The organism is Pseudomonas sp. PAGU 2196 (assembly GCF_022179005.1).
Classification (GTDB): Bacteria; Pseudomonadota; Gammaproteobacteria; order Pseudomonadales; family Pseudomonadaceae; genus Aquipseudomonas; species Aquipseudomonas kermanshahensis.
The window spans coordinates 1-53604 of record NZ_BNTL01000025.1; the positions used below are offsets into that span (position 1 = coordinate 1).

Annotated in this window: 56 protein-coding genes, 1 tRNA gene and 1 pseudogene (1 of these 58 only partly in view); 28 read left to right on the forward strand and 30 right to left on the reverse strand. The window is 63.3% G+C overall.

The window, feature by feature from the left end; genetic code table 11:
* Positions 1 to 23: 23 nt before the first annotated feature.
* Entirely contained in the window at positions 24 to 1193 is a 1170-nt protein-coding gene (locus MFF34_RS20270) for an MFS transporter (protein ID WP_238216100.1), read from the reverse strand.
* A gap of 289 nt (positions 1194 to 1482) precedes the next feature.
* On the opposite strand from MFF34_RS20270, the gene MFF34_RS20275 reads away from it, so the two are divergent.
* The 3 genes and pseudogenes from MFF34_RS20275 to MFF34_RS28380 all read left to right on the forward strand — a co-directional run bounded on the left by MFF34_RS20275 (position 1483) and on the right by MFF34_RS28380 (position 4938).
* The gene (locus tag MFF34_RS20275; RefSeq protein ID WP_238216102.1) at positions 1483 to 2880 is read left to right on the forward strand and encodes a PLP-dependent aminotransferase family protein; all 1398 of its coding nucleotides are present in this window, start codon (positions 1483 to 1485) and stop codon (positions 2878 to 2880) included.
* A gap of 669 nt (positions 2881 to 3549) precedes the next feature.
* Positions 3550 to 4077: pseudogene (locus MFF34_RS28375) on the forward strand (HAMP domain-containing protein); the annotation flags it as partial.
* Entirely contained in the window at positions 4075 to 4938 is an 864-nt protein-coding gene (locus MFF34_RS28380; protein WP_371098508.1) for a methyl-accepting chemotaxis protein, read from the forward strand. The pseudogene MFF34_RS28375 and the gene MFF34_RS28380, both read left to right, overlap by 3 nt.
* Positions 4939 to 5012: 74 nt before the next feature.
* Here MFF34_RS28380 and MFF34_RS20285 read toward each other — a convergent pair whose 3' ends face one another.
* Entirely contained in the window at positions 5013 to 6203 is a 1191-nt protein-coding gene (locus MFF34_RS20285; protein ID WP_186679486.1) for a benzoate/H(+) symporter BenE family transporter, read from the reverse strand.
* 145 nt (positions 6204 to 6348) lie between these two features.
* On the opposite strand from MFF34_RS20285, the gene MFF34_RS20290 reads away from it, so the two are divergent.
* Positions 6349 to 6951 carry a glutathione S-transferase family protein gene (locus MFF34_RS20290; protein ID WP_238216106.1) on the forward strand — a complete coding sequence of 201 codons (603 nt, stop codon included), beginning with the start codon at positions 6349 to 6351 and terminating at the stop codon, positions 6949 to 6951.
* A 286-nt stretch (positions 6952 to 7237) separates the two neighbouring features.
* Here MFF34_RS20290 and MFF34_RS20295 read toward each other — a convergent pair whose 3' ends face one another.
* The 5 genes from MFF34_RS20295 to MFF34_RS20315 form a co-directional block, all read right to left on the reverse strand.
* Positions 7238 to 7603 carry a glutaredoxin gene (locus MFF34_RS20295; RefSeq protein ID WP_238216108.1) on the reverse strand — a complete coding sequence of 122 codons (366 nt, stop codon included), beginning with the start codon at positions 7601 to 7603 and terminating at the stop codon, positions 7238 to 7240.
* Positions 7604 to 7662: 59 nt separating this feature from the next.
* Complete coding sequence (folE, locus tag MFF34_RS20300; RefSeq protein WP_027596006.1) at positions 7663 to 8208, reverse strand: GTP cyclohydrolase I FolE; 546 nt, start codon at positions 8206 to 8208, stop codon at positions 7663 to 7665.
* A gap of 69 nt (positions 8209 to 8277) precedes the next feature.
* Positions 8278 to 8838: a Smr/MutS family protein gene (locus MFF34_RS20305; RefSeq protein ID WP_027596007.1), complete on the reverse strand. Its 561-nt coding sequence runs from the start codon at positions 8836 to 8838 to the stop codon at positions 8278 to 8280.
* A gap of 175 nt (positions 8839 to 9013) precedes the next feature.
* Entirely contained in the window at positions 9014 to 9334 is a 321-nt protein-coding gene (locus MFF34_RS20310) for a hypothetical protein (protein WP_027596008.1), read from the reverse strand.
* 89 nt (positions 9335 to 9423) lie between these two features.
* The gene (locus MFF34_RS20315) at positions 9424 to 10014 is read right to left on the reverse strand and encodes a cysteine hydrolase family protein (RefSeq protein ID WP_027596009.1); all 591 of its coding nucleotides are present in this window, start codon (positions 10012 to 10014) and stop codon (positions 9424 to 9426) included.
* Positions 10015 to 10194: 180 nt separating this feature from the next.
* Here MFF34_RS20315 and prmB point away from each other — a divergent pair, with 180 nt between their 5' ends.
* A complete protein-coding gene (prmB, locus tag MFF34_RS20320) occupies positions 10195 to 11103 on the forward strand; it encodes a 50S ribosomal protein L3 N(5)-glutamine methyltransferase (protein ID WP_027596010.1) in 909 nt (302 codons plus the stop codon).
* A gap of 57 nt (positions 11104 to 11160) precedes the next feature.
* On the opposite strand, the gene MFF34_RS20325 is transcribed toward prmB, so the two are convergent.
* Together MFF34_RS20325 and MFF34_RS20330 are read right to left on the reverse strand one after the other, a co-directional pair.
* The gene (locus MFF34_RS20325; RefSeq protein ID WP_238216110.1) at positions 11161 to 11949 is read right to left on the reverse strand and encodes a hypothetical protein; all 789 of its coding nucleotides are present in this window, start codon (positions 11947 to 11949) and stop codon (positions 11161 to 11163) included.
* Positions 11950 to 12153: 204 nt separating this feature from the next.
* A complete protein-coding gene (locus MFF34_RS20330; RefSeq protein WP_027596012.1) occupies positions 12154 to 13116 on the reverse strand; it encodes an alpha/beta hydrolase in 963 nt (320 codons plus the stop codon).
* A 244-nt stretch (positions 13117 to 13360) separates the two neighbouring features.
* Between MFF34_RS20330 and aroC the strand changes: the two genes are divergently transcribed.
* From aroC to MFF34_RS20345, 3 genes are all read left to right on the forward strand, one after another.
* A complete protein-coding gene (gene aroC, locus MFF34_RS20335; RefSeq protein WP_238216112.1) occupies positions 13361 to 14452 on the forward strand; it encodes a chorismate synthase in 1092 nt (363 codons plus the stop codon).
* Between the two features lie 183 nt (positions 14453 to 14635).
* The gene (locus tag MFF34_RS20340) at positions 14636 to 15790 is read left to right on the forward strand and encodes an MFS transporter (protein WP_238216114.1); all 1155 of its coding nucleotides are present in this window, start codon (positions 14636 to 14638) and stop codon (positions 15788 to 15790) included.
* Positions 15790 to 16326 carry an oxidase gene (locus MFF34_RS20345; protein WP_238216116.1) on the forward strand — a complete coding sequence of 179 codons (537 nt, stop codon included), beginning with the start codon at positions 15790 to 15792 and terminating at the stop codon, positions 16324 to 16326. The genes MFF34_RS20340 and MFF34_RS20345 overlap by 1 nt, the downstream gene beginning before the upstream one ends.
* A gap of 50 nt (positions 16327 to 16376) precedes the next feature.
* On the opposite strand, the gene MFF34_RS20350 is transcribed toward MFF34_RS20345, so the two are convergent.
* Entirely contained in the window at positions 16377 to 16649 is a 273-nt protein-coding gene (locus tag MFF34_RS20350) for a DUF3509 domain-containing protein (protein ID WP_027596016.1), read from the reverse strand.
* Between the two features lie 266 nt (positions 16650 to 16915).
* On the opposite strand from MFF34_RS20350, the gene MFF34_RS20355 reads away from it, so the two are divergent.
* Together MFF34_RS20355 and MFF34_RS20360 are read left to right on the forward strand one after the other, a co-directional pair.
* Positions 16916 to 17443, forward strand: a complete 528-nt coding sequence (locus MFF34_RS20355; protein ID WP_238216118.1) for an ankyrin repeat domain-containing protein — start codon at positions 16916 to 16918, stop codon at positions 17441 to 17443.
* Between the two features lie 60 nt (positions 17444 to 17503).
* A complete protein-coding gene (locus MFF34_RS20360; protein WP_027596018.1) occupies positions 17504 to 18034 on the forward strand; it encodes a hypothetical protein in 531 nt (176 codons plus the stop codon).
* A gap of 76 nt (positions 18035 to 18110) precedes the next feature.
* On the opposite strand, the gene MFF34_RS20365 is transcribed toward MFF34_RS20360, so the two are convergent.
* Positions 18111 to 19049, reverse strand: coding sequence for a ZIP family metal transporter (locus MFF34_RS20365; RefSeq protein ID WP_027596019.1), 939 nt, complete (start codon positions 19047 to 19049; stop codon positions 18111 to 18113).
* A gap of 126 nt (positions 19050 to 19175) precedes the next feature.
* Between MFF34_RS20365 and MFF34_RS20370 the strand changes: the two genes are divergently transcribed.
* The 4 genes from MFF34_RS20370 to MFF34_RS20385 all read left to right on the forward strand — a co-directional run bounded on the left by MFF34_RS20370 (position 19176) and on the right by MFF34_RS20385 (position 22459).
* The gene (locus tag MFF34_RS20370; RefSeq protein ID WP_027596020.1) at positions 19176 to 19367 is read left to right on the forward strand and encodes a PLDc N-terminal domain-containing protein; all 192 of its coding nucleotides are present in this window, start codon (positions 19176 to 19178) and stop codon (positions 19365 to 19367) included.
* A gap of 135 nt (positions 19368 to 19502) precedes the next feature.
* Entirely contained in the window at positions 19503 to 21575 is a 2073-nt protein-coding gene (locus MFF34_RS20375; protein WP_238216120.1) for an LTA synthase family protein, read from the forward strand.
* 131 nt (positions 21576 to 21706) lie between these two features.
* Positions 21707 to 21943 (forward strand): hypothetical protein, encoded by a 237-nt coding sequence (locus MFF34_RS20380; protein ID WP_238216121.1) that lies wholly within the window; start codon positions 21707 to 21709, stop codon positions 21941 to 21943.
* Positions 21944 to 22126: 183 nt separating this feature from the next.
* A complete protein-coding gene (locus MFF34_RS20385) occupies positions 22127 to 22459 on the forward strand; it encodes a ribonuclease E inhibitor RraB (RefSeq protein WP_027596023.1) in 333 nt (110 codons plus the stop codon).
* Between the two features lie 92 nt (positions 22460 to 22551).
* Here MFF34_RS20385 and MFF34_RS20390 read toward each other — a convergent pair whose 3' ends face one another.
* Positions 22552 to 23352 (reverse strand): cytochrome c, encoded by an 801-nt coding sequence (locus MFF34_RS20390; RefSeq protein WP_238216123.1) that lies wholly within the window; start codon positions 23350 to 23352, stop codon positions 22552 to 22554.
* A gap of 528 nt (positions 23353 to 23880) precedes the next feature.
* Between MFF34_RS20390 and MFF34_RS20395 the strand changes: the two genes are divergently transcribed.
* Positions 23881 to 24612 carry an amidotransferase gene (locus MFF34_RS20395; RefSeq protein WP_027596025.1) on the forward strand — a complete coding sequence of 244 codons (732 nt, stop codon included), beginning with the start codon at positions 23881 to 23883 and terminating at the stop codon, positions 24610 to 24612.
* Between the two features lie 32 nt (positions 24613 to 24644).
* Here the strand turns inward: MFF34_RS20395 and MFF34_RS20400 are convergent, their stop codons facing one another.
* The 3 genes from MFF34_RS20400 to MFF34_RS20410 all read right to left on the reverse strand — a co-directional run bounded on the left by MFF34_RS20400 (position 24645) and on the right by MFF34_RS20410 (position 27176).
* Positions 24645 to 25616, reverse strand: a complete 972-nt coding sequence (locus MFF34_RS20400; protein ID WP_027596026.1) for a magnesium and cobalt transport protein CorA — start codon at positions 25614 to 25616, stop codon at positions 24645 to 24647.
* A 62-nt stretch (positions 25617 to 25678) separates the two neighbouring features.
* Positions 25679 to 26398, reverse strand: a complete 720-nt coding sequence (locus MFF34_RS20405; RefSeq protein ID WP_027596027.1) for a 1-acyl-sn-glycerol-3-phosphate acyltransferase — start codon at positions 26396 to 26398, stop codon at positions 25679 to 25681.
* Positions 26399 to 26486: 88 nt separating this feature from the next.
* Positions 26487 to 27176 carry a crotonase/enoyl-CoA hydratase family protein gene (locus MFF34_RS20410; RefSeq protein WP_027596028.1) on the reverse strand — a complete coding sequence of 230 codons (690 nt, stop codon included), beginning with the start codon at positions 27174 to 27176 and terminating at the stop codon, positions 26487 to 26489.
* A gap of 199 nt (positions 27177 to 27375) precedes the next feature.
* Here MFF34_RS20410 and MFF34_RS20415 point away from each other — a divergent pair.
* Positions 27376 to 27465, forward strand: a tRNA-Ser gene (locus MFF34_RS20415).
* Positions 27466 to 27650: 185 nt separating this feature from the next.
* Here MFF34_RS20415 and MFF34_RS20420 read toward each other — a convergent pair.
* The 4 genes from MFF34_RS20420 to MFF34_RS20435 all read right to left on the reverse strand — a co-directional run bounded on the left by MFF34_RS20420 (position 27651) and on the right by MFF34_RS20435 (position 32506).
* Positions 27651 to 29783, reverse strand: coding sequence for a TonB-dependent siderophore receptor (locus MFF34_RS20420; protein ID WP_238216125.1), 2133 nt, complete (start codon positions 29781 to 29783; stop codon positions 27651 to 27653).
* A 181-nt stretch (positions 29784 to 29964) separates the two neighbouring features.
* Positions 29965 to 30345 (reverse strand): hypothetical protein, encoded by a 381-nt coding sequence (locus tag MFF34_RS20425; RefSeq protein ID WP_027596030.1) that lies wholly within the window; start codon positions 30343 to 30345, stop codon positions 29965 to 29967.
* A 63-nt stretch (positions 30346 to 30408) separates the two neighbouring features.
* The gene (locus MFF34_RS20430; RefSeq protein WP_099453274.1) at positions 30409 to 31620 is read right to left on the reverse strand and encodes an MFS transporter; all 1212 of its coding nucleotides are present in this window, start codon (positions 31618 to 31620) and stop codon (positions 30409 to 30411) included.
* Positions 31621 to 31756: 136 nt separating this feature from the next.
* A complete protein-coding gene (locus tag MFF34_RS20435) occupies positions 31757 to 32506 on the reverse strand; it encodes a 3-oxoacyl-ACP reductase family protein (protein WP_085273713.1) in 750 nt (249 codons plus the stop codon).
* Positions 32507 to 32624: 118 nt separating this feature from the next.
* On the opposite strand from MFF34_RS20435, the gene MFF34_RS20440 reads away from it, so the two are divergent.
* Entirely contained in the window at positions 32625 to 33563 is a 939-nt protein-coding gene (locus MFF34_RS20440) for a LysR family transcriptional regulator (protein WP_238216127.1), read from the forward strand.
* 32 nt (positions 33564 to 33595) lie between these two features.
* Here the strand turns inward: MFF34_RS20440 and MFF34_RS20445 are convergent, their stop codons facing one another.
* Positions 33596 to 34066: a GreA/GreB family elongation factor gene (locus tag MFF34_RS20445; protein ID WP_238216129.1), complete on the reverse strand. Its 471-nt coding sequence runs from the start codon at positions 34064 to 34066 to the stop codon at positions 33596 to 33598.
* 2 nt (positions 34067 to 34068) lie between these two features.
* Complete coding sequence (locus MFF34_RS20450; RefSeq protein ID WP_238216130.1) at positions 34069 to 34455, reverse strand: hypothetical protein; 387 nt, start codon at positions 34453 to 34455, stop codon at positions 34069 to 34071.
* Between the two features lie 131 nt (positions 34456 to 34586).
* On the opposite strand from MFF34_RS20450, the gene earP reads away from it, so the two are divergent.
* Entirely contained in the window at positions 34587 to 35720 is a 1134-nt protein-coding gene (gene earP, locus MFF34_RS20455; RefSeq protein ID WP_238216133.1) for an elongation factor P maturation arginine rhamnosyltransferase EarP, read from the forward strand.
* A gap of 48 nt (positions 35721 to 35768) precedes the next feature.
* Complete coding sequence (gene efp / locus MFF34_RS20460) at positions 35769 to 36338, forward strand: elongation factor P (protein ID WP_027596037.1); 570 nt, start codon at positions 35769 to 35771, stop codon at positions 36336 to 36338.
* 59 nt (positions 36339 to 36397) lie between these two features.
* On the opposite strand, the gene MFF34_RS20465 is transcribed toward efp, so the two are convergent.
* The 3 genes from MFF34_RS20465 to MFF34_RS20475 form a co-directional block, all read right to left on the reverse strand.
* Positions 36398 to 36826, reverse strand: coding sequence for an organic hydroperoxide resistance protein (locus MFF34_RS20465; protein ID WP_238216135.1), 429 nt, complete (start codon positions 36824 to 36826; stop codon positions 36398 to 36400).
* Positions 36827 to 36966: 140 nt separating this feature from the next.
* The gene (locus MFF34_RS20470; protein ID WP_027596039.1) at positions 36967 to 37422 is read right to left on the reverse strand and encodes a MarR family winged helix-turn-helix transcriptional regulator; all 456 of its coding nucleotides are present in this window, start codon (positions 37420 to 37422) and stop codon (positions 36967 to 36969) included.
* A 54-nt stretch (positions 37423 to 37476) separates the two neighbouring features.
* Positions 37477 to 38433, reverse strand: a complete 957-nt coding sequence (locus tag MFF34_RS20475) for a LysR family transcriptional regulator (RefSeq protein ID WP_027596040.1) — start codon at positions 38431 to 38433, stop codon at positions 37477 to 37479.
* 113 nt (positions 38434 to 38546) lie between these two features.
* Between MFF34_RS20475 and MFF34_RS20480 the strand changes: the two genes are divergently transcribed.
* The gene (locus MFF34_RS20480) at positions 38547 to 39296 is read left to right on the forward strand and encodes a sulfite exporter TauE/SafE family protein (RefSeq protein ID WP_238216137.1); all 750 of its coding nucleotides are present in this window, start codon (positions 38547 to 38549) and stop codon (positions 39294 to 39296) included.
* Positions 39297 to 39434: 138 nt separating this feature from the next.
* On the opposite strand, the gene MFF34_RS20485 is transcribed toward MFF34_RS20480, so the two are convergent.
* Positions 39435 to 40286 (reverse strand): LysR substrate-binding domain-containing protein, encoded by an 852-nt coding sequence (locus MFF34_RS20485; protein ID WP_027596042.1) that lies wholly within the window; start codon positions 40284 to 40286, stop codon positions 39435 to 39437.
* Positions 40287 to 40382: 96 nt separating this feature from the next.
* Here MFF34_RS20485 and MFF34_RS20490 point away from each other — a divergent pair, with 96 nt between their 5' ends.
* Positions 40383 to 40601, forward strand: coding sequence for a DUF1127 domain-containing protein (locus tag MFF34_RS20490; RefSeq protein ID WP_027596043.1), 219 nt, complete (start codon positions 40383 to 40385; stop codon positions 40599 to 40601).
* 24 nt (positions 40602 to 40625) lie between these two features.
* Here MFF34_RS20490 and MFF34_RS20495 read toward each other — a convergent pair whose 3' ends face one another.
* A complete protein-coding gene (locus MFF34_RS20495; RefSeq protein ID WP_027596044.1) occupies positions 40626 to 41972 on the reverse strand; it encodes a class II 3-deoxy-7-phosphoheptulonate synthase in 1347 nt (448 codons plus the stop codon).
* Positions 41973 to 42088: 116 nt separating this feature from the next.
* On the opposite strand from MFF34_RS20495, the gene MFF34_RS20500 reads away from it, so the two are divergent.
* The gene (locus MFF34_RS20500; RefSeq protein ID WP_099453281.1) at positions 42089 to 42844 is read left to right on the forward strand and encodes a spermidine synthase; all 756 of its coding nucleotides are present in this window, start codon (positions 42089 to 42091) and stop codon (positions 42842 to 42844) included.
* 432 nt (positions 42845 to 43276) lie between these two features.
* Complete coding sequence (locus MFF34_RS20505) at positions 43277 to 44959, forward strand: DEAD/DEAH box helicase (RefSeq protein ID WP_027596046.1); 1683 nt, start codon at positions 43277 to 43279, stop codon at positions 44957 to 44959.
* 182 nt (positions 44960 to 45141) lie between these two features.
* Here MFF34_RS20505 and MFF34_RS20510 read toward each other — a convergent pair whose 3' ends face one another.
* Positions 45142 to 45909: a class III extradiol ring-cleavage dioxygenase gene (locus MFF34_RS20510; protein WP_238216139.1), complete on the reverse strand. Its 768-nt coding sequence runs from the start codon at positions 45907 to 45909 to the stop codon at positions 45142 to 45144.
* A 111-nt stretch (positions 45910 to 46020) separates the two neighbouring features.
* Between MFF34_RS20510 and MFF34_RS20515 the strand changes: the two genes are divergently transcribed.
* Complete coding sequence (locus MFF34_RS20515) at positions 46021 to 46671, forward strand: thiopurine S-methyltransferase (RefSeq protein WP_238216141.1); 651 nt, start codon at positions 46021 to 46023, stop codon at positions 46669 to 46671.
* A gap of 59 nt (positions 46672 to 46730) precedes the next feature.
* Here the strand turns inward: MFF34_RS20515 and htpX are convergent, their stop codons facing one another.
* Both htpX and MFF34_RS20525 read right to left on the reverse strand, forming a co-directional pair.
* Entirely contained in the window at positions 46731 to 47618 is an 888-nt protein-coding gene (gene htpX / locus MFF34_RS20520) for a protease HtpX (protein ID WP_003259721.1), read from the reverse strand.
* Positions 47619 to 47882: 264 nt separating this feature from the next.
* On the reverse strand, positions 47883 to 49094 hold the full coding sequence (locus MFF34_RS20525; protein WP_085273706.1) for a pyridoxal phosphate-dependent aminotransferase: 1212 nt from the start codon (positions 49092 to 49094) through the stop codon (positions 47883 to 47885).
* Positions 49095 to 49261: 167 nt separating this feature from the next.
* Between MFF34_RS20525 and msrB the strand changes: the two genes are divergently transcribed.
* Positions 49262 to 49657, forward strand: a complete 396-nt coding sequence (gene msrB, locus MFF34_RS20530; protein WP_027596050.1) for a peptide-methionine (R)-S-oxide reductase MsrB — start codon at positions 49262 to 49264, stop codon at positions 49655 to 49657.
* Between the two features lie 13 nt (positions 49658 to 49670).
* The gene (locus tag MFF34_RS20535) at positions 49671 to 50159 is read left to right on the forward strand and encodes a glutathione peroxidase (protein ID WP_027596051.1); all 489 of its coding nucleotides are present in this window, start codon (positions 49671 to 49673) and stop codon (positions 50157 to 50159) included.
* Here the strand turns inward: MFF34_RS20535 and MFF34_RS20540 are convergent.
* Positions 50149 to 52506 carry a response regulator gene (locus MFF34_RS20540; RefSeq protein ID WP_238216143.1) on the reverse strand — a complete coding sequence of 786 codons (2358 nt, stop codon included), beginning with the start codon at positions 52504 to 52506 and terminating at the stop codon, positions 50149 to 50151. The genes MFF34_RS20535 and MFF34_RS20540 overlap by 11 nt on opposite strands.
* Positions 52507 to 52643: 137 nt before the next feature.
* On the opposite strand from MFF34_RS20540, the gene MFF34_RS20545 reads away from it, so the two are divergent.
* Together MFF34_RS20545 and MFF34_RS20550 are read left to right on the forward strand one after the other, a co-directional pair.
* A complete protein-coding gene (locus MFF34_RS20545; RefSeq protein ID WP_027596053.1) occupies positions 52644 to 53531 on the forward strand; it encodes an ATP-binding protein in 888 nt (295 codons plus the stop codon).
* Positions 53532 to 53604: the 5' end (the start) of a GAF domain-containing protein gene (locus tag MFF34_RS20550; RefSeq protein WP_027596054.1), read on the forward strand. It continues 410 nt past the right edge of the window; the window shows 73 of its 483 coding nt (coding positions 1-73); the start codon lies at positions 53532 to 53534; its stop codon lies beyond the right edge, outside the window. It abuts the gene before it with no gap.

A 53604-nucleotide genomic window follows, 5' to 3' on the forward strand; every position in this document is an offset into this window, starting at 1 on the left:
ACGCAAGGCCGCTCCTACAAGGGTCAGTTGCGTACTTGTAGCTGCGGGCTTTGCGCTGCAGCAGTCCGCGCAGACAAGCACAACGCCAACCCAACCAGCACGCACCCCAGCAGCAATACCCCACCAAACACCAGCAAGGCCATCCGTGACCCCAAGCGGTCGCTCAGCAAGCCGGTAAAGATCACCGGCAAGCTGAAACCCAGGTACGCCAGCAGGAAGAACCCGGCACTGGCCCGGGTTTTTTCTGTGCCGGCCAGTTGGTTCACCGCCGCCAGCCCGCCCAGGTAGATAAACCCGTAACACGCACTGCTGGCCGCCACCGCGCCCAGCAACACGGCCGCCAATTGCCCAGCATCGGCCCCCCAGGCCAGCACCGCGTAACTGCACGGCAGAATCAGCAGCCCCAGCAGCGTGGCCTTGAGGCTCGACAGGCGACGTGCCATCGGCTGGAACAACAAGCCGCAGCTGATCACGCAGAAGGTCGAGAACCCCGACCAGGCACTCAAGCCATGCTGGCGCAAAATCCCCGGCAGCAGGGCGATGACCAAGCCAACGCAGGCCCAGGCCAGCAAGATGGCCAGGCCATAGGCAACGCTGCCGCGGGGGTAGCACGGCAGCCGTAGCATGGCGCTGCGCTGTGTCGGGCGCGGGTCGGGCAGGCGCCAGACCAGCACCAGGGCAACGGCGGCGAGCAGCAGCTGCAGGTGGAAGCTGCCTGGGGTCAGGCTCGGGCCGCGCAGCAGGAACAGGCTGGTAAGCGCGGCGCCCAGGCCAAAGCCCAGTGAGGTGCTGGCGGTGACCCAGTTGGCGGCACGGGGGCTGCCGTCACTGCCCATCAGCTCGCCCATGTAGGCGGTTGCCGTGGCCGAGGCAAGGCCGGTGCCCAGGCCCAGGAACAGCCGCGCCAGGCCAAGGGTTTGCAGGCTGGGGGCGAGTAGCATGAGCACGGTGGCGATCATCGACAGGATCAGCGCGGCGATGATCATAGGGCGGCGGCCAACCCGGTCGGCCAGCCCGCCGAGGGCCAGGAGTACCGGGAGTACGCCCAGCACGTAGCCGGAGAAGGCCACGGCGGTGGCGGCGGCCCCTTGGCCGGAGAGGTCGGCGTAGGTGATGTAGAGCGGGGCTTGGAGGTTGACGGCGAGGGTGATCAGGCACAGGGCGAAGGCCAGTCTGGCGGGGGCGCGGGGCATGGGTAAGATCCTGGGTTTTAAGAGGGCAGTGCCGGCCTCTTCGCAGTTCAATGGGCTGTGAAAACCCCTGTAGGAGCAGCCTTGTGCTGCGAAGAGGCCGGTGACAACACCGGAAATCTTGGCTGTTTTTACCGGCCTCTTCGCAGCACAAGGCTGCTCCTACACGAAGCGCGTGCGACGTTAGGGCTGTGCCGGCGTGGCAACAATGATTCCAATCAGCCCCGGCAACCAGACACACCGCCACCCCATTTATGCTTAACTGTTCGCTCAAAACCTGCGAACACTTGCCATGCACTTCCCTCTAGACCGCACCAGCACCACGCCCTTGGTGCAGCAACTCACCGACCACCTGCAAACCTGGATCGACCACCAACGCCTGCGCCCCGGTGCCCGTCTGCCGTCGATCCGTGCGTTGGCGCGCAGCCAGGCGGTCAGCGCGTCTTGTGTGATCGAGGCCTATGATCGCCTGGTCGCCAGCGGCTGGCTGGAGGCGCGGCATGGCACCGGCTTTTTCGTCGCCGAGCGTAAACCGGTGGGCGAGGCGGACGATGGCTTGCCCTGGGGCGAGGCTGGAGATGGCCGCTGGCGGCAGTTTCGCGAGGGCCATGACGAGCTGCTCAAGCTCGGCTGTGGCTGGTTGCCCAACAGCTGGCGTGCGGCCACCGAGCTGGCCCAGGCGGTGCGCCAGGTCAGCCGCGGCAACCCGCAAGACCTGTTCGACTACTGCCCACCGCTGGGCCTGGCCAGCCTGCGTCAGCAACTGCACAAGCGCCTGGCGCGCCAGGGCATCGCCGCCGGCCCCGAACGCATCCTCACCACCCAAGGCGCCAGCCATGGCCTCGACCTGCTGGTGCGCACCGTGCTGCGCCCTGGCGATACGGTGCTGGTGGAAAACCCCGGTTACTACAACCTGTACAACCTGCTGCGCCAGCACCAGGTGCGCATGTTGCCCGTGCCCCGCCTGGCCGAAGGCCCAGACCTGGCGGCGCTGGAGCGCTTGCTGGCCGAACACCGCCCGCGTTGCCTGTTCATCAACAGCCTGTACCACAACCCGACCGGCACCAGCTTGACCCCCAAGGTTGCCTACCGCCTGCTGGAACTGGCCCGCGAGCACGACCTGCGCATCATCGAAGACGATATCTACGCCGACTTCCAGGAAGGCCCGGCCACGCGCCTGGCCACGCTGGACAGCGAACAGCGGGTCATCTACATGGCCAGCTTCTCCAAAACCCTCAGCAGCTCGCTGCGGGTCGGCTACCTGGTCGCCGACCCGGCCCTGCTGGCGCGGCTGGCCGAGCTGAAGATGGTCAGTGGCATCGGCACGTCGCGCTTCGCCGAGCAGGTAGTGGGGCAGATGCTCGCCAACGGCAGCTACCGCAAAAGCGTGCAACGCCTGCGGGTGCGCCTGGGCCAGCACATGGCCAAGTTGCTCGGGCAGCTGGAGCAGGCGGGGTGGGAGGTGTTCTGTGAGCCTTACGGCGGTATGTTCGTTTGGGCGCGGGTACCCGGGCGTGACGTTGCCAGCCTGGAGCGGCTGGCCCTGGAGCATGCGGTGCTGCTCACCCCTGGCAGCGCCTTCGATTACCAGGGCGCGACCAGCGATTGGCTGCGCATCAATGTCGCTTACGGGCAGGATTCCCGCGCCCAGGCCTTCTTCAAACACGCAGGGCGACCTCCAGCACACTGAAAGCGACACGCTCATAGCTATTTGACACTATTCTGGCGTCAGGCCCTTGTGAGTGCACGGGTATCGTTGCCACGCTTGGCCTTCGGCAAAACCTGACAAGGTGAAGGGGAATCGGCGATGGGCGCGACCAAGCACGGTGTTCTGGCCAACCTGGGCATGGCCCGCAAGCTCGGCCTGGGCTTTACCTTGGTGCTGTTGTTGACGCTGGCGGTGGCGGCCATCGGCATCGCCGCGTTGCACAGCGTGGGCCAACGCTTCGACGGCTTGCGCCAGCTGGCCCAATTCAATACCGACCTGCTCAGGTTGCGCCAGCACGAACAAACCTTTGCCATGAGTTCCGACATCAAGCAGGCCGAGGCCTTGCGCGCGGGCCTGCAGGCCTTGGCCGAACGTGCCCGTGGCTTGCCGGCGCTAGCAGCGGCCGAGGCTGACCTAAGCGCCTATGGCCAGGCGTTCGAGGCCTTTGTCGAAGCGGTGCAGGCCAAGGAGCTGGCGCTGGACATGGCCAGTTGGTCGGTGTCCAGCGTGGCCAACAACCTGGATGTGCTGCAGGCCGGGCTGGCCGACGACGGCACCTACACCCTCAAACAATCCCAGGGCCAGCAGGGCGGCGAGTTTCTGGAGCAGGCCGCGCAGGTGGCGCAGGTGTCGCGGCTGATGCTGCAAGCAATGGACGAAGCCCGCGTGCGCCTGGACAAGAGCCGCAAGGGTGAAGAAGGCGCGGGCCAGACGCGCATCGCCCAGACCCTCGAAGCCGCAAGCCTGGTTGAGCAGCTCAAGGCCGCCGTCAGTGATGCCGGGTACCAGAGTGTGCTGGGCGAAGTGGCTGGGCACATCGGCAGTTTCTCCGACAAACTCAACGAATACACCGACCTGCTGGCCAAGGAGCAGGGCCTGAAGGCGCAGCTGCAGGCGCGGGCCGAGCAGGTCACCGGCCGGGTCGACCAGGCCTACCTGGCGCAGGAGCAGGCCCTGCAAGGTGAGTTGTCGCGCAATGCCCTGGCCATCGCCCTGGCCACGGGGCTGGCGCTGTTGGTGGGTGTGCTGGCTGCCTGGCTGATTACCCGTGCGCTGGTCGGCCCGCTCAAGCGCGTCATCGCCCGTGCCCAGCGCATTGCCGCGGGCGAGTTGAGCCTGGAAGCAGAAGCGCCGCGCCGCGACGAGGTGGGGCAGTTGATGCAGGCCATGCAGCAGATGGCGGCTGGGCTGTCGGGCATTGTCAGCGGGCTGCAGCAGGGTATCGAGCAACTGGCCGGCAGTGCGCAGGCGCTGTCGGCGGTGACCGAGCAGACCAACCGCGAGGTGGGCAGCCAGAAGGAGGAAACCGAACAGGTGGCTACCGCCATGCAGCAGATGACGGCCACCGTGCATGACGTAGCGCGCAATGCCGAGGAAGCGGCGCAGGCGGCCCAGTCTGCCGATGACAAGGTCGAGTCTGGGCAAGTGGTGGTGCGTCAGAGCATGCAGCGTATCGAGCAGTTGGCGTCGGCTGCCGAGACGGCCAGTGCCGGCATCGACAGCCTCAGTGCCGAGATTCACACCATTGGCGATGTACTGGAAGTGATCAAGAGCGTCGCCGAGCAGACCAACCTGCTGGCGCTCAATGCCGCGATCGAAGCGGCGCGTGCGGGCGAGCAGGGGCGTGGCTTTGCGGTGGTGGCCGATGAGGTGCGGGCCTTGGCCCGGCGTACCCGGCAATCGACCGAGCAGATCGAGACCCTGGTGGGGAGCTTGCGCGGCAACGCCCAGCAGTCGGTGGCGCAGATCCGCGGCAGTACCGAGCTGGTGCGTTTGGCGGTGGCGGATGTGTTGCAGACTGAAAGTGCGCTGGGCAGCATTGCCTCGGCGGTTTCAATGATCCAGCAGATGAACCAGCAGATTGCCGCCGCGGCCGAGCAGCAGAGCTCGGTGGCCGAAGAGATCAGCCGCAGCGTCACGCAGATCCGCGGCAGTGCCGATCAGGCGGCGTTGGCGATGCAGGACAATGCCAGGTCGAGTGTCGAGCTGGCGCAGTTGGGCACGGACTTGAAGGGGATGGTGGGGCATTTCAGGCTTTGAGCTTTGTGTTACCTGCACCGGCCTCTTCGCGGGGCAAGTCGGACCGCGAAGAGGCCGGTACAGGCTACAACACCTCAGATCTTGCGCGGATTCAAAATCATCAACGTCAAAACCCCCGCCACAATCCCCCAGAACGCCGACCCGATCGAGAACAGCGTCAACCCCGACGCCGTCACCATAAAGGTAATCAACGCCGCCTCACGCTCGCGCGCCTCCCCCATGGCCACGGTCAGCCCGTTCATGATCGAGCCAAACAACGCCAAGGCCGCAATCGACAGCACCAGCTCTTTCGGCAACGCCGCAAACAGCGCCGCCAACGTTGCCCCGAACACCCCGGCAATGCCATAGAAAATCCCGCACCACACCGCCGCGGTGTAGCGCTTACTCGGGTCTTCATGGGCATGTGGCCCGGTGCAGATCGCTGCGCTGATCGCCGCCAGGTTCACCCCGTGCGAGCCAAACGGTGCCAGCAGCAACGAGGCAAACCCGGTCGCCGAAATCAACGGTGAAGCCGGCACCTGGTAGCCATCGGCCCGCAGCACGGCCACGCCGGGCATGTTCTGCGAGGTCATCGCCACCACGAAAAGCGGAATCCCAATGCTGATGGTCGCCCCCAGCGAGAAGCTCGGCGTGGTCCACACCGGCGTGGCCACTTCCAGGCGGAAGCCGCTGAAGTCCAGCAGGCCAAGGGCGCCAGACAGCGCCGTACCGACCAGCAACGCGGCCAGCACGCAGTAACGCGGCGACAGGCGCTTGACCAGCAGGTAGCTGAAGAACATGCCCAGCACCAGCACGGTGCGGTGCTGCGCGGCGACAAAGATCTCGCTACCGATCTTGAACAAGATACCCGCCAGCAGCGCCGAAGCCAGCGAGGCCGGAATACGTTTGACCAGGCGCTCGAAGCTGCCGGTCAGGCCGCAGATCAGCACCAGCACGGCGCAGGTGATGTACGCCCCGATGGCCTCGCCATAGCTGACGCCGCCCAGGCTGGTGATCAGCAGCGCCGCGCCTGGGGTCGACCAGGCCACGGTGATCGGCGTGCGGTAGCGCAGCGACAGGCCAATGCTGCACACCGCCATGCCGATCGACAGCGCCCAGATCCAGGACGAAATCTGCGCAGTGGTCAGCCCGGCCGCCTGGCCGGCCTGAAACATCAGCACCAGTGAGCTGGTATAGCCGGTGAGCATGGCAATGAAGCCGGCGACCACCGCCGACGGGGAGCTGTCTGCCAGGGGCCGCAGGCGTGCGGAAGTGGCATCGGTCATGAACAAAATCCTTGTAAAGGTGTAAGCAGTTTTTTCAGACTAACGCGAGCAAGGTTGATCCTTGCCATACAGCGGCCATTGCTTTTAGCCGTACAGTCGCCAACTATTGGGCACGAATGCGCAACTGCATGGGAGGGGAGGGGTGATGTACAAGGTCTATGGCGATTACCAGTCGGGCAACTGCTACAAGGTCAAGCTGATGCTGAGCCTGCTGGGCCGGCCGTATGAGTGGCACCCGGTGGATATTCTAAAAGGCGAAACCGAGACGCCTGAATTTCTGGCGATGAACCCCAATGGCAAGGTGCCGGTGCTGGAGCTGGAAGACGGCACGTACCTGTGGGAATCCAATGCCATCCTCAACTTCCTGGCCGACGGCAGCGAGTTCTTGCCCACTGAGCCGCGGTTGCGCACGCAGGTCTTGCAGTGGCAGTTCTTCGAGCAGTACAGCCATGAGCCGTACATTGCCGTGGCGCGGTTCATCCAGTTTTACCTGGGGCTGCCGGATGATCGGCTGGAGGAGTACCGCAAGCTGCACAAAGGCGGGTACAAGGCGCTGAAGGTAATGGAGCGGCAGTTGCAGATGACGCCGTACCTGGTGGGGGAGCAGTATTCGATTGCCGATGTGGCGTTGTATGCCTACACCCATGTGGCGCAGCAGGGTGGGTTCGACCTGACGGATTACCCGGCGGTCAGGGCCTGGCTGGAGCGCGTGGCCAGCCATCCGCGGCATGTGCCGATGGTGGGCTGAGCCTATTCGACTCGCCCGGGCGCGATTCCCGCCTGGGCGCGATTCCTTGCCCGGGCGCAATTCCCCGCCCGGGCGCAATTTCTTGCCTTGGCACAATTCATTGTAGGAGCAGCCTTGTGCTGCGAAGAGGCCGGTGCAAGCCACAGAGATATCCTCAGCCTGCACCGGCCTCTTCGCAGCACAAGGCTGCTCCTACAAGTACAAGGTCAGCCGAAGAAGTACAACGTCAGCCAGAGAAGTACAAGGTCAGCCGAAGAGGTACAAGGTCAGCCGAAACAGCGCCAGGTCAGGCGAAGCGCTTGTCCAGGTAGGCAATGATGGCCTTGGACTCATACATCCAGCTCACCTTGCCTTCTTCCTCGATGCGCAGGCATGGCACTTTCACGCGGCCACCGCCTTCCAGCAGCGCCTGGCGATGCTCCGGGTCGTTCTTGGCGTCACGCAGCGCCACTGGCACGTTCAAGCGGTGCAGGGTGCGGCGGGTCTTGACGCAGAACGGGCAGGCATGGAACTGGTACAGCGCAAGGCCACTGGCCGCTTGCTCGACACGCGCCTGGGCGGCGGCATCGCGCTTGCGCTTGGCCGGGCGGCTGATCCAGTCGCCGAACACGATGAGCTGGCCGAGGCCAACCCGCAGGGCTTTGACGATCATGGGCAACTCCTGAAAAGAAAAAGCCGACCCAGCAGGGTCGGCTCAGGGTAACCAGCCAATCACTTGATCAGGCTGAGGAACTCACTGCGGGTGGCGGCGTTGGCGCGGAATTCGCCCAGCATCACCGAGGTGATCATGCTCGAATTCTGCTTCTCGACACCGCGCATCATCATGCACATGTGCTTGGCTTCGATGACCACGGCCACGCCAGCAGCGCCCGTTACCTTCTCGACCGCTTCGGCGATCTGGCGGCTGAGGTTTTCCTGAATCTGCAGGCGGCGTGCGTACATGTCGACGATGCGTGCCACCTTCGACAGGCCCAGCACCTTGCCCTTGGGCAGGTAGGCCACGTGCGCCTTGCCGATGAAGGGCAGCATGTGGTGCTCGCACATCGAGTACAGCTCGATGTCCCGGACCAGTACCATCTCGCTGTTGTCGGAGGTGAACAGCGCGCCGTTGGTGACTTCTTCCAGCGTCTGCTCATAACCGCGGCAAAGGTACTTCATGGCCTTTGCAGCCCGCTTGGGCGTGTCGAGCAGGCCCTCACGGGAGACGTCCTCGCCGATCTGGCTGAGAATCTCGGTGTAGTTCTGTTCCAGGGACATGTATCTACCTGTGGGAAAAATCGCAAAAACGAAGGGTACGGCGGCAAGGGCGGCGCTGCAAGCGCGGCGTTACTCGTCGCGTCCTTCGAGCATGGTTCGTTTAAGCATCACATACACCGCGCCGGTACCGCCATGGCGCGGGTTGCACGAGGCAAAACCGAGCACTTGCGGGTGCTGGCGCAGCCAGGTGTTGACGTGACTCTTGATCATCGGGCGCTTGCCGTCGAGGCGCGCGGCCTTGCCGTGGGTGACGCGGACACAGCGTACTTCCAGCTTGGTGGCCTCGGCGATGAAGTCCCAGAGTGTTTCACGGGCTTTCTCGACGGTCATGCCGTGCAGGTCGAGGCTGCCCTCGAAGGCAATCTGGCCGAGCTTGAGTTTGCGCAGCTGGGTTTCCTGCACGCCGTCACGGCGCCACATCAGCTCGTCTTCGGCGCCAACGTCGATGACGAACTGGTCGGACATGCCGTCGATCACCAGTGCCTTGTCGCTGCGCACGGTAGCCGCCTGCCGCAGGCCGGCCAGCTGCTTGCGGTCGGCCTTGGGTTTGCCGACCTCGGCACGGTCGTGCTTGATCGGCTTGACGCCGCGCACTTCGGCATGGAACAGGGAAAAGTCGTCGTCTTGCATGATGCCTCCACGTGGGCGGCGTAGTTTACGCGACTGTGGGGCTGTGTGCAGCCTGTGCGGGCCTCTTCGCGGGTAAACCCGCTCCCACAGGATTACCTCTGGCCCTAGGCGCTGAAGTTATCCTGTGGGAGCGGGCTTGCCCCGCGAAGAGGCCCGCACAGGCAATACAAAAGAGTCAGTCGTGTTTTTTCATCAAGTGCGGCGACAGGTTCAATTCCCGCCCGCGACGCAGGCGAATACGGCTGCGCCGCCAGAAACGCACGCCCAGCCACAGCAACAGCAAGCCAGCCCCGGTGAGGATGCTGGCCAGCGGTTTGTTGGCATTGAGTTCTTGCAGGGCCGGGTAGTTGCCCAGCAGGCCGGCGATGCCGGCCATGGCCAGCAGCACACCCAGCGTTGCCAGCAAGGCGGACAGGCCGGCAGCCAGGCGTGCGCCCCAATTGCGCGGTTCGCGCGTGCGCAGGCGTTTGGCGTCGAAACTGCCTTTGAGCTTCATTCCGATTTCCTCTGTGGATATCCGGAATTCGACCTGCGCTCGCCCTTTGGGTTCCGCCCGGCTGCCGGGCGGTCGTTACCCGCCCTGGATCAGATCAGGCTGGCGGTAGGGGCGACACAGGCGAAGTTGTCGGCCATCACGGCCATTTCACACTGGTGAATCTGTGCGGCCGGGATGACCCCGTCCTTGAACGCCAGGTCGCGGGTCGCCGAGGCGTCTTCCACCAGGGTGCACCGATAACCATAGTCCTTGGCGCGGCGCACGGTGGTGCTGACGCTGGAGTGGCTCATGAAACCGCAGACGATCAGGTCCAGGTGGCCCAGCGCCTGCAGGGTGTCGTGCAGCTTGGTGTTCTTGAACGCGTTAGGCATGCGCTTTTCGATGACGATTTCGCCTTCGTGTGGCTCCAGCCCAGGGATGAACTGGCCACCGCTGCCTTGTGGGTCGAAACGGCCACCGACAGTGCCCAGGTGACGGACGTGGATGATCGGACGGCCGCTCTTGCGCGCGGCATCGAGCAACCGGGCGATGTTGGCCACGGCCTCGTCCATGCCCGACAGTGCCAGGGGACCACTGAGGTACTCCTTTTGCGCATCGATGATGATCAGGCTGGCGTGGCTCAGCTTGGCCGGCGGGTAGTCGCGGCCAGTGAGGCGGAACATCGTGGTTGGAACGGACATCAAGGGCTCCTTGGAAGGGCTTTTGTATACCTATTGTCCCTTGCCTTGGCGTCAATGGGAATGGTTGACATCGCAAACAGCGTGGTTACTGGCCTGTGGCTACCCTTTGGGGAACGCCAAGGAACAATTGTGCGGGTTGGGCTGTTAGACTTTTGTACGGTCTGAATTAGGAGTACCCCCGTGATCACATCCCGTCTGCGCACGCTGCGCGACTACATTCGCTGGGCGGTCAGCCGCTTCCACGAGCGCGAGCTGTTCTTCGGCCACGGTGCCGACAACGCCTGGGACGAAGCCCGCCTGCTGGTGCTGGGCGCCGTGCACTTGCCATGGGAGGTGGCCGACAGCTACCTGGACTGCATGCTCGAGGACGACGAACGCGTGCGCCTGCAGCACCTGCTCAAGCGGCGTATCGAAGAACGCGTGCCCACCGCCTACCTGCTGGGCGAGGCGTGGTTCTGCGGCATGTCGTTCATTGTCGACGAGCGCGTGCTGGTGCCCCGTTCGCCGATTGGCGAGCTGATCGAAAAACGTTTCGAGCCGTGGCTGGCGTCAGAGCCTGCGCGCATTCTGGACCTGTGCACCGGGTCTGGTTGCATCGGCATCGTCGCGGCCGAAGTGTTCCCCGAGGCCGAAGTGGTGCTGGGCGACCTGTCGTTCGATGCCCTTGAGGTGGCGAACCAGAACATCGAGCGTCACGGCCTGGACATGCGCGTCTACACGGTGCAGGGCGATGGCTTCGATGGCCTGCCAGGGCAGCGCTTCGACCTGATCCTGTCCAACCCGCCGTATGTCGATGCCGAAGATTTTGGCGACATGCCGGCCGAGTATCACCACGAGCCTGAGCTGGGCCTGGCCTGCGGTAACGATGGCCTGGACCTGGTGCGGCGGATGCTGGCCGAGGCGGCTGACCACCTGACCGACAAAGGGTTGCTGATTGTCGAGGTGGGCAACAGCCAGGTGCATGTCGAGTCGCTGTACCCCGAGGTGGATTTCGCCTGGCTGGAATTCGAGCGGGGCGGGCATGGGGTGTTCATGCTGACAGCCGAGCAGTGCCGGCAGCATCAAGAGCTGTTCAAAGCTCGGGTTTGAGTGGGGGGCTGCTTTGCAGCCCATCGCGGGTAAACCCGCGAAGCAGGCGCCACGGTCTCAGCGGGTAGCAATCCAGATCAGCAGCCCCGCTTGAAACATCGCAAACGCCACCAGGCAGGTGATGGTAAAGCGCAACCCGCCATCTTCACGCCGGTACTTGGCCACCCGCTCATCCCGTTCGCGCAGTTGGCCTTCCATTTCCTGCAGCTGTTGATCGGCCTGCTGCAGCAAGTTGGCTGCATCGAGAATCTCCACCCGCTGCAGCCGCTCGCTGCTCCAGGCGCCTTTCAGCTGGCCCACCGTGGCTTCAACGGTGCGCCCTTTGAGGTGCTGAGGGTCTTCGTACTCCACTTCGATACCCACCCCGCGCAAGAACTGGTCCCGGCGCAGGCGTGAATCCTCGCTCAGGGCATCCTTGCTCGGCAGTGCCATGCCTTCGACCCGGTAATGCGACCACCTGCGCTGCAGCCATTGCACGGCCTGGGCCAGCATGAAGCGGCCGATACCGCGGTTCAGGGGTTCCAGCTGCAGGCCCTGGTCGCTGCCAATGCGCACCAGGCGTTCGGCGTGGTCGACGCGGATATCCAGGTGGTTCTGCTCTTTGCGCACCTTTTGCCCTGGCAGCTGGATTTCCATGCGCAGCAGGCTGTGGGCTTTGTCGTGACGCTCGGCGTAGCCGAACTGCACAAAGCGCAGGGGGCGGGCGCCGGTGGCGCGGTCGGTGGGCAAGGGGGCCAGGCGCAACAGCTGGAAGTGTTCGGCGGCAAGGTCGGCCCAAGGCAGCGCGGCGCCGTCCTGGGGTTGTGGCTCGTCGGCCGGCTCTAGGGCGGCGGGGGCAATTGTCATGGGGGCTGTCCTTAGGTTCGGGCATGCGGCAAATGGGGCTGCTGCGCAGCCCATCGCTGGCAAGCCAGCTCCCACCAAGGGCGCGCTGCTCTCAAGGGCACTGCTGCACCTGTGGGAGCCGGCTTGCCGGCGATGGGCCGCCAACGCGGCCCCGGATTCACCGCCAATACCGCCTTATCGGCAGCCCCGGCCAAGACCTGAGGGTCAGGCCGATGGCAAATGCTGGATGAACGTGACGATCCGCTCCCCCAGCTCACGGGCCAGTGGCAGCTCGGGGTTGAGGTAGCTGTCACGCTGTTCGCTCATGGCCTTGGGGCTGATGCGCAGCATGTGGTTCATGCCATCGATCAGCACCAGTTGCGCATCCGGTTTCGCAGCCTTGAGGCGCTCGGCATCCGTTACGTCGACCTGCACGTCGTTGCGGCCCTGGACGATCAGCGCCGGCATCGGCAATTGCGCGAACGCCGCCGCCGGGTTCTGCCGGAACAGCGAAATCAGATACGGCTGTACGCTGGGGCGGAACACTTGGCGCAGCGGCGCGGGCACATCCAGGCTGGTCTGCCCAGCCTGCAGGCGGTCGAGCAAGTCACTGCCACGGGCCAATTGGGCGGGCGGCAGGCGCTGGGCCAGCTGCTCGCGCAATACGTCGGCCAACGGGCGGCCGACGCCGGCCAAGGTGATCACCGCGCTGGCACCTGCCTGTTCGGCGGCGAGGCTGGCGATCAGCGCGCCTTCGCTGTGGCCCACCAGAATCAGCGGGCCGAACCGCGGGTCGGCCTTGAGCTTGTGGCTCCAGGCAACCACATCGGCGACATAGCGCTCGACGCTGAGGTCGCGCTCATCGGGCGTGGCCGGCTGGCTCGCGGCCACGCCGCGCTTGTCATAACGCACGCTGGCTATGTGGTCGTTGGCCAGCACCAGGGCCAGCCGCTTGAGGTTGTCGATACGCCCCGTGGCTGGGTTGTTGCCGTCTCGGTCGGTGGGGCCGGAGCCCGCGATGATCAACACCACCGGGGGCGGCGTGGCCTGTTGTGGCAGCAGCAAGCTGCCGTGCAGCACGCCCTGGCCGGTGTCGAGGTCGATGGGGCGCTGCAAGACGGTGGGGGAGGCGGCCTGGGCGAGGCCTGCACAGAGCATGAACAACAAGGCGACGAGGCGCGGCATCATGGGGTACTACGGTGGGGAGATGTCGGTTTGACCCAATGTTTGTGGGAAGGTTCGGTGGGTAGTTGCCTGGGCTGGCCTCTTCGCGGGTAAACCCGCTCCCACAGGAACATCACTGCTTTCAGGCTAGGGGTAACCCTGTTGGAGCGGTTTAACCCGCGAAGAGGCCAGCACAGACAACCAATCCCTCGGTATTTTTCCGTATACTGCCGCTTTCGTTCACCTCAGGCAGACTCGCGGAGCGTCCATGTCCGGCAATACCTACGGCAAGCTGTTCACTGTCACCACCGCAGGCGAAAGCCATGGCCCGGCGTTGGTCGCCATTGTCGATGGATGCCCGCCGGGCCTGGAGATCTCCCTGGCCGACCTGCAGCATGACCTCGACCGGCGCAAGCCTGGCACCAGCCGGCACACCACCCAGCGCCAGGAGCCGGACGAGGTCGAGATCCTCTCCGGTGTGTTCGAAGGCCGCACCACCGGCTGCTCGATCGGCCTGCTGATCCGCAACACCGACCAGAAGTCCAAGGACTACTCGGCGATCAAGGACCTGTTCCGCCCGGCGCACGCCGACTACACCTACCACCACAAGTACGGTGAGCGTGACTACCGCGGCGGCGGCCGCAGCTCGGCCCGCGAAACGGCCATGCGTGTAGCGGCAGGGGCCATCGCCAAGAAGTACCTGGCCACCCAGGGCATCACCGTGCGTGGCTACATGAGCCAGCTGGGCCCAATCGAGATTCCGTTCAAGACCTGGGAATCGGTCGAGCACAACGCCTTCTTCAGCCCCGACCCGGACAAGGTGCCCGAACTCGAGGCCTACATGGACCAACTGCGCCGCGACCAGGATTCGGTCGGGGCGAAGATCACCGTCGTGGCCGAAGGCGTGATGCCAGGCCTGGGCGAGCCGATCTTCGACCGCCTCGACGCGGAACTGGCCCATGCGCTGATGAGCATCAACGCGGTCAAGGGCGTCGAGATTGGCGCTGGCTTTGCCAGTGTCGCCCAGCGCGGTACCGAGCACCGTGACGAGCTGACCCCGGAAGGGTTCCTCAGCAACAACGCCGGCGGCATCCTGGGGGGGATTTCCTCGGGCCAGCCGATCGTTGCGCACCTGGCGCTGAAGCCGACCTCCAGCATCACCACGCCGGGCCGTTCCATCGATGTGGAGGGCAACCCGGTGGACGTGATCACCAAAGGCCGTCATGACCCCTGTGTCGGCATCCGTGCCACGCCGATCGCCGAAGCGATGATGGCCATCGCCCTGATGGACCACCTGCTGCGCCACCGCGCACAGAATGCCGACGTGAAGGTCGGTACGCCGGTGCTGGGCCAGCTTTGATCCATTTGTGATTGATGTGCCGAATGCACCGGCACACCTCTGTGTAGGGGCAGCCTTGTGCTGCGAAGAGGCCGGTGCAGTTGGCAGATTCGTGCAGTGGTTTCGCCGGCCCTTTCGCAGCACAAGGCTGCTCCTACACAGTGGGATCGAGCCGGTACGCTAAACACACCATCGGCCCATTCCATGCCCCCAATCCCCTACTGGCGCCTGTCCAGCTTCTACCTCTTCTACTTCGCCCTGCTGGGCTCCACAGCCCCCTTCCTGGCGCTGTACTTCGACCACCTGGGTTTTTCCCCGGCGCGCATCGGCGAGCTGGTGGCCATCCCCATGCTGATGCGCTGTGTCGCCCCCAACCTGTGGGGTTGGTTGGGCGACCGCACCGGCCAACGCCTGCTGATCGTGCGCCTGGGCGCGTTGTGCACGCTGGCCAGCTTCGCCCTGATCTTCTTCGGCAAGAGCTACGCCTGGCTGGCGCTGGTCATGGCCCTGCACGCGTTCTTCTGGCACGCGGTGCTGCCGCAATTCGAAGTCATCACCCTGGCGCACCTGCACGGGCAAACCGCCCGCTACAGCCAGGTCCGCCTGTGGGGTTCGATCGGTTTCATCCTCACGGTGGTGGGCTTGGGGCGCTTGTTCGAATGGCTCAGCCTGGACATCTACCCGGTCGCCCTGGTGACGATCATGGCGGGCATCGTCCTCGCCAGCCTGTGGGTGCCCAATGCCCAGCCGCTGGAGCAGGGCGAGCGCAGCGGAGCGGGCGGCTTTTTACAGCAACTGCGGGCCCCTGGCGTCATCGCGTTCTATGTGTGCGTGGCGCTGATGCAGCTCAGCCACGGGCCGTACTACACCTTCCTCACCCTGCACCTGGAACACCTGGGCTACAGCCGCAGCGCCATCGGCCTTTTATGGGCGCTGGGGGTGGTGGCCGAGGTGCTGGTGTTCATGGCCATGAGCCGCATTTTTGCGCGGTTTTCCGTGCAGCGGGTGTTGCTGGCCAGTTTTCTGCTGGCGTCTTTGCGCTGGCTGCTGCTCGGCAACCTGGCCGATGACCCGGCGGTGCTGGTGCTGGCCCAGGTGATGCACGCGGCCACCTTTGGCTGCTTCCATGCCGCCTGCATCGCGTTCGTCCAGGCCAGCTTCGGCGCTCGCCAGCAAGGCCAGGGCCAGGCGTTGTACGCGGCGTTGTCTGGCACCGGCGGTGCGCTGGGTGCCTTGTACTCGGGCTACAGCTGGAAACTGCTGGGGCCGACCTTCACCTTTGGTATGGCCAGCGCCGCAGCCTTGGCCGCAGCCGTTATCATTGCCCTTTGTTCGCAATCGACCAGGACCCGCCACTGATGAGTACCCTCAGCGTTTTCCACCCGTCCAGCCCAGGCCTGCCGAACAAGCTGCTGACCCACCACGACGACATTGCCGCGACACTGGCCGAGCAGGGCGTGCGTTTTGCCCATCACCCGCTTGCGCTGCGGGTTCGCCCTGGCAGTTCAGAGGACGAGGTGATGGCAGCTTGCCGGGAACACCTCGACCAGTTGATGACCGGCCACGGCAGTGCGGCCTTCACACTGCTCAACCGTGACGGGGTGGACCCGGCACAGTCGGATGTACGTGACGAGCATGTGCATGACGCCGAAGAGGTGTTTGCGGTGGTCAGCGGCCGGGCGCAAGTGGGTTTGCGGTTGGGCGAGTTCGTGTATTCGGTGCTGTGCGAGAAGGGCGATCAGCTGGTGGTGCCGGCAGGCACGCGGCGCTGGGTTGAGCTGGGCGAGACTCCGTTCTGCCTGGCGTTGCGGTTATTTGGCAGTGAGCAGGGGATGCAGGCGCGGTTGACCGGGGATGAGACTGCCCGGGCGTTTTTAGGGATCGACGAGTTGTAAGGCTTGGGCGGNNCGGTCCGACTTGCCCGCGAAAAGGCCGGTGCTGGCAATCAACGATAGGTCGGCAAGGCAAACCGCTGCTGGCTCTGCAGCATCGAAATCACCGGCAGCTCGCTGGCCTGTTCAGCCAGGTCACGGCGGATGGCGCTGATCGCCCAGGACAGCTGCTCGGCGCTGTGCAGTTGGCCGTAGGTCAACACGCGGCGGGTAACCTTGCCATCAGCGGCGCGCAGGGTGAGCAAGACACCACCATCGGGGCGGGGCTGGGTTGCGACCTGGTAGGCCGAAAACACCGAGACGAACTTTTCCTGGATGAGGTCCATATCAACTCCTGACTGTTGTGTGGCAGACGTGAGTTGATGGTTGCAGTGACCGTGCCAGAAACTGATTAAGTTAAAAATCCTTTAAATTCAATGGCTTGCGATGCTGTTATAAGGATCTTTTCGTGCAACCTGCAAGGTCGTGCATTTTGCACAGTGCATTTTGCACGGCCTGCCGGCCACCTATCGGCCCGATAGAATCTGAACCTTTGACCGCATGGCCTTGCCTGACAAAGACTTGGGCAACCATTTTTGCCAGGAGGTTCAACATGTCCACCGTCCAACCCTCGCCTGCCGCCATGACCGATGACGAAACCGCGGCCTTCGCCGAGCAGGTGTTCGAACGCGCCCGCCAAGGTGACGCCACGATGCTTGAGCGGTTGCTTGCCAGCGGCCTGCCTGCCAACCTGCGCAACCACAAGGGCGACACTTTGTTGATGCTGGCCTGCTACCACGGCCACCATGACGCGGTGCGCGTGCTGCTGGAGCACGGCGCCGACCCATTGATGGCCAATGACAATGGCCAACTGCCAATCGCTGGCGCCGCGTTCAAAGGCGACCTGGCCATGATCCGCTTGCTGCTGGAGCATGGGGTGCCGGTCGATGCCGCCGCGCAGGACGGGCGCACCGCGCTGATGCTGGCGGCGATGTTCAACCGCAGCGAGATCCTCGACTACCTGCTGGCCCAAGGTGCCGACCCGGCACACCAGGATGCCCGCGGCGCCACCGCGCTGATGGCCGCGCAAACCATGGGCGCGGCAGATGCCGTGGCGCGCCTGCAGGCGCTGGCCGGCTAACTGTTCGGGGGCGTTTGCGGCTATCCTTGGCGACTTTTCACCGGTCGCAGGCCCCCCTTCATGAAAAACCAATTGCTCGAACTCATCACCCTCATCGGCGCCGGTTGCATGCGCGATGAAGACATCGAGCGCATTGCCGACGAGGCCGCCCAGGCCTACGCCGACCCCGTCGCCTTCCTGGCGGCCAACCCGGACATCAACTACGACGACACTTTCCCCATCCCGCTGGGGGAGTGGATCGTGCTGGGCAGCCTGCCGGACACCGTGCTGTTCCAGGCTGACAGCTATCAGGACCTGTTCCAGAACATCGCCGACTCGTTCGACAAGAGCGTGCCGTTCACCCTCAAGCCCAAGCAGCTGGCGCGCACCGAGCCACTGACCGCACTCAATCGCATCCAGGTGCAGATGGGGGCGTTGAACAAGGAGGCGGGGGGTTATGTGCTGCTGAACTTCAGCCAGTTGCTGGATGATGAATTGCAGATGGTGATGGTCGGCCAGCATGACCTGGCACGGGTGCTGGAGCTGGGGGCTGAGGTGGGGATCAAGACCGAGCCGGCTTTGGAGGCTTTGAAGGTCGCGGTTCACGTCTGATTTGTCGGTTGGCTGTACCGGCCTCTTCGCGGGGCAAGTCGGATCGCGAAGAGGCCGGTACAGGCAACCAAAGTCTTCAGCCCAGTGCTGTATCCAGAAACATCATCACCCCAAACCCACCCATCAACCCCAGGGTCGCCGCCGTCTGGTGGCCATTGCGATGGGTCTCGGGAATCACCTCGTGGGACACCACAAAAATCATCGCCCCCGCCGCCAACCCCATGCTTATCGGGTAGGCCAAGGCAAAACCGGTGGAAATCCCCAGGCCGATCACCGCACCCAGCGGCTCCATCAGCCCTGAACCCACCGCCACCAACGCCGCCTTCATGTTCGACAGCCCCGTGGCGCGTAACGCCAAGGCCACGGCCAGGCCTTCAGGGATGTCCTGGATGGCGATCGCGCTGGTCAGCGGCAGGCCGATGTTCATGTCGCCATTGGCGAAACTCACCCCAATCGCCATGCCTTCGGGCAGGTTGTGCAGGGTAATCGCCAACACGAACAGCCACACCCGGTTGATGCGCTCTGCCTCCGGGCCGCAAGGGCCAGTGCTCTCGTGCTCGTGTGGGGTGAAGCGGTCCAGGCCCAGCATCAGCAGTACCCCAAGGCCCATGCCCAGCACCACGGTAAACGCCGCCGCCGGGCCGTTGCCGGTGATCTCGCGGGCGGCATCCAGGCCCGGCAGAATCAACGAAAACGAACTGGCGGCCAGCATCATGCCGGCGGCAAAGCCGAGCATCACATCCTGGGTGCGCGCACTCACATCACGCAGCACCACCGCCAGTACCGCGCCCAGGGCGGTAGCGCCAAAGCCGGACAAACCGCCCAGCAGCGCCAGGTGCAGGTTGTCGGCATGGTCGCCGTTGACCGCGTTCCACAGGCTTGCCGCCAGCAGCACGATCACCGCCAGCAGGCTCAACCCCAGGCCGGCGCTAAGCCAGGGGGTAGTCAGCACCTGTTGCCGCCAGGCGCTCAGCAGCGAGGGTGGGGTGGCGGTTTCGGAATGGGCTGGGGGCATGCGAACCTCGAATCAATGAATACAGGCAGTCTAAGCAAGGACCTGCACGATCGGCCAAGGATTCCCTTCTATCGACGTGATAGCTGGCTATGCTGTGCTGCAACGTCTTTGCAAGGGAGTAGCGGCATGGGGTCTACATTCAATAGCCTGGTTGGCCTGATCATTCTGGCCCTGGATATCTGGGCGATCCTCAATGTGATCAAGAGTGGCAGCGAAGTGGGCATCAAGGTGCTGTGGATTCTGCTGATCGCGCTGCTGCCGGTGATAGGGCTGGTGATCTGGGCAATTGCCGGGCCTAGGGGCAATGTGCGGATCTGATAACGGACATAAGCAGAAATGCGGCCGTGACAAAATTTTCACATTGGTTTAAACAGAATCCGCACCCGCACAATGCTGCGTTGGTATTAACCTTCGCCATCTCCGCAAACCCGCAATCCTAGGACTTTCCCATTCATGGCTAACACGGATGCCTTGAAACAGGGCGCGCGAGCGTCGTTCGCGCCGACCCTGAAATCCCACCTGGCCTACACGCTGCTCAGCGGCCTGGTCATCATGCTGATGCTCAGCCTCGTGCGTCTGGCGCTGTTGGTCTACAACAGCGACATGATCGGCGATACCCCCTATGCGACTGTCGCCGAAGGCTTCCTGAACGGGTTGCGTTTCGACCTGCGGGTGGTGGTGTACATCAGCATTCCGCTGCTGTTGGCCATTCTCAGCCCTTGGGCCATGGCCCGGCGTGGCGTGTTCCGGCTGTGGCTGACCCTCGCCTCCAGCGTGGTGATGTTCCTCGGCCTGATGGAGATGGACTTCTACCGCGAATTCCACCAGCGCCTCAACGGCCTGGTGTTCCAGTACATCAAGGAAGACCCCAAGACCGTCATGAGCATGCTCTGGTACGGCTTCCCGGTGGTCCGTTACCTGTTGGCCTGGGTCATTGGCACCTGGCTGCTGAGCCTGCTGTTCAAGGGCGTCGATCGCATGACCCGCGGCGGCCAGCCGGCCGGCGCCACCCCGCAGCGCAGCGTAGCGCCGTGGTACAACCGCCTGGCGGTGTTCATGGTGATCCTGCTGGTGGCCGTGGTCGCCGCCCGTGGCACCCTGCGCCAGGGCCCGCCGATGCGTTGGGGTGATGCCTTCACCACCGACTCCAACTTCGTCAACCAGCTGGGCCTGAACGGCACCCTGACGTTGATCGATGCTGCCAAGAGCCGCTTCGGCGAAGACCGCGCCAACATCTGGAAGCCGGTGCTGGACCAGCCGCTGGCCACGCAGACCGTGCGTGAGCAACTGCTGACCGCCCACGACACCCTGGTCGACGCCGACGAAGCCGCGATCCGCCGTGACTTCGTGCCACCGGCCGACCGTACCCTGCCGATCAAGAACGTCGTGGTGATCCTCATGGAGAGCTTCGCCGGCCACTCGGTGGGCGCCCTGGGCAGCCCTAACAATATCACCCCGTACTTCGACAAACTGGCCAAGGAAGGGTTGCTGTTCGACCGCTTCTTCTCCAACGGCACCCATACCCACCAGGGCATGTTCGCCACCATGGCCTGCTTCCCCAACCTGCCAGGCTTCGAATACCTGATGCAGACCCCGGAAGGCGGGCACAAGCTGTCGGGCCTGCCGGCATTGCTCAGCGCCCGCGATTACGACGATGTGTACGTCTACAACGGTGACTTCGCCTGGGACAACCAGTCCGGTTTCTTCGGCAACCAAGGCATGACCACGTTCATTGGCCGCAATGACTTCGTCAACCCGGTGTTCTCCGACCCGACCTGGGGTGTGTCCGACCAGGACATGTTCGACCGTGGCGCTGAGGAGCTGGCCAAGCACGACGGCAAGAAGCCGATCTATGCACTGCTGCAGACCTTGTCCAACCACACGCCGTACGCGTTGCCCAAGGACCTGCCAGTGGCGCCTGTGACCGGCCAGGGCCGCCTGGACGAGCACCTGACGGCCATGCGTTATTCCGACTGGGCGTTGGGCCAGTTCTTCGAGAAGGCGCGCAAAGAGCCGTACTTCAAGGAGACCCTGTTCGTCATCGTCGGCGACCACGGCTTCGGCAACCACCAGCAGGTCACCGAGCTGGACCTGGGCCGCTTCAACGTACCGCTGCTACTGATTGCCCCGGGCATCCAGGAGAAGTTCGGTGCGGTCGACCACACCGTCGGTACCCAGGTCGACATCGTGCCGACCATCATGGGCCGCCTGGGTGGCCAGACCCGCCATCAGTGCTGGGGTCGCGACCTGCTCAACCTGCCTGAGGGCGACCAGGGCGTGGGCATGATCAAGCCGTCGGGCAGCGAGCAGATCGTGGGTTTGGTGCAGGGTGACCGCATCCTCATCGAGTCCAAGGACATGAGCCCGCGCATGTATCGCTACCAGTTGGGCAGCGAGTTCAAGGCCGAGCTGATCGAAAGCCCGGACCAGCCGGAAATGCTGAAAAAACTTGAAGCGTACATCCAGACGGCGACCAAGAGCCTCTTGGACAACACCGCTGGCGTCGTGCACGGCACGCCGAAGTAACGCTGCAATAGGGGCCGCTTCGCGGCCCCTTCGCCACCGCAAAGCCCTGCCAACTGAACAAATCCCCCCGCCCAAGGTCAAGCTATACAGGCGCCACACACCCGGCGTTCTTCAGATCGAGGGCTCGTTCCATGAAAGAGTGGGAAGTCATCTTTGCCGACCAGAAAGGCGAACCGACGTCATTGCGGCTGCGGGCTGAACATTGCCCCAGCGAAGAAGACGCGGCCCGTGCCATTCGCTCGTACTTGTTTCCGGTCATGGATGAATTAGACCTCAACGACTTCCAGGACCGTGCACCATCCCCCACGGCGCGCTGGCTCAAAGAGCAAAATGGCGTCACCATCACCCGTATCCAGGAAGCGCCCTGAAGCTTGCGTTGACGTGGTGCCCACGCAGGCACTACGCTGGACCCAGGTGCCGGCCTATTCTGCGGGTCGGCACCCATAACATTCGCGTCTTGCATCAGCTCTATACAACTCGATCTGTCCGGCACCGCCGGCAGGTACGTAGTGCCCGGAAAGTCTATCCATTGCATTGCAGGAGGACGATTCATGAGCAGCCAGAACGACGATATCAGCAGCAATGTCCTGCGCCAGATGAAAGCTGGCGGTTTTGACTTCACCCGCATCCACCCTATCGAGTTCTATGCAGTATTCCCTGATGAAGCCGGCGCGCGACGGGCAGCCGGGCAATTTCGTGGCGAGTCCCTCAACGCCCAGGTACGCGAACGCAAAGACGGCGCCTGGCACCTTGAACTGAGCAAGGTCATGTATGCCACTTATGGAGGGATTGGCGACTTCGAAGAAACGTTCGAGCAACTCGTTTCACCGTACGGTGGCGAGGTCGAAGGATGGGGCGTCAAGCAAGAGCGACTGTGCGCCTGACCCTGACTCACCCACTGCCGCTCCACAGGCTTATGCACTTCCCTGTAGGAGCGGCCTTGTGCCGCGAAGGGCCGCCAAGCGGCCCCAACCTCTCAGGGCTTACGCCCCGCCATATGCCCCAGATAAGCCAGTAGCGCATCCAGCTCCTGCTCGCTGAGCACCGCCTCTGTAAACCCCGGCATCTTCGCCTGCGGCCACGTTCGAAGGCTTTGCGGGTCACGTATCAGCTTGCGCAAAAATGCCGGCTGGAAGTACTCGGTAGGGTTGTGCGGCAGGTTCAAGTCTGGCCCAAATTGGGCATCACCCGCGCCATTGAGGCGGTGGCAGGCCAGGCAGTTCTGCTGGAACAACGCAAACCCCTGGCGCACCGGGTTATCGGCCGGGAGCTTCGGGTCTGGCAGCAGTGCCGGAAAACGCTGCTCCACCGAAGCCAGGCGGCGGATGCTGGCGATCTGGAACGGCCACTGCTCCGGGCGGATGCCGCTGGCCTGCGGTGCCGTCCAGACCAGGTAGAACGGCCCGGCGCTCGGCTTGCCGTTGCCCAACGCGGGCCACGGCTTGGCCGGGTCTTCGACGGCCAGCCAGGCACGCGCCGGCCCTTGCTGCAGCAGCGGCGCGGCAGGCAGTTCGGCAGCAAAACCATCCAGCGCGACGGCTTGCAGGTGGTCGTTCGCACCCACGCCCTGCAGCAGCACAGCCAAGGGGACAGCGCGATACTGCATGGGGCGCTTATAGGAAACGTCCTGCTCGATGCTGATGTCGCGCGCCTGCGGGTGGGCAAGCAGCTCGGCGCTGCTCCACTGGCGCGACGTGTCGCCCAGCTCAAGGTGCAGCTGCGCCGCCGACAGTGGCAGGCTCAAAAGCAGGGCGAGTAGGGCAAGGCAGTGGCGCATGTGGAATCTCCGACCTTCAAGGCCGGCAGGTTACATGCGTGCTGCCTGTTGACGCCACAGCCACCGTCAGCCGAATAAACGTGTCAGGTTCGGCAGTATCAGCAGTAGAGTCGTGGCGAAGAGAATGAGCCCTGCTTGGCGTATTTTCGATTGTCTGAACATGGCGGACCGCCTTCTTGTTGTTATTCCTGAATACCCGTTGGCTTCCCTGTCGCGTTTCGGGTCGATCGCAGTGGCGTAAGTTGACGCCTGTTCTGCTTGCCTCTTGAAAGTCGATATACAACCAACAGTAGGGTGTGCGTCATCCATGTTTGAGAACCCTTTGTTCTAATTGTAAGGCTGGTTAATTTCATTGGGTTATGAGGCCAATGGCCAGCTGGCTGGCATGCTCTCGCTAGACAGTGGCGTTACTGCAAACGACACGCCGGCAAAATATGACCGTTCGTCAGTGCGGCCTACTTGCTTGTACGTGCCTTTCGCGGCAGTCTCTACAGCAGATTCCCACCCATGTCGTTCAGGACTATTTCTATGTCGTTACGCATCTGCATCCTGGAAACCGATGTCCTGCGACCGGAGTTGACGGCGCAGTACCACGGCTATGGCAGGATGTTCGAGCAGCTGTTCTCGCGTCAGCCGATCGCCGCCGAGTTTCGCGTGTACAACGTGATGAACGGCGACTATCCCGCCGACGATGAAGTGTTCGATGCCTACCTTGTGACGGGCAGCAAGGCCGATTCGTTCGGTTCCGATCCCTGGATCCAAACGCTCAAGGCTTACTTGTTAAAACTCTACGCACGGGGCGAGAAGCTGTTGGGCGTGTGTTTTGGCCATCAGCTGTTGGCCTTGACCCTGGGTGGCAAGGCCGAGCGCGCCGAGAAGGGCTGGGGTGTGGGCATCCACCGTTATTCACTGGCGGCGCATGCGCCCTGGATGGACCCGGAGGTTTCCGAGCTGACCCTGCTGATCAGCCACCAGGACCAGGTCACCGAGCTGCCGGAAGGCGCGACCGTAATTGCCTCCAGCGACTTCTGCCCCAACGCCGCCTACCACATTCGTGACCAGGTGCTGTGCTTCCAAGGGCACCCGGAGTTCGTGCATGACTACTCCCGGGCGTTGCTGGATGCGCGGCAGACGTCGTTGGGGGATGAGGTGTACCACAAGGCCATTGCCAGCCTGGCCACCGAGCACCAAGGCGACCTGGTGGGCGAGTGGATGTTGCGGTTCATTGGGCAGTCGGTGAGTAAAGACAGCGTGGCGTGATGGCCGGGGGCCGCACAGCGGCCCCAACGATCTCAAAGCCAGCCCGACTTCTTGAAGCTGGCATACAACCCCGCACACCCCAACCCAATCACCCCCAGCACACCAAAGTACCCGTACTGCCACGCCAGCTCCGGCATGTTCTGAAAGTTCATCCCATAAATCCCGGCAATCGCTGTAGGGAAGGCCAGAATCGCCGCCCAGGCCGCGAACTTGCGTTGCACGATGCTTTGGCGCGACGACTCCAGCAACATGCCGATCTCGATGGTCTGGCTGGCGATATCGCGAATGCCGACCAAGTCTTCCATCTGCCGCGTGACATGAATCTGCACATCGCGAAAATACGGTCGCATGTTCTTGTCGATGAACGGAAAGCTCAAGCGCTGCAGTTCTTCGCTCACTTCCAGCATCGGCGCCACGTACCGGCGCAGGCGCAAGATGTCGCGCCGCAGGCTGTGCAGCCGGCGGATGTCATCCTCTTGCAGCGAACCGCCCAGCACGCTCTGCTCCAACTCTTCGATTTCGCCATGGATCGCTTCGCTGACCGGCTGGTAGTTCTCGGTCACGAAGTCGAGCAGCGCATACAGCACGAAATCCTCGCCATGCTCCAGCAGCAGCGGCCGTGCCTCGCAGCGTTGGCGCACCAGGGCGTAGGATTTAGAGTGGCCGTTGCGGCAGGTGATGATGTAGCCATTGCCAGCAAAGATATGGGTTTCGATGAACTCCAGCTTGCCTTCATGGCGTACCGGCGAATAGGTGACGATGAACAGCGCATCACCGAAGGTTTCAAGCTTGGGCCGGCTGTGCTTTTCCAGCGCGTCTTCAATGGCCAGCTCGTGCAGGTTGAACTGCCGCTGCAGGTTGGCCAACTCCTCGGCGTTGGGCTCTTCGAGGCCGATCCAGACGAAGTGGCCGGGCTTGCGCGCCCATTCGCTGCCTTCGTCGATGCTGATGTTAGTGACCTTTCTGCCGGCGCTGTACACCGCCGACGCCACGACTCGACCCATGGTTGTCCACTTATTCGATTGAACACCCTTACAGCTTGGGCTGTAAGGGCCCAGAGGGCAACCTAGCGGCGTGCGAGTTCATCTTCCATGCGGTCGATGCACTGCTGCATCTGGCTGCGGCACTGTTCGACCAGGGCGGGGATGTCGCGCTGGCTCAAGCCCGCGGTAGCAATCGGCGGCAGCGAGCGCACGATCACCGTCCGCTGCCGCCAGCTGTTCAGGTTCAAACGCCGGGCATAGCGGCTGACGCACACCGGCACGATTGGTACACCGGCTTCGATGGCCATGTGAAAGGCGCCTTTTTTGAACGCCAGCAGGTGGTCTGCCGGGTTGCGGGTGCCCTCGGGGAAAATCCAGATCGATGTATCGTCCTGCAGCACCCGCGTGGTCTTTTGCAGCGCCTTACGCGCCTGGTAGGCATTCTTGCGGTCGATCAGCACGTTGCCGCCCAGCCAGAACAGCTGGCCGAACAACGGGATCCAGCCCAGGCTTTTCTTGCCAATGGCCACGGTGCGCGGCGGCACTGCCTGGCCAATGAGGAACAGGTCGAAATTGGACTGATGGTTGGCGATGATGACGCAACCGGGCGGGTGATCGAACAGTGGGCCGACTTCGGCCTTGACCTTGACGCGCATCAGCCAGGCGGCCGGCACGCTGTAAAGCCGGGCAAATACCCGGCTGTTGTCGGGGTTGAAGGGGCGGCACAGGCCGATAATCAGGCCTACAGCACCAACCACCAGAAAATGCAGGGCCAGCAGTAGCATGCGCAACGAATAAAGCATGGGATGACTCACACCAGACAGTCGCATTCCAGTGTACGACTGTGCACTCAAAGAGGCAAACCTGGGGTGAGTCTGTCGACCTGCAGGGTTAGCCCATGTGGCTCTGATCCAGCTCGATAGCCTTGTCCAGAGCCTCCAGCAGGCCCTTGCGCACCTTCAGCTTGGTGTTTTTGTGCGCCAGCATGTTCAGCTTCTTCAGTTCACGGGCCGCAGCCAGGGCCGCCTCGTGCAGTTGCTCGGCCGGCACTACCTTGTCGAGGAAGCCGGCGTCCAGTGCGCCTTGCGGGTCGAAGATCTCGGCGTTGATCACCGAGCGGTGGAAGGCCGAGCGGCGCAGGCGGTCGCGGGCCAGTTCGATGCCGGCATGGTGCATGGTCATGCCGATCTGTACTTCGTTCAGGCAGACCTTGTAGGGCCCGTCGACACCAATGCGGTAGTCGGCCGACAGCAGCAGGAAGGCCCCTTTGGCCACGGCGTTACCGGGGCAGGCGACGATCACCGGGAACGGGTGCGACAGCAGGCGGCGGGCGAGGGTGGAGCCGGCGGTAACCAGGCCTATCGCCTCCTTGGGGCCACTGGTCATGACCTTGAGGTCGTAGCCGCCAGACAGAATGCCCGGCTGCCCGGTGATGATCACCACGGCACGTTCCTGTTCGGCACGGTCGAGGGCGGCGTTGAAGGCGGTGATGACATCCGGCGAGATGGCGTTGACCTTGCCGTTGTTCAGGGTCAGGGTGGCGATGCCGTCTTCGGCGTGGTAGGTAATCAGCTCGCTCATGGCAGAGTCCTTTTGTTGGCGTGGCGACGACGTTACCCAGCGCCGTGGGCCAGGTAAAGCAGCAAGGCTGACTGGCCGGTCAGCGTTTACCGGGCCTCAAATGCAAATGCATGAAAAATTTGAAAAAAATGCTTGCCAAAGGAAAGGCCTTCCACTAAATTAGCGCGCCTCGACAGGCTGAAAGGCTTGAAGAGAAAACGGTGAAGTGTCCGAGTGGTCGAAGGAGCACGCCTGGAAAGTGTGTATACGAGAAATCGTATCAAGGGTTCAAATCCCTTCTTCACCGCCACATTCTACAAAAAGCCCCCGCGCTGAAAAGCCGGGGGCTTTTTGTTTTCGCAGTGCTTATGGGGCTGCTGTGCAGCCCATCGCCGGCAAGCCAGCTCCCACAAGAACTTTGCAGACTCCAAGGTTGGCGCCACGCCTGTGGGAGCCGGCTTGCCGGCGATGGGCCGCGCAGCGGCCCCGGGTTCATCAGAAACTCACAGACGCTGACAACCGTGCCGTCCGCGGCGCACCCTGGAACAGGTAGTTGTCCCCCAGGTAATCCCCCACATCGCGCCAGTAGCGCTTGTCGAACACGTTATCCACGGTCAACCGCAGCACCGTGTCATACCCCCCAATGCGGGTGCGGTAGCGGCTGCCGAGGTCGAATACGGTATAACCGCCCACCTCGACATTACCCGCCTGGCTGGCATATTTGCTGGCGCTGTAGCGCGCACCGCCCAGCAGCGTCAGGCCAGGTACCGGCAGGCTGTATTCGGCCTGCAGCGCCGCACGCAGTTTGGGCACATTGATCGCCTGATGCCCTTCGTAGTCCTCGGTCCCGCTGTTTTTTACCCGCGCGCGAATGGCTGCGGCACTCGCCTGCACTTGCAGGTTCGAGGTCACCCAGCCACTGGCGCCCAGCTCCAGGCCGGTGTTTTTCTGTTGGCCTTGCTGGACATAGGTGAAGGTGCCTTGGCCATCGGGTCGCGCGTATTGATACGCCTGGCGGATCTGGAACAGTGCGGCACTGAAGCTGATGCCTTGCCAGTCGCGCTTGATGCCCAACTCCAGCTGGCGTGACAGGGTGGGGGCGAGGATTTCAGCCGCGTTGCTGGCAAACCACGGTGCGGTACCGCCAGCCGACAGGCCTTTGGCATAGCTGGCGTACAGCGTGGTGTCTGGGCGTGGCTTGTAGATGAGCGCAGCATTGGGCAGCAGTTGATACTGGCGAGTGTGGCGCCCGGCAACACCGGTCTCGTCCCAGGTCTGCTCGTCCAGGCGCACTTCGCGAGCGCCGATCACGGTTTGCCACTGCTCGTTGAAGCTGATGTGATCACTCACGAACACGCCGTACTGGCGGCTGTCGAGGCGACGCTCGCTGGCGCCGATCGGCTTGTCAGACGGGTCGAGTACTGGCGCACCGGTGTAGATATTGCCGGTACCCAGCCACTCGTTGTAATAGGGGCGTTGATCCACCGTGCGGCGTTGCGCGCTGCTGCCGATTGTCAGGTCGTGCCCTACGCCCAAGGCATCGAAGCGGCCGTTGAGCGTGGCCTGTGCTTCATCGGTGCGGCGGGTGTCATCCGGGCTGCGGTAGTCATAGATGTCGTAGTCGCCATTGCTGCCGAAAAACGCCCCCTCGCTCGAGCCCCAGGCAAACGCACTGTAATCGTCGATCACCACCTTGCTACGCGACGCACTCAACGTGCCGGTCCAGGCCTCGTTGAAGCGGTACTCGAAACGCCCGCCCAAGTTCAGCGAATCGTTCTGCACCGGCTTGGCCCACTGCTGGTAGGCCAGGCGATCATGCGGGTCGATACCGTGTGGCACCTCGGTGCCGCCGAGCAACTGGTAACCAGGCACCGAGCGCTGTTCGCGGTGCTGGTACTCGGCGTCCAGCTGCAGCGTGGCAGCCGGGTTGATCTGCCAGTCGAAGGCCAGCGAGGCGAAGTCGCGCTTGCCATCGGCATGGTCGACATAGCTGCGGATGTCTTCATGGGCCAGGTTGGCGCGCAGGCCGAACTGCCGCTCGCTGCCGAACCAGCCGCCCAGGTCGGTGGCCAGGTAACGTTCGCCTTGTTCGTTGGTCGATACCGTCACGCTGCGCACGTCTTCGGCGCGCTTGGTCACGTAATTGATTAGGCCGCCGGGTTCCGAAACGCCGCTTTGCAGCCCGGACAAGCCCTTGAGCAATTCCACTTGCTGTTTGTTTTCCAGGGCCACGTTCTGCTCGCCGGCGATAGTCTGGCCATTGATCCGGTAGCTGCTGGCGGCATTCAGCTCGAAGCCGCGCACGTTGAAGTTCTCGTAATAGCCGATGGGCGCATAGCTTTCCCCCACCGAGGCGTCGCTTTGCAGCACTTCGCTGAGCTTGCGCACTTGGCGGTCCTCCAGCAATTGCTGGCTGAACACGCTGACCGAGGCCGGGGTATCGAGCAGCGGCGCGGCCTGGAAACCACCCACCGAGGCTTCGTGCACCTGGTAGCCGTCGTTGCCATAGCTGTCGGAGACCCGCAGTGGGTCAAGCACGATGCTGTCTTCGGCAAGCAAATGAGGGCAATGCAGGGCCAGGCCCAGGCTGAGCAAGCTCAGGGGCAGGCGGGGGCGAAGCGGGGGCATGCGGAGGCTCCTGGATACGCGACACCGGTGCCGGCCTCTTCGCGGGGCAAGCCCGCTCCCACAAGGGTTGCGCAGAATCCTGTAGGAGCGGGCTTGCCCGCGAAGAGGCCGGCACAGGCCATGAAAAAGGCGGCATCTTAACAGCCGCCTTCAACATTGGACGATCACGCCCGCGCGATATTCAGTCGTTGCTGGCCGGGCGCTTGTGCTGGCGCCAGCTGTCGTCGATCTTCGACCAGGTCTTGCCATCGGTTACGGCCAGCAGTTTGCGCCCGTCCTTGAAGGTGGCGAGGAAGGTGGCTTCTTCTTCCTTGCCACCGAGCCAGAGCCCGGCCAGCAGCCCCACCGGCCCGGCCACCAAGGCCCCAGCTACACCCCAGCCAAGGGCGGTACCCAGGCTGCGGCTGGACTCCAAACTGGACAGCTTGAGGTCACTGATGCGTGCAAGTGAGATCCGCTCGCCAGGCGAGGGGCTGCGCGGGGTCTTGAGTGTGAGCGATCCATTGCGATACTCGCCTTCACCTTGCAAGAAATCGCCGGATCGAACCGTGAGTCTTGTCATAAAGTCGTCCTTCAGGGAGGGGGCATTGTCCAGCGCCTACTTGAGCCCTCCCGAGGCAGGCAGTCAACGCTCAGGCGACGGAGGGTAGTGCGTTGCAATGTCGCGGCTGATGCGCTTGCGCTCGGCCAGCGCCCAGGCCAGCAGCGCCAGTGTACCGATCACCAACCCGGCAACGACGATGCCCATCCAGCCCTGACGCTGGAACAACTGCGTCCCCAGCAGCGACCCCAGCGCACCGCCGATGAAGTAGCAGGTGATATAGCCTGCATTCAGCCGTGTGCGCGCCTCTGGCCGCAGCGCGATCACCGCGTTCTGGTTGCTCACGTGTACCAGCTGCACGGCCAGGTCGAGCATCAACACCCCCAGCAGCAACGCCAGCAGCGAGTACTCGGCAAAGCCCAGCGGCACCCACGACAGCAGCAGTACGATCAGCCCCACCGTGGTGCCCAACGCCCCCTTGCCTCGGTCGGCCAGGCGCCCGGCCCAGTTGGCCGACAGCGCCCCCGCCGCGCCTGCCAGGCCGAACAGGCCGATCACGGCGTCCGAGTAGTGGTAGGGCTCTTGCGCCAGCAGGAAGGCCAGCGGTGTCCAGAACAGCGCGAACAGGCTGAACGCCAGCAAGCCCAGCAGCGAGCGCAAGCGCAGCACGGGCTCTTCGATGAACAGGCGGAACACCGAGCCGATCAAGGCCGGGTACTTCAAGCCGGCATGGCTGTGGTGCTGCGGCAAGCTGCGGTACAGGGCCAGGGCGGTGATGGCCATCAGTACCGCAGCCAGCACATAGATGCTGCGCCAGCCACCCAGCTCCGCCATGAAACCGGCCGCCGTACGCGCCAGCAGAATGCCCAGCAACAGGCCGCTCATCAGTGTGCCCACTGCGCGCCCGCGCTGGTGCGGCTCACTCAGGTTCGCCGCCATCGGCACCAGGATCTGCGCCACCACCGAGAACAGGCCGGTCAGTGCGGTGCCGAGCAGCAACCACGGCAGGCTCGGTGCGCAGGCGCTGATGACCAGGCCAAGGGTCGAAATGGCGGTCATTACCGTGATCAGGCGGCGCTGCTCGAACAGGTCGCCCAGGGGCGCCAGCAGCAACAGGCCGGCGCCATAGCTGAGCTGGGCGGCGATGACGATGCTGCCGGCGCCGGCGGTGCTCAGGCCGAACTGCAGGGCGATGCTGTGCAGCAACGGTTGCGCGTAGTAGTTGCTGGCCACGGCCAGGCCGGTGGCGGTGGCCATCAGCAGGATCAGGGCGCGACTGAGGGTCGGGGCGTTCATGGGGATCTCGGGCGGGCAGGGAGCTGTATTCTAGGGGCGTTGAGGGTTTGACGGAGAGTTTTAGGCGCCGCTCGCGCGGCGCTCGATCTCACAGGCGCCAATAATACCAAGGCAGACACCTAGAACTGCCCCCACCTCAAGCCGCAAACCCACCATCCGCCGTCAAACTGGCCCCAGTGATGTACCCCGCCTCCGGCCCCGCCAGGTAGGCCACGAAGCTGGCAATCTCATCCACCTGCCCATAGCGCCCAATGGCCATCAGCGGTATCAGGCTGTCGGCAAACTCACCGCTGGCCGGGTTCATGTCGGTGTCTACCGGGCCGGGCTGCACGTTGTTGACGGTGATGCCCTGGGGGCCGAGGTCGCGTGCCATGCCGCGGGTCAGGCCAACCAGCGCCGACTTGCTCATGGCGTAGGGGGCGCCACCGGCAAAGGGCATGCGCTCGGCGTTGGTGCTGCCGATGTTGATGATGCGCCCGCCCTGGCCCATGTAGCGCACGGCCGCTTGGCTGGCGACGAACACACTGCGCACGTTTACCGCCAGCATGCGGTCGAAGTCCCCCAGGTCGAACTCGGCGATCGGCGCCACCGTCAGCACGCCGGCGTTGTTCACCAGAATGTCCAGCCCACCAAAGGCCTTCGCGGTGTCATCCACCGCCAATTGCACGGCTGCGGCGTCGGCGCTGTCGGCGCGCAGGGCGAGGGCTTGGCCGCCGTTGCCGATGATTTCCTGGGCCAGCTGTTCTGCTGGGCCTGCGGAGCTGACGTAGGTGAAGGCAACCCGAGCACCGTCGCGGGCCAGGCGGCGCACGATGGCCGCACCAATGCCACGTGAGCCGCCCTGGACCAGGGCTACCTTACCGTCGAGTGGAAGTTGTTTGGACATGCTGATCTCCTGCTGGGAAGCAAGGCCGAATGCCTTGGATGGGCGCAGTATCGGTGGCTAATTACCTGCTGATAAGATGGCAATCACTATTAGCAGAGTAAACCTTTGGTTGTTAATCATGGCCGTGGAGTCTTTCAACGCCCTCGAATGCTTTATCCGCAGCGCCGAGGTCGGCAGCTTCGCCGAGGCCGCTCGCCGCCTGAGCCTGACCCCCGCCGCAGTGGGCAAGCATGTGGCTCAGCTCGAAGCCCGGTTGGGCGTGCGACTGTTCCAGCGTAGTACCCGCAAGCTGACCTTGACCGAAGCAGGCCAGCGTTTTCTGGGTGAGGTGAGTGACAGTTTTCGTACCATCCAGTACGCCGTGGCTAACCTGGCCAGTGCCGAAGGCCAGCCGGCCGGGCTGCTGCGGGTCAGCATGGGCACGGTGTTCGGGCGCTTGTACGTGCTGCCCCTGCTGGGTGAGTTCTTGCGCCGCTACCCGGCGATTACCCCGGACTGGCATTTTGACAATCGCCAGGTCGACCTGATTGGCCAAGGCTTCGATGCTGCCATCGGTGGCGGTTTTGATTTGCCGCCGGGGGTGGTGGCGCGCAAGCTGACGCCGGCGCATCGGGTGCTGGTGGCATCACCTACGTACCTGGACCAACAGCCGCCGATCGAGGACCCGCACGCGCTGCAGCGCCACGCTGGCATTCTGATTCGCTCACCGCAGACCGGCCGGGTGCGCTCCTGGCCGCTGACCAGTCGCTGGCAGGAGCAGCAGCCGTTGGTGCTGCGCCAAGCAATGACCATGAGCGATTCGGATGCGGCCTGCGCGGTGGCGCAGCAGGGGTTGGGGGTTGCCTTGGTGAGTCTGCCGTTTGCCGTGCCTTACCTGCAGGCCGGGCGGCTGCGGCGGGTATTGCCGGATTGGTATGTGGACGATGGGCATATCAGCGTGTATTACGCCCAGCACAAATTGTTGCCCGGGAAGACGCGGGCGTTTATCGATTTTGTCGTGGAGCAGTTTGCGCAGCAGGGGTTGGCGGGGCAGTTCGATGCGCTGCAGGGCCTTTAGATTGATGCTGCCTGACCCGCGAAGAGGCCGGGTCAGGCAACATCAACAATGAAGAATACCTGCGCCCCCAAGCTCACCTCGTCATCCACCCGCTTGCCCACCAGCTGCTGCCCCAGCGGCGAGCGCGGTGTGATCACGGTCACCAGCTCATCCCCTTCACCCACTTTCAACCCCGCCGCCTCAGGCCCGAGGAACAGCCTACGTTGCTGGCCATCCTCGTCCTCAAGGGTCACCAGGTTGCTCACCTGCACGCCACGCGCAGGGTCGTAGTCACGCAACAGCAGTTGCTGGTAAATCTGCAACGCCTGGCGAATCTCGGCAGTACGCCGCGCCTGGCCGGTGGCCAAGTACGAAGCTTCAAGGCCCAAGGTGTCATACTTGTTTTCGGCGATGTTCTCTTCCGCGGTGGCGGCTTCGTACGCGGTCTGCGCGGCGCGGCTCAGCACGTCTACGTCATGTTCGAGGGTCGCGACGATGCGCGTGAGTAGCAGGGGCTTGTCCATCTTCAGTAACAGAACTCCAGCACATGGGCCTGGCTTTTTTCGGTGGGGGCGGTGCGGTTCTGCTGCAGCCAGAACTGGCACTTGGGGCTGTTGAGGTTGCGAGGGTTGCCTTGGGCAGCCTCGGCGGCCTGTTGCAGTTGTTGCTGGTGCAGGATGTCCTTGTAGCGCTCGAACATTTCGCCCTGGGCATCTGCCGGTGGCGGCGCGGCGGGTTGGCTGCGGGCAGGGGCCACGGCCTGGGCGACCGGCTGCACCTGCTCTGGCCACAGCTGCAACGCCAACCACAGGCTCATGGCGATGGCCACGGCGCCCAGCCACAGGCCAAAGGCCACGCAGAGGATCAGTTGCAACGGCTTGAGGGTGATTTTCAGTTCGCGGTGGCGGGGCATGGCAGCCTCCTGGCAGGGCAGTTCGAGGTGCATTGTCGCACGCTGTCGGCGAATTTTACCCGTGGGTGCTTTTGTCCACGGCAATTAATCCGCAGAATTCGCGGTTTTGGGCACCATGAGGGGGAGGGCACATGAAGGCCACCTGGGACATCTTTTGCACCGTCGTCGACAATTATGGCGACATCGGCGTCACCTGGCGCCTGGCGCGGCAACTGGTGGACGAGCACGATCTGGCGGTGCGCCTGTGGGTGGACGACCTGAGCGCCTTCGTGCCGATGTGCCCCGGCGCCGATGCCACGGCGCTGCAACAATGGCAGCACGGTGTCGATGTGCGCCAGTGGCCTGCCGAGTGGCTGCCGGTGGAGCCTGCCGAGGTGGTGATCGGCGCGTTCGCCTGCCAGCTGCCGGCGCACTATGTCGAGGCCATGCGTGCGCAGCCCAAGCCGCCGCTGTGGCTTAACCTCGACTACCTCAGCGCCGAGGACTGGGTTGAGGGCTGCCACGGTTTGCCGTCGCCCCAGCCCAACGGCTTGCGCAAAGTGTTCTTCTTCCCAGGCTTTACCGAGAAAACCGGTGGCCTGTTGCGTGAGGGCGATTTGCTGGCGCGGCGCGAAGCCTTCGCGCAGTCTGCCGAAGCCCGGCAGGCATTCTTGCAGCGCCTGGGTGTACACCCCGAGGCGCAAGCGCGGCTGATCTCGCTGTTCGCCTATGAGAACACCCAGCTGGGCAACTGGCTGGATGCGTTGGCAGCAGATACCCAGCCGTCCCACCTGCTGGTACCGCAAGGGCGCATCCTGGCTGACGTCGCCCATTGGCTGGGCGAGCCGGGGCTGGCGGTGGGCGATGTGCGCCTGCGCGGGTCGCTGACGGTGCAAATTTTGCCGTTCATCAGCCAGGACGATTATGATCGCCTGCTGTGGGCCTGCGACTTCAATGCCGTGCGCGGCGAAGACTCGTTCGTGCGTGCGCAGTGGGCCGGGCGGCCGATGCTGTGGCACATCTACGTGCAGGACGAGAACGCCCACTGGGAAAAACTCGAAGCGTTCCTTGCGCATTATCGACAAGGCCTGTCAGACGATGCCGCTGACGCACTGGTTGCGTTGTGGCGTGCCTGGAACATGGACCATGACGTCGGCCAAGCGTGGCAAGCGGCCCAGCGGCACTGGCCAGAACTGCAGCAGCATGCCCGAGATTGGGCGGCCCGGCAGGCCACTCGGCCGGACCTTGCCATGACGCTGGTACAGTTTTACCGAAATTGGCTATGATATGCGGCCTCGATTTTTATAAATCCATCCAGATTCGGATACTTCGTAATGAAAACTGGTAAAGAACTGAAACCCGGTACCGTACTGCGGATCGACAACGACCCGTGGCTGGTTCAAAAAGCTGAGTTCACCAAATCGGGCCGTAACAGCGCGATCATGAAAACCAAGCTGAAGAACCTGCTGACCGGCTACAAGACCGAAACCGTCTACGGTGCGGACGACAAGCTGGACGACGTGATCCTGGATCGCAAAGAAGCGACCCTGTCGTTCATCAGCGGTGACTCGTACACCTTCATGGACACCACCGACTACACCATGTACGAACTGAACGCCGAAGACATCGACGCCGTTCTGCCGTACATCGAAGAAGGCATGGATGACATCTGCGAAGCCGTCTTCTTCGAAGGCCGCCTGGTCTCGGTAGAACTGCCGACCACCATCAGCCGTCAAGTTTCCTACACCGAAAACGCTGCCCGCGGCGACACTTCGGGCAAGGTCATGAAGCCTGCCAAACTGAAGAACGGTACCGAGATTCAGGTTGCCGACTTCATCCAGATCGACGAGTGGATCGACATCGACACTCGCGACAACAGCTTCAAAGGCCGTTCCAAGAAGTAATTCTTCTTGTGATGCGCATAAAAAAACCCGGCCTCGGCCGGGTTTTTTTATGCCTGCATTCAGACCGTCACGTGCAGCCTTACATCCACATTGCCGCGGGTGGCGTTGGAGTAAGGGCAGACCTGGTGCGCTTTCTCCACCAGCCCTTCGGCATCGGCCTGGGCCAGGCCCGGCAGGTTGATGTGCAGGTCGATGTCCAGGCCGAAACCACCCGGGATCTGGCCAATGCCCACGTTTGCAGTGATCGAGGCATCGGCCGGCAGGGCTTTTTTCTCTTGCCCGGCGACAAATTTCAGCGCGCCGATGAAGCAGGCCGAGTAGCCGGCCGCGAACATCTGTTCAGGGTTGGTGCCGTCACCGCCCGCGCCGCCCAGTTCTTTGGGGGTGCTCAGCTTGACTTCCAGCTTGCCGTCGCTGGAGCGGGATTTACCGTCGCGCCCGCCAGTGGAGGTGGCTTCTGCGATGTACAGCGGAGTGACCTTTTGCATCTTGAGCCTCGCTAATGTGCTGTGCGCTACCGGGTGGCGGTGGCGCGGGGTAGGTGTGGGGTTTAAATTAGCGCGCAATTAGTTTGCGCGCAAGATAAATCATCACCGCTCATCCGAACGGCCATCACACAGCATAGCGCTCAGAGGTTTTTCTGCAGGTTGTCGCGCAGTTCGAGCAGGTCGGCTTGCAGCTGTTTCAGGCGTTCCAGGCTGCGCCCGCTGGCCTTGAGGATGCACGGGGGCACCTGTTTGGCCTGTTGTTGCAAATCACGGCCCTTGTCGGTCAGTTGCACCAGTACCACCCGTTCGTCCTCCCGGCTGCGGGTGCGCTTGAGCAGGCCTTCGCTTTCCAGGCGCTTGAGCAGCGGGGTCAGCGAGCCAGGGTCGGTGAGCAGGTGTTGACTGATCTCGCCCACAGTCAGGCCATCCCGCTCCCACAGCACCAGCATGGCCAGGTACTGCGGGTAGGTCAGGCCCAGCGCTTGCAGCAGCGGCTTGTAGACCTTGGTCATCAGCAACGAGGTCGAATGCAGGGCGAAGCAGACCTGGTTGTCCAGCAGCAGCTCGTCACAGGAGGCTTGGGTGTCGGCGTTCATGCAGGTCCTTGGAGTAATCAATGGGGAAATCTAGCACGCTGATCATTAGTGCGTTCATTGCCAGCGCAGTTCACTGCGCAGGGCCAGGTCCCAGGGTGGAATGGGGCTGAAACGGCTCTTGAGAAATTCGAGCAGCAAACGGCTGCGAGAGTTCGTTTCATGTGCCAGGCGTAACGCATAAATGCCACTGGACTCGGCGGCTGGCAGGCCACCTTCGCAAAACAGCGGGACCAGTTCGCCGCGCAGCAGGTAGTCGCTGATCAGCCAGGTGGGCAGGTGGGCAATGCCCAAACCCGCGAGAGCGCCGAACAGCAGGGTTTCGGCGTTATTGGCGGCCATGCGCATGCGCGATGGCCGGTACAGGCGGGCCTGGCCGGCCACGCTGAAGCGCCAGGCAAACGGCGGCGCCAGGCCGTCCCAGTCGAGGCCGTCGTGCGCAGGCAACTCGCTGGGGCACGCCGGTACGCCTCGGCTGGCCAAGTAAGCCGGGCTGGCGCAGGCGATGCGGACCATGTAGGCCAGCGGCGTGGCGACCAGGCGCGTGTCGGCCAGGGGACCTGCACGCAATACCAGGTCGACTTCGCCAAGGTGGCTGCCCTGCAAGTCGACGAAGCTGTCGATCAGGCGCAGGTGCACGTCAAGCCCGGGGTAGGCCACGAGGAAGTCGGCGATGGCCGGGGCAAGGTGGCGACGGCCAAACGCGGCGGGGGCGTCGATGCGGATGAGGCCTTCCGGGGCGCTGCTCAACGAGACGGCTTCGGCGCGGGCCAGGCGCAGCTCCTCGATGATGCGTCGTGCGCGTTCGGCAAAGGCGTTGCCGGCCGGGGTGGCGCGCACTGCGTGGGTGCTGCGGGTGAACAGCCGGCTGCCCACGGCGCTTTCGAGGTTGTCGATGCGCCGGGCCACGGCCGAGGGCGTCAACGGGTGGCGCCGCGCGGCGGCAGAGAAGCTGCCGGTTTCCAGCACGTCGAGAAACAGGCTGAGCTGGTCGGTGAGGATATCGGGGTTCATGGTGGCTCGGCTTTGCATAAAACGCACAGCCATTGTGCGCTGCTGTGCGTTTCCCCACCAGCCCCGACTCGGTAGCATGCCCACCATTGCAAGCGAGAGGCGCAGAGGCCCTGATGATCGAGTGGTTGTTGTATATCGCGTTGGGCGCTGCCCTGGGCACCATGGGTGGTTTGTTCGGCATTGGCGGCGGGTTGATTGCAATCCCGGCGCTGGGGGTGTTGTTCGGCTTGGACCAACAGCTGGCGCAGGGCACTGCGTTGGTGATGGTGGTGCCGAATGTGTTGCTGGCGCTGTGGCGCTACCACCAGCGCAACCGCATCGAGCTGCGCCATGCGTTGCCGTTGGCACTGTGCAGTTTCCTGTTCGCCTGGCTGGGGTCGATTTGGGCGGTGGGCATCGATGCCCAGTCCATGCGGCTGGGCTTTGTCGGCTTTCTGGTGGCGCTGGCGGTGTGGAACGTGGCGCGGATGTTCCTCAAGGTCGCGCCGCCTAGCCCTGAACTGCGTTACGCCTGGCCGTGGCTGGGCGTGCTGGGCAGTTTTGCCGGGACCATGGGTGGGTTGTTCGGGGTAGGGGGCGCGGTGGTCGCCACGCCTATTCTGACCAGTGTGTTCGGGAACACCCAGGTGGTGGCGCAGGGGTTGTCGCTGGCGTTGGCGGCGCCCAGTACGACGGTGACCTTGTTGACCTATGGCGTGCACCAGAGTGTTGACTGGGGGGTAGGGATCCCCTTGGCGGTCGGTGGGCTGCTCAGCATCAGCTGGGGGGTGAGGTTGGCGCATGCCCTGCCAGAGAAAGTATTGCGGGCGATGTTTTGTGCGTTTCTGGTGGTGTGTGCGGTGATGTTGGGGTTTGAGCTTTAGCGCACATGCTGCAGCCATCTCCCTGTAGCAGCCTTGCGCTGCGAAGAGGCCCGTCCAAGCAGCGCAAAATGTCGCTGAAATCACCGGCCTTTTCGCAGCACAAGGCTGCTCCTACACAACGCTATGGCTGCCACTGATCTATTTGAACCCTTCGACGATGTAATCGGCCATGCAATCGGTGATGGGTGACGGGTGCTGCGTGCTGCGCACCAGCATCACATTGGCCACCGGCAACTGCGGCAGCCCGTCGCTCTCGCCCAAAATCCGTATGTTGCCGCCGATCAGGCTCTGCAACTGTGCCGTCACCGCCAACCCGGCAGTGACAATGGCAAAGATCGCCGCCAGGCTTGGGCTGGTGTAGGCAATGCGGTAGTCGATGCCTTGCGCTTCTAGCGCATTGCAGGTCCAGGCGCGGCAAAAGCAGTCAGTGTTGAACAGCGCCACCGGCATGGGCCGTTGCTCCTGCGGGCAAAACCCTTCGGCGGCAGCCCACACCAGCCGTTCCTGGCGCAACAGCTGGCCGACTTCGTTGCCCGGTTCGCGGGTGACGATGGTCAGGTCCAGGTCCTGGCGCAACATCAATTGCTTTGACGAATCGCAATGCACCTCCACCTGCACCAGCGGGTAAGCCTGGGCAAAACTCGACAGGATGGTCGGCAGAAAGCGCATGGCGTAATCGTCGGGTGTGCCGATGCGTACAACCCCGACCATGTGCGGCATGCGCAAGGTATTGAACACTTCGCCGTGCAGCTTGAGGATGCGCCGGGCATAGCCAAGCAGTACCTGCCCTTCAGCGGTGAGGCGTACCTGGCGGCCCTCGCGCTCGAACAGCTGGCGCTGCAGGATGTCTTCCTCCAGGCGTTTCATTTGCATGCTGACCGCCGACTGGGTGCGGTTGACCACCTCGCCGGCGCGGGTGAAACCGCCTTGCTCGGCAATGGCGACGAAGGTGCGCAATACGTCGGCATCAAGGCTTTGATACTGGGACATTGCATCAATCTCCGAGATGCATGGCATCAGAAACATTCGTTGGATTGATCTTAAGCCCGGCGCGAGACTGGAGCCATCAACACGGAGGGCTTCACGATGAAAGGTCATGTCAGCAGCATCCAGCAACCTGCCTTTTCCCTGAACCACCTGTGGCACGCAGCCCTGCAGCGCCCGGCGCGTTGGTGGGAGCTGTACCGTCAGCGCCAGGAGCTGGCCAGCCTCAGCGATGCGACATTGCACGACCTGGGCTTGAGCCGGGCGGATATCCAGCAAGAGGCCGAGCGGCACTTCTGGGATGATCCGCTGCGCAAATAGGCCGTTTTTTGTAGGTACGGCGGTTTAGCGACGCACCTGCTTGAGGGTTTCGGCAATCAGAAACGCCAGTTCCAGCGACTGATCGGCATTCATGCGCGGGTCGCAGTGGGTGTGGTAACGGTCCGACAGGCCGTCTTCGGTGATCGGGCGGGCGCCGCCGATGCATTCGGTGACGTTCTGCCCGGTCATCTCGATGTGGATCCCGCCGGCATGGCTGCCTTCGGCCTGGTGCACCTGGAAGAACTGCTTCACCTCATCGAGGATCTGCGCAAAGTCACGGGTCTTGTAGCCACTGCTGGCCTTGATGGTGTTGCCGTGCATGGGGTCGGAGCTCCACAGCACCTTGCGCCCCTCACGCTCGACAGTGCGGATCAACCCTGGCAGGTGGTCGCCGACCTTGTTGGCGCCCATGCGCACGATCAGGTTGAGGCGGCCGGGGTCGTTGCTCGGGTTGAGGGTGTCGATCAGGCGGATCAGTTCTTCGGGGTTCATGCTGGGGCCGACCTTGACCCCGATCGGGTTGTGCACGCCGCGCAGGAACTCGACATGGGCGCCGTCGAGCTGGCGCGTGCGGTCGCCGATCCACAGCATGTGCGCCGAGCAATCGTAGTAGTCGCCGGTCAGGCTGTCCTGGCGCACGAAGGCTTCTTCATAGTTGAGCAGCAGCGCTTCGTGTGCGGTGAAGAAGCTGGTCTCGCGCAGTTGCGGCGCGCTGTCCAGCCCGCAGGCACGCATGAAGGCCAGGGTCTCGTCGATGCGGTTGGCCAATTGATGGTACTTGTCGGCCAACGCCGAGTTGGCGATGAAGTCCAGGTTCCACTTGTGCACCTGGTGCAGGTCGGCAAAGCCACCTTGGGCAAAGGCGCGCAGCAGGTTGAGGCTGGCGGTGGCCTGGTGGTAGGCCTGCAGCAGGCGGTCCGGGTCGGGGATGCGGCTTTTTTCATCAAAGCCGATGCCGTTGACGATATCGCCACGGTAGGCGGGCAGGGTGACGTTGCCGATGGTCTCGTCGCCCGCGGAGCGCGGCTTGGCAAATTGCCCGGCCATGCGACCGACCTTGACCACCGGGCAGCCGGCAGCAAAGGTCATGACGATGGCCATCTGCAGCAGCACCTTGAACGTGTCGCGGATCTTCGCGGCGGAAAACTCGGCAAAGCTCTCGGCGCAGTCGCCGCCCTGCAACAGGAACGCGCGGCCTTCGGTGACTTCGGCGAACTGCCGGCGCAGCTCGCGGGCCTCGCCCGCGAACACCAGCGGCGGGTAGCTGGCCAAGGTCTGTTCGACCTTGAGCAGGTGCGCGGCGTCGGGGTAGGTCGGTTGCTGCTGGATAGGCAGGGCACGCCAGCTGTCAGGGCTCCACGGTGCGTTCATTTCGGGCTCGATCTTGTGGGTTGTAGGCTTTGGGTCATGGTAACAGTTGCCGCCGCGCTTGTTGCATCGGGGGTGTTGGCGGACAATGCGCGTTTTTGCACGGGCGAGTGGCGAACATGACGGCGGAACGGGAAGAGCGGCTACTGGCACGGGTCGAAGATGCCTTTGGCGTCATCAGCGTGTACGAGGTGGACGACTACCGTTTTCTCGAATTCGGCGACGCGATCGAGCAGAGCTGCGTGTTCACCGCCGACCCCAGCTGGCTGGAATATGACTACACCCGCGCCATGCTGGTCGGCGCCTTGTGCCACGCGCAACCCGAGAGTGCGCTGTTTCTGGGCCTGGGCGCCGGCACGCTGACCCAGGCCTGCATGAAATTTCTGCCGCTGGACGATATCGAAGCCATCGAGCTGCGCCCCGACGTGCCGCGCCTGGCCATGGAATACCTGGGCCTGGACGATGACCCGCGCCTGTATGTGCGGGTGGGCGATGCCATCGAGTTGCTGCCCAGCGCAGAAAAGGCCGACCTGGTCTTCGTCGACCTGTACACCGACTTTGGCCCGGGTGTCGGGCATTTGGCCTGGGGGTTTCTGGACAACTGCCAGAAGCAGCTCAACCCTGGGGGTTGGCTGGTGATCAACCAGTGGGCCAGCGATGACGGCAGGCCGCTGGGCGCGGCGCTGCTGCGCGGCTTGTACCACCGGCATTATTGGGAGTTGCCGGTGAAGGAGGGCAACGTGATCCTCTTGGTGCCGGCGGACCTTGAGCAAACGCTGGACATGCAAGGGCTACGGGCGCGGGCCGAGGCGCTGGCGCCGCAGTTGGGGTATAGCCTTGACGGGCTGATCAAAGAAATTCGGCCTGCTACCTGAGCAGATGACATCCCCTTGTAGGAGCAGCCTTGTGCTGCGAAGAGGCCGGTGAAAGCAGCAAGAATTTACGCTGCCTGCAATGGCCTCTTCGCAGCGCAAGGCTGCTCCTACAAGGGGATGTGAATTAACGATTCAGCCCGTCGTCGCTAGTGGCTACGTGGTGGCTCCGGTCTACCGAAAATTTTCCTCACGTAACCCGTTAATTCGGGTATAGTACGCGCCGGTCTTTTAGCGGACCTCAAAATCAGGTGGTGCAAATCCTCCGAGTCCAGCTTCGGCTGCACGTCCGCTAGGCGGACCTTCCCAAGTTTTTCTTTTTCAATCGTTTTCGCAAATCCCCGCCGCCAAAGCTGCCTGGGTGACCTTCTGGTCTTTCAAGGCATGTGCAGCTTTGGAGCATGGGTCTTTGCGGATGCACCTAGAGGCAGACCCATGACCCAGGAAACCGGCGGATTCGCCGCTCTCGATCTCAATCCGAATATTGTTGCTGCTGTACTGGCTACCGGCTATGAAGAGCCGTCCGCCATTCAGCATCAGTCGATCCCGATCATCCTCGCCGGTCACGACATGATCGGCCAGGCGCAGACTGGCACCGGCAAGACCGCTGCCTTCGCCCTGCCGATCCTCAACAAGATCGACGTGAGCAAGCGCGAACCGCAAGCCCTGATCCTGGCGCCAACCCGTGAGTTGGCGCTGCAAGTTGCTACCGCTTTCGAAACCTACGCCAAGCAGATGCCGGGCGTTAACGTGGTCGCTGTCTACGGTGGTGCCCCGATGGGCCCACAGCTGCGTGCCATCCGTAACGGCGCGCAAATCGTCGTCGCTACCCCAGGCCGTCTGTGCGACCACCTGCGTCGTGACGAAAAAGTCCTGTCGACCGTACAGTACCTGGTACTGGACGAAGCCGACGAGATGCTCAAGCTGGGCTTCATGGATGACCTCGAAGTGATCTTCGACGCAATCCCAGCTAGCCGTCAGACCGTTCTGTTCTCCGCAACCCTGCCGTCGTCGATCCGCTCGATCGCCGAACGTCACCTGCGTGAACCCAAGCACGTCAAGATCCAGAGCAAGACCCAGACCGTTACCGCGATCGACCAGGCTCACCTGATGGTCCATGCCGACCAGAAGATCCCGGCTGTTCTGCGTTTGCTGGAAGTTGAAGAGTTCGACGCGCTGATCGCCTTCGTGCGTACCAAGCAAGCCACCCTGGACCTGGCCGCCGCGCTGGAAGCCAAGGGCTACAAGGCTGCTGCGCTGAACGGCGACATCGCCCAGAACCAGCGTGAGCGCGTCATCGACTCGCTCAAGGATGGCCGCCTGGACATCGTCGTCGCCACCGACGTCGCTGCCCGTGGTCTGGACGTACCGCGTATCACGCACGTGTTCAACGTTGACATGCCGTACGACCCAGAGTCCTACGTTCACCGTATCGGCCGTACCGGCCGTGCCGGTCGCGAAGGCCGTGCACTGCTGCTGGTCACCCCGCGTGAGCGCCGCATGCTGCAAGTGATCGAGCGTGTTACCGGGCAGAAAGTTGCCGAAGCACGCCTGCCGAATGCCCAGGCCGTTCTGGATGCTCGCATCAAGAAACTGACCTCGAGCCTGGCGCCGCTGGTGGCCGAATCGGAAGCCAGCCATGGCGACCTGCTCGACCGTCTGACCACCGACCTGGGTTGCAGCCCGCGTGCCCTGGCTTCGGCCTTGCTGCGCAAAGCCACCAATGGTCAGGCGCTGGACCTGGCTGCCGTAGAGCGCGAGCAGCCGCTGGTACCGGGCGTTGGTGCACCGCGTGAGCGTACTGGTGAGCGTGCTGAGCGTGGCGAGCGCAGTGACCGTGGTGACCGTGAGCGTCGTGCGCCAATGCCGCTGGCTGAAGGCCGCGTGCGTTGCCGTACTGCCCTGGGTGCCCGTGATGGCATCGCTGCCAAGAACCTGTTGGGTGCGATCCTCAACGAAGGCGGCCTGGCCCGTGACGCTATCGGCCGTATCCAGGTACGCGACAGCTTCAGCCTGGTCGAGCTGCCGGAAGATGGCCTGGAGCGTCTGCTGTCCAAGCTCAAGGACACCCGCGTGGCTGGCAAGCAGCTGAAGCTGCGTCGCTACCGCGAAGATTGATCCTGGCGTAATAAAAAAATCCCCGGCCTGAGCTGGGGATTTTTTTTGCCTGAGTGAAGCGCACACGGCCCCTTGTAGGAGCAGCCTTGCGCTGCGAAGAGGCCAGTGCAAGCAGCGAGCATTCACTGTACTTGCACCGGCCTCTTCGCAGCACAAGGCTGCTCCTACAGGGGATCTGTGTTTCAGTCGAACCTGTAGATATCCATCCCCAGTGCGCCCAAGGTGAACCCCTGGTGGACGATGCCGAACGTGCCCCCAGCCCCGAGGGCAAAAAACAGCGGTAGCAAATGCTCATCACTGGGATGGTTACGCACCGCAAACGGTGCCGCTTGCCGGTAACCTACCAACGCCTCCCGGTCATCCTCCTGCAGCCGCGCCACCACCCAATCCCGAAACGCCAGCGCCCAAGGCTCGATCACGTCCGGCCCGGCGTGCCAGTCCAGTTCGCCCAGGTTATGGGTAATGCTCCCCGAGCCCACCAGCAGTACCCCCTGCGCGCGCAACCCTGCCAGTGCCTGGCCAACCTTGAGCTGCAAGGCAGGCCCCAGCTGACTGGGTAGCGACACCTGGAGCACCGGGATGTTGGCGCCCGGGTACATCAGCGATAACGGCACCCAGGCGCCATGGTCGAACGGCCGGTGCGCATCGGTGCGCGCCGGCAGGCCGACAGCGCCCAGCAATGCGCACACCTGCTCGGCCAGCGCAGGGGCACCCGGTGCCGGGTATTGCACGGCATACAGCGCCTGGGGGAAACCGTGGAAGTCGTGCCAGGTCTCGGGCTGTTGGCTGCCGGTCACCAGCAGCTCACGGCTTTCCCAGTGCGCCGACACCACCACGATCGCCTTGGGTTGCGGCAGGGTGTTCGCCAACCCGGCCAGGGCCGGCCCGCTGGCGCCTGGCTGCAGGGCAAGCATGGGGGAACCATGGGAAATGAACAGGCTGGGCAGCATGGTGATGTCCTGAGGGTTAAGATGCAGTCATCTTCGATCAGTTACCGATCGAAATCCAAACCAAGTTTTTTGCGCTATGTATCGAAGCGCTTGATAAGTACAGGAGCAACCATGGAGCCAGCGTTCTGGCACAAACGATGGGCCGACAACCAGATCGGCTTCCATCAAGCGCAGGTCAACCCCTACCTGCAAGCGCACTGGCCAGCGCTGGCGCTGCCGGCTGGCAGCCGTGTGCTGGTGCCGTTGTGTGGCAAGAGCCTGGACCTGGCCTGGCTGGCAGGGCAGGGGCATCGGGTGCTGGGGGTGGAGCTGTCGCGACGGGCAGTGGAGGGCTTTTTCCAGGAGCACGGGCTTGAGGCAGACGTTACGCAGAAGGGCGCGTTCGAGGTTTGGCGCAGCGCCGAGGTAGAGCTGTGGTGCGGGGACTTCTTTGCCTTGCAGGCCCAGGATGTAGCCGATTGCGCGGGGTTCTATGACCGTGCAGCGTTAATTGCTTTACCGCCCGAGATGCGCCTGCGGTACATGCGGCTGTTGGCTGACGTGCTGCCAGCGGGGTGCCAAGGGCTGTTGGTGACGCTGGATTATGACCAGGCGCTGTTGGCTGGCCCGCCGTTTTCGGTGGCCGATGATGAGGTGCGGCACGGGTTTGCCGGTCGGCAGGTGGAGCCGCTGGAGGTGCTGGACATCATTGAGCAGAGCCCGAAGTTTGTTCAGGCCGGTGCTACCAGCCTGCTGGAGCGGGTGTATCGCATAGGCCTCTGAAGGTGATACCCACAAAAAAGGGCGACCGAAGTCGCCCTTTCTTGTTTTTGCCGGGTGGATCAACCGCGACGGCGCAGCGCCTCGATACGGTCTTCCAGCGGCGGGTGGCTCATCAGCAGCCCGGCCAGGCCGTGCTTGAGGCCGCCATTGATGCCGAAGGCCTTCATGGTGTCCGGCATATGGACTGGCAGGCCTTGCTCCACACGCAGGCGCTGCAGGGCGCCGATCATCGCGGCGGTGCCGGCCAGTTGTGCGCCGGCTTCGTCGGCACGGTACTCGCGGCGGCGCGAGAACCACATGACGATCATGCTGGCCAGGATGCCCAGGATCAGCTCGGCAACGATGGTCGCGACGTAGTAGGCAATACCCTGGCCTTCTTCGTTCTTGAAGATGACCTTGTCGACGAAGTTGCCGATGATGCGGGCAAAGAACATCACGAAGGTGTTCACCACGCCCTGCACCAGCGCCAGGGTGACCATGTCACCGTTGGCCACGTGGCCGATCTCGTGGGCCAGCACCGCACGCACTTCATCGGGCGAGAAACGCTCCAGCAGGCCCTGGGACACCGCTACCAGGGCGTCGTTGCGGTTCCAGCCGGTGGCGAAGGCGTTGGCCTCGTAGGCCGGGAAGATACCCACCTCGGGCATCTTGATGCCGGCCTCGCGTGACAGCTCCTCGACCGTTTGCAGCAGCCACTGTTCGTGGCGGGTGCGCGGCTGCGAGATGATCTGGGTACCGGTGGTCATCTTCGCCATCCACTTGGAGATGAACAGCGAGACAAGGGAGCCAGCAAAGCCGAACACGGCGCAGAACACCAGCAGGCTGCTGAGGTTGAGGTCGACCCCGTTGGCGGCCATGAACCCGTTGAAACCGAACAGGCTCAGGGTAATGCTTGCAACCAGCACCACCGCGAGGTTGGTGGCTACAAACAACAGAATGCGCATCATGGTTGTTACGTTCTCCTGACGGATGAGTGTGTTGCTTACTGCGGGGTATATAAGGTGCAAGCCGTGCCGATTCAATCGGGCGACTATTTCAAACTGTGTACGGCGGAGTATGGCAGAGGATGCGGTGGGGGCTGTGAGGTAGAGCGTTGCAGGATGTAAGAAACATTTGGGGCTGCTTTGCAGTCCATTCGCAGCGCAAGGCTGTTCCTACAGGAGAACGCGTACACCTGTAGGAGCAGCCTTGTGCTGCGAAGAGGCCTTCACTTACTGCGAATAAGTCCGCAGGAAATTCCCGATCCGCCCGATTGCCGCTTCCAGGTCGTCCACCCGCGGCAAGGTCACCACGCGGAAGTGGTCCGGCCATGGCCAGTTGAACGCTGTACCTTGCACGATCAGCAGTTTTTCCGACAGCAGCAGGTCTAGCGCGAACTTCTCGTCATTGAGGATCGGGCAGACCTTCGGGTCAATCCGCGGGAACGCATACAGCGCGCCCATCGGCTTTACGCAGCTCACGCCCGGGATGTCGTTGAGCAGCTCGTAGGTGCGGTTGCGCTGCTCCAGCAGGCGGCCTTGTGGCAGCACCAGGTCGTTGATGCTCTGGTAGCCGCCCAGGGCGGTCTGGATGGCATGCTGGGCCGGCACGTTGGCGCACAGGCGCATGTTGGCCAGCATGTCGATGCCTTCGATGTAGCTCTGTGCGTGGTGCTTGGGCCCCGAGATGATCAGCCAGCCGGAACGGAAACCCGCCACTCGGTACGACTTGGACAGGCCGTTGAAGGTCAGGCACAGCAGGTCGGGGGCCAGCGAGGCGGTGCTGATGTGCACGGCTTCGTCGTAGAGGATCTTGTCGTAGATCTCGTCGGAGAACACCACCAGGTTGTGCTGGCGCGCCAGCTCCAGCATGCCCAGCAGCAGCTCCTTGGAGTACACCGCGCCGGTCGGGTTGTTCGGGTTGATGATCACCAGGGCCTTGGTGTTCGGAGTGATCTTGGCCTTGATGTCTTCAAGGTCAGGGAACCAGTCGGCCTGTTCGTCGCACAGGTAGTGCACCGGCTTGCCGCCAGCCAGGCTCACTGCGGCGGTCCACAGCGGGTAGTCGGGGGCCGGGATCAGCACTTCGTCGCCGTTGTTGAGCAGCGCCTGCATCGACATGACGATCAGCTCGGACACGCCGTTACCGAGGTAGATGTCCTCGATGGTGACGCCTTCGATTTCCTTCTGCTGGCAGTACTGCATCACCGCTTTGCGCGCACTGAACAGCCCTTTGGAGTCGCTGTAGCCCTGCGCGGTGGGCAGGTTGCGGATCACATCCTGGAGGATTTCGTCCGGCGCCTCGAAGCCAAACGGCGCCGGGTTGCCGATGTTCAGCTTGAGGATGCGATGGCCTTCCTCCTCCAGGCGTTTGGCGTGCTTGAGCACTGGGCCGCGAATGTCGTAGCAGACATTGGCGAGCTTGTTCGATTTGCTGAACTGCATGATGGGGTCCCGGTTGAGAATACGCACCGCGCCCTTTCGAAAGGTTTGAAAGGGCAGGAAGCGGGTGCCAGACTGAACGCCTGGCACACGAAGCCAACTAATATACGTGCCACCCGCGTTACGGAAAAGACGGCGCGGGGTGAAATTAAGCCTGTCGAGGTCCCTACATGCAAAAGATCGAGAAGACACTTGAACAATGGCGGTCGATGCTCGACCCCGAGCAGTACCAGGTGTGCCGCCTCAAAGGCACCGAGCGGCCGTTCAGCGGCAAGTACAACAGCGAGCGCCGTGATGGTATCTACCATTGCATCTGCTGCAGCCTGCCGCTGTTCGATGCGCAAACCAAGTTCGACTCCGGCTGCGGCTGGCCGAGCTTTTACGCGCCGATCGAAGACAGCGCGATGATCGAGATTCGCGACACCACCCACGGCATGATCCGCACCGAAGTCACCTGCGCCCGCTGCGATGCGCACCTGGGCCACGTGTTCCCCGACGGGCCACCCCCGACCGGCCTGCGCTATTGCATCAACTCGGTGTGCATCGACCTTCGACCACGTGACTGACCGGAGCCTGAACATGGCTGGATCGATGCTGGACATCCCTTGCGTGACCCTGGGTGGCGAGCACAAGAAGCTCGGTGACTTCCCAGGCAAAGTCCTGTTGGTGGTCAACACCGCCAGCCAGTGCGGCTTTACCCCGCAATACAAAGGCCTGGAGCAGCTGTGGCAGGCCTACCGCGAGCGCGGCCTGGTGGTGCTGGGCTTCCCTTGCAACCAGTTTGGCAAGCAAGAGCCGGGCGAAGCGCGGGACATCGCGCAGTTTTGCGAGCGCAATTTCGGCGTGAGCTTCCCGCTGTTTCGCAAGGTCGAGGTCAACGGGCCGGGTGCTCACCCGCTGTTCGTCGAGCTCAAGCAGCGCGCCCCCGGCCTGCTGGGTAGCCAGAAGATCAAGTGGAACTTCACTAAGTTCCTGGTCGACCCTGCCAGTGGCCAGGTCACGCGCTATGCGCCGACCACCAAGCCGCAGGCACTGGAAGCAGACATCGAGCGCCTGCTCAGCCGCTGATCGGTACCCAGTGCTCGACCAACGCCAGCAGCTCTTCGCGGCGGAACGGCTTGGCCAGGTAGTCGTTCATGCCCGCCGCCCGGCAGCGTTCGCGCTCTTCGGGCATGGCATTGGCGGTGAGCGCGACGATCGGCAAGTCTGGCCAGCGGCCGCTCTGGCGGATACGCCGGCTGGCTTCGTAGCCGTCCATCACCGGCATGTTGCAGTCCATCAGCACCAGGTCGAAATCCTCTTGTTCTAGCCACGCCAGGGCCTCGGCGCCCTGGGTAGCCAGCTGTACCTGGCAGCCGAGCTTGGCCAGCATGCCCTTGGCCACCAGTTGGTTCACCGGGTTGTCCTCCACCAGCAGAATCCGTGCACGGCCTTGTTCCGGGGAGGAGTGCGGGTTGGCCAGCGGGTGCTCGGGCTCGTGGCCTTGCAGGATGCGCCGTAGCGTCTGGTACAGCGCATTGCGCGCCAGTGGCCGGGCCAGTTGGTGCAGCGGCGCAAGGTTGATGGATTGCTCATTGGGCAGGAAATTGCCGTAGGCCGTCACCAGCAGGATGGGCGTTTTCAGTGCAGGGCGCAGCGCCAGCAGGTGCTCCAGGTCGTCGGTGATCAGCAGGTCGAACGTCGCAGTGTGCAGGCCTGTGCTGCTGTCGTGGCGTTGGTACGCCAGGCCCCAGGCGGGCAGCAGGTCTTGCAGCAGCTCATGCAGCCCGCTGCTGGCATCGCTCAGGGCCACCACGCGGCCCTGCAGCGGCGCCGGCGGGATGGCTTCAGTGTGCACGGCCAGTGGCAGCTCTGCGCTGAAGCGGCTGCCAAAGCCTGGTTCGGACTGGATATGCAGGTGCCCCTGCATCGCCTTGCACAGGTTGCGCGTCAGTGCCAGGCCCAGGCCGGTGCCGCCGTACTGGCGGGTGATGCCAGCGCCAGCCTGGGTGAAGGGCTGGAAAATCCGCGCCTGCGCCTCCTCGGGGATGCCGATGCCGGTATCGCGCACTTCCAGGCGCACTCCGCCGACAATCGTCACCAAGCGGATGTCGACGCGGCCGAAGCGGGTGAATTTGAGCGCGTTGGACAACAGGTTGCTGACGATCTGGCGCACCCGTGTCGGGTCGCCAAGCACGCTGCTGGGGAAGTCGCGGGCGATCAGGCAGGTCAGCTCGACGCTTTGCGCGGTGTTCTGCGACAGCAGGTTGGCGGTGTCCTCGACCATCGAACCCATGTCGAAGGCAATGCGTTCGAGCTCCAGCTGGCCGGCATCGAACTTTGACAGGTCGAGAATATCGTTCAGCAGCTCCACCAGCACCTTGCCCGAGTCGTGGGCGATGGTCATCTGTTGGCGCTGCTCGCTGGGCAGCGGGCTGTCCAAGGCCAGGGCGATCATGCCGAGCATGCCGTTGAGCGGGGTGCGGATCTCGTGGCTCATGTTGGCCAAGAAGGCCGCGCGCGCCTGGGCCATGTCCAGGGCCCGGCGCCGGGCTTCTTCGAGCTCTTGGTTGGACAGGCTCAAGCTGCTGTTGCTGGCCTTGAGCTGGTCGGTGCGCGCCGACACGATGTCTTCCAGCTCGTTCAGGTACTGGGTCAGGCGGTTTTCGGCGTTACGCCGCTGCTCGATCTCGGTGGCCATGCTGATGAATTGCTGGTTGGCGACTTTGACCAGCACGCCGATCTCGTCGTGTTCGTGGCCGTGGGGGCATTCCAGGCGTGTTTGCCGCGGCTTGCGTGGGTCGCTGCCGCTGAGCGCGCCAATCACGGTCACCAGCGGCTTGGTCAGCATCATGTAGAACAGCGCCAGCAGGATCCCGGTCAGCACCAGGCTGCGGGCAAAGCCGTTGAACAAGGTAATGCCGGCGCGGTCGAGGAAGCGGCTGCCGAAGGCGTAGGTGTCGACGTCCAGGTAGAGGGTGCCCAGGTATTCATTGGGCATATGGGCGAGAAACAGGCGGTCTTGAAGCTGGCGCTGCTCGCCGAACAGGAAGTCGCTGAGCGGGCGGTAGCGGTCTTCAAGGCGTGGGCGCTCGACGTCGGCCAGCACGGTGTCATTGTTGTCGATCAGCCGGGCGCGGATCACCGCTGGCGATTGCAGCAGGCCGCGGGTCAGCTCCAGGGCCAGTTCGGCATCGATGTTGTAGGCGATGCGCGAAGCCGGGTTGTGGCTGATTTGCAGCAGTGCACGCACTTCACGGTTGATGGATGCGTCTTCGCTGGCATAATCGATGCCGATCTGGATGAGACTGAGCAATGTTCCCAGGATGAAGCCGACCAGGACTGTCAGCCGGGCTTGCTTGTATGACAGGCGATTGGTGAACTTGATATCCATGAGTCCCGAGCCGGTTTCACGTCCCTTGCGCTGCGCAAGCATAGCCGAATAGCCCCGGCTGCTGGCGGGTCTGTCACACATTCAACCTTGATTGCCTGTATGCAGTGCCGGCCTCTTCGCGGGTTTACCCGCGAAGAGGCCGGCACTGCATCCCAGAATCTGAATTTGTAGGAGTCGTCATGGACGCTCGCTTGATTGCTTTCCTAGACCGCGCCGAATCGGTACTGGCGCGCCTTGAGCCGCTGTTGCCCGCACCACGCCCGGACATCGACTGGCACACCACCCTGGCCGCCCGCTGGCAGCGCGATGGCCGCACCGGTTACCTGATGCCCCTTGAAGTCAGCCTGGACATCCGCCTGAGCGACCTGATCGGGGTCGACCAGCAACGTGACCAGCTGGGCCGCAACACCCACCAGTTCATCAATGGCCTGCCCGCCAACCACGCCTTGCTGTGGGGCTCGCGTGGCACCGGCAAGTCGTCGCTGGTGCGCGCCTTGCTGGCCGAGCACGAAGGTGCCGGCCTGCGCCTGATCGAAATCGAGCGCGACCACCTGGCCGACCTGCCGCGGGTGGTCGAGCAACTGCAAAAACTGCCACAACGCTTCATCCTGTTCTGCGACGACCTGTCGTTCGAAGCCGGGGAGGGCGACTACCGGGTGCTCAAGAGTGTGCTCGACGGCTCGCTGGAGCAGGCCCCCGACAATGTCTTGCTATACGCCACCTCCAACCGTCGCCACCTGGTGCCGGAAAAAGAGAGCGACAACGAGAACTGGAAACGCGTCGACGGCGAGCTGCACCCCAGCGAAGCCGTGGAAGACAAGATCGCCCTGTCTGACCGCTTTGGCCTGTGGCTGTCGTTCTACCCCTTCACCCAGGACCACTTCCTTAATGTGGTCGAACACTGGATCGGCCAGTTGGCGCGCCCTGCCGGGTTGAACTGGCAGCGGGACGAAGCCCTGGACATCCTCGCCGTGCGCTGGGCCACTGGCCGCGGTAACCGTAATGGCCGTTGTGCCTATCAGTTCGCCCGCTACTGGGTCGGGCTGCAATTGCTGGAGCAAAAGTAAATGATCGACCTCAATGCCAGTGGCGCCGGCCTCGATGGCTATAACCTGCTGGCCGCGCAAGTGCAGGCGCTGT

What these genes read in the sequence shown, in the direction of transcription:
- aroC (WP_238216112.1), top strand. Translation starts at nt 13,361, where the DNA reads ATGTCCGGCAATACCTACGGCAAGCTGTTCACTGTCACCACCGCAGGC.
- MFF34_RS20325 (WP_238216110.1), bottom strand. Translation starts at nt 11,949, where the DNA reads ATGACAATTGCCCCCGCCGCCCTAGAGCCGGCCGACGAGCCACAACCC.
- MFF34_RS20275 (WP_238216102.1), top strand. Translation starts at nt 1,483, where the DNA reads ATGCACTTCCCTCTAGACCGCACCAGCACCACGCCCTTGGTGCAGCAA.
- htpX (WP_003259721.1), bottom strand. Translation starts at nt 47,618, where the DNA reads ATGATGCGCATTCTGTTGTTTGTAGCCACCAACCTCGCGGTGGTGCTG.
- MFF34_RS20350 (WP_027596016.1), bottom strand. Translation starts at nt 16,649, where the DNA reads ATGGACCTCATCCAGGAAAAGTTCGTCTCGGTGTTTTCGGCCTACCAG.
- MFF34_RS20425 (WP_027596030.1), bottom strand. Translation starts at nt 30,345, where the DNA reads ATGACAAGACTCACGGTTCGATCCGGCGATTTCTTGCAAGGTGAAGGC.
- MFF34_RS20435 (WP_085273713.1), bottom strand. Translation starts at nt 32,506, where the DNA reads ATGTCCAAACAACTTCCACTCGACGGTAAGGTAGCCCTGGTCCAGGGC.
- MFF34_RS20370 (WP_027596020.1), top strand. Translation starts at nt 19,176, where the DNA reads ATGGGGTCTACATTCAATAGCCTGGTTGGCCTGATCATTCTGGCCCTG.
- MFF34_RS20515 (WP_238216141.1), top strand. Translation starts at nt 46,021, where the DNA reads ATGGAGCCAGCGTTCTGGCACAAACGATGGGCCGACAACCAGATCGGC.
- MFF34_RS20490 (WP_027596043.1), top strand. Translation starts at nt 40,383, where the DNA reads ATGAAAGGTCATGTCAGCAGCATCCAGCAACCTGCCTTTTCCCTGAAC.
- MFF34_RS20360 (WP_027596018.1), top strand. Translation starts at nt 17,504, where the DNA reads ATGAAAAACCAATTGCTCGAACTCATCACCCTCATCGGCGCCGGTTGC.
- MFF34_RS20505 (WP_027596046.1), top strand. Translation starts at nt 43,277, where the DNA reads ATGACCCAGGAAACCGGCGGATTCGCCGCTCTCGATCTCAATCCGAAT.
- MFF34_RS20375 (WP_238216120.1), top strand. Translation starts at nt 19,503, where the DNA reads ATGGCTAACACGGATGCCTTGAAACAGGGCGCGCGAGCGTCGTTCGCG.
- MFF34_RS20405 (WP_027596027.1), bottom strand. Translation starts at nt 26,398, where the DNA reads ATGCTTTATTCGTTGCGCATGCTACTGCTGGCCCTGCATTTTCTGGTG.
- MFF34_RS20365 (WP_027596019.1), bottom strand. Translation starts at nt 19,049, where the DNA reads ATGCCCCCAGCCCATTCCGAAACCGCCACCCCACCCTCGCTGCTGAGC.
- MFF34_RS20340 (WP_238216114.1), top strand. Translation starts at nt 14,636, where the DNA reads ATGCCCCCAATCCCCTACTGGCGCCTGTCCAGCTTCTACCTCTTCTAC.
- MFF34_RS20295 (WP_238216108.1), bottom strand. Translation starts at nt 7,603, where the DNA reads ATGATCGTCAAAGCCCTGCGGGTTGGCCTCGGCCAGCTCATCGTGTTC.
- MFF34_RS20410 (WP_027596028.1), bottom strand. Translation starts at nt 27,176, where the DNA reads ATGAGCGAGCTGATTACCTACCACGCCGAAGACGGCATCGCCACCCTG.
- MFF34_RS20535 (WP_027596051.1), top strand. Translation starts at nt 49,671, where the DNA reads ATGGCTGGATCGATGCTGGACATCCCTTGCGTGACCCTGGGTGGCGAG.
- MFF34_RS20390 (WP_238216123.1), bottom strand. Translation starts at nt 23,352, where the DNA reads ATGCGCCACTGCCTTGCCCTACTCGCCCTGCTTTTGAGCCTGCCACTG.
- MFF34_RS20430 (WP_099453274.1), bottom strand. Translation starts at nt 31,620, where the DNA reads ATGAACGCCCCGACCCTCAGTCGCGCCCTGATCCTGCTGATGGCCACC.
- MFF34_RS20420 (WP_238216125.1), bottom strand. Translation starts at nt 29,783, where the DNA reads ATGCCCCCGCTTCGCCCCCGCCTGCCCCTGAGCTTGCTCAGCCTGGGC.
- MFF34_RS20270 (WP_238216100.1), bottom strand. Translation starts at nt 1,193, where the DNA reads ATGCCCCGCGCCCCCGCCAGACTGGCCTTCGCCCTGTGCCTGATCACC.
- MFF34_RS20500 (WP_099453281.1), top strand. Translation starts at nt 42,089, where the DNA reads ATGACGGCGGAACGGGAAGAGCGGCTACTGGCACGGGTCGAAGATGCC.
- MFF34_RS20525 (WP_085273706.1), bottom strand. Translation starts at nt 49,094, where the DNA reads ATGCAGTTCAGCAAATCGAACAAGCTCGCCAATGTCTGCTACGACATT.
- MFF34_RS20285 (WP_186679486.1), bottom strand. Translation starts at nt 6,203, where the DNA reads ATGACCGATGCCACTTCCGCACGCCTGCGGCCCCTGGCAGACAGCTCC.
- MFF34_RS20385 (WP_027596023.1), top strand. Translation starts at nt 22,127, where the DNA reads ATGAGCAGCCAGAACGACGATATCAGCAGCAATGTCCTGCGCCAGATG.
- MFF34_RS20400 (WP_027596026.1), bottom strand. Translation starts at nt 25,616, where the DNA reads ATGGGTCGAGTCGTGGCGTCGGCGGTGTACAGCGCCGGCAGAAAGGTC.
- MFF34_RS20445 (WP_238216129.1), bottom strand. Translation starts at nt 34,066, where the DNA reads ATGGACAAGCCCCTGCTACTCACGCGCATCGTCGCGACCCTCGAACAT.
- MFF34_RS20315 (WP_027596009.1), bottom strand. Translation starts at nt 10,014, where the DNA reads ATGTCCGTTCCAACCACGATGTTCCGCCTCACTGGCCGCGACTACCCG.
- MFF34_RS20545 (WP_027596053.1), top strand. Translation starts at nt 52,644, where the DNA reads ATGGACGCTCGCTTGATTGCTTTCCTAGACCGCGCCGAATCGGTACTG.
- folE (WP_027596006.1), bottom strand. Translation starts at nt 8,208, where the DNA reads ATGTCCCTGGAACAGAACTACACCGAGATTCTCAGCCAGATCGGCGAG.
- MFF34_RS28380 (WP_371098508.1), top strand. Translation starts at nt 4,075, where the DNA reads ATGGCGGCTGGGCTGTCGGGCATTGTCAGCGGGCTGCAGCAGGGTATC.
- MFF34_RS20470 (WP_027596039.1), bottom strand. Translation starts at nt 37,422, where the DNA reads ATGAACGCCGACACCCAAGCCTCCTGTGACGAGCTGCTGCTGGACAAC.
- efp (WP_027596037.1), top strand. Translation starts at nt 35,769, where the DNA reads ATGAAAACTGGTAAAGAACTGAAACCCGGTACCGTACTGCGGATCGAC.
- MFF34_RS20465 (WP_238216135.1), bottom strand. Translation starts at nt 36,826, where the DNA reads ATGCAAAAGGTCACTCCGCTGTACATCGCAGAAGCCACCTCCACTGGC.
- MFF34_RS20485 (WP_027596042.1), bottom strand. Translation starts at nt 40,286, where the DNA reads ATGTCCCAGTATCAAAGCCTTGATGCCGACGTATTGCGCACCTTCGTC.
- MFF34_RS20345 (WP_238216116.1), top strand. Translation starts at nt 15,790, where the DNA reads ATGAGTACCCTCAGCGTTTTCCACCCGTCCAGCCCAGGCCTGCCGAAC.
- MFF34_RS20330 (WP_027596012.1), bottom strand. Translation starts at nt 13,116, where the DNA reads ATGATGCCGCGCCTCGTCGCCTTGTTGTTCATGCTCTGTGCAGGCCTC.
- MFF34_RS20440 (WP_238216127.1), top strand. Translation starts at nt 32,625, where the DNA reads ATGGCCGTGGAGTCTTTCAACGCCCTCGAATGCTTTATCCGCAGCGCC.
- MFF34_RS20395 (WP_027596025.1), top strand. Translation starts at nt 23,881, where the DNA reads ATGTCGTTACGCATCTGCATCCTGGAAACCGATGTCCTGCGACCGGAG.
- MFF34_RS20495 (WP_027596044.1), bottom strand. Translation starts at nt 41,972, where the DNA reads ATGAACGCACCGTGGAGCCCTGACAGCTGGCGTGCCCTGCCTATCCAG.
- MFF34_RS20475 (WP_027596040.1), bottom strand. Translation starts at nt 38,433, where the DNA reads ATGAACCCCGATATCCTCACCGACCAGCTCAGCCTGTTTCTCGACGTG.
- earP (WP_238216133.1), top strand. Translation starts at nt 34,587, where the DNA reads ATGAAGGCCACCTGGGACATCTTTTGCACCGTCGTCGACAATTATGGC.
- MFF34_RS20355 (WP_238216118.1), top strand. Translation starts at nt 16,916, where the DNA reads ATGTCCACCGTCCAACCCTCGCCTGCCGCCATGACCGATGACGAAACC.
- MFF34_RS20310 (WP_027596008.1), bottom strand. Translation starts at nt 9,334, where the DNA reads ATGAAGCTCAAAGGCAGTTTCGACGCCAAACGCCTGCGCACGCGCGAA.
- msrB (WP_027596050.1), top strand. Translation starts at nt 49,262, where the DNA reads ATGCAAAAGATCGAGAAGACACTTGAACAATGGCGGTCGATGCTCGAC.
- MFF34_RS20380 (WP_238216121.1), top strand. Translation starts at nt 21,707, where the DNA reads ATGAAAGAGTGGGAAGTCATCTTTGCCGACCAGAAAGGCGAACCGACG.
- MFF34_RS20540 (WP_238216143.1), bottom strand. Translation starts at nt 52,506, where the DNA reads ATGCTTGCGCAGCGCAAGGGACGTGAAACCGGCTCGGGACTCATGGAT.
- MFF34_RS20290 (WP_238216106.1), top strand. Translation starts at nt 6,349, where the DNA reads ATGTACAAGGTCTATGGCGATTACCAGTCGGGCAACTGCTACAAGGTC.
- MFF34_RS20450 (WP_238216130.1), bottom strand. Translation starts at nt 34,455, where the DNA reads ATGCCCCGCCACCGCGAACTGAAAATCACCCTCAAGCCGTTGCAACTG.
- MFF34_RS20510 (WP_238216139.1), bottom strand. Translation starts at nt 45,909, where the DNA reads ATGCTGCCCAGCCTGTTCATTTCCCATGGTTCCCCCATGCTTGCCCTG.
- MFF34_RS20480 (WP_238216137.1), top strand. Translation starts at nt 38,547, where the DNA reads ATGATCGAGTGGTTGTTGTATATCGCGTTGGGCGCTGCCCTGGGCACC.
- MFF34_RS20305 (WP_027596007.1), bottom strand. Translation starts at nt 8,838, where the DNA reads ATGCAAGACGACGACTTTTCCCTGTTCCATGCCGAAGTGCGCGGCGTC.